Below are 56,241 nucleotides of genomic sequence, written 5' to 3' on the forward strand. Positions count from 1 at the left end.
CAGCGACAGCTCGGAGTACCCGCGGATCGACGCGAGCGGCGTGCGCAGCTCGTGGCTGGCATCCGCCACGAACCGCCGCATGCGCTCCTCGTTGCGCTGACGCGCCGAGAGCGATGAGTCGACGTGGTCGAGCAGGGTGTTCAGCGCCACTCCCACCCGGCCGACCTCGGTGCGCGGGTCGGCCTCGTAGTCCGGCACCCGCTCGGTGATGCTCACCTCGCCGCGATCGAGTGGCTGCCCGGCGACGCGTGACGCGGTCGCTGCCACCGCGCGCAGCGGTCGCAGCCCCATGCTGATGGTGAGCGCGGTGGTGAGGGCGAGCAGGATCAGCCCGCCGAGGGTCGCCAGGGCTATCACCGTGAACAGCGACGTCATGGTGTGCTGCACCTCGGCACGGGGGAGCCCCGTGATGACCACCACGCCGTTCTCGGTGCGGTCGACCATCACCCGGAACGAGCCGACGTCGTGCAGCGTGACCGTCGCGGAGTCGGACTCCTGCAGTGCCGCGGTGAGCGTCAGCAGATCGCGGGCGGGGAGGTCGCGACGGGATTCGGGGGTGACGATCACGCCCGAGGCGGGTGTGTCGGGAGGCAGGACGGCGAGCAGCAGATTGCCGGTCTGCACGATGCCGCCGCTGACCGCGTTCTCGGCGGTGAGGGGCTCACCGCGCAGCTCCGCCGCCGTGGCGCGGCTGGCGACCAGAGCCGTCGTGACTTTCGAGGTGGCGACGAGCTTCCTCTGCAGATCGTCCTCGAGGGTCTTGCCGAGCGTCGCGCTGGTGATGATCGCGACGATCACGAGGATGAGCGAGACGAACCCGATCACCGCGGCCATCAGCCGCGCCTGAAGGCTCAGCGGGTGCGGGAGCATGGGCTACTGCGGCGACTTGATCATGTAGCCGACACCGCGCACGGTGTGCAGCAGCGGAGTGCGGCCGGCGTCGATCTTCTTGCGCAGATACGAGATGTACAGCTCGACCACCGACGACTTGCCGCCGAAGTCGTAGCTCCACACCCGGTCGAGGATCTGCGCCTTCGACAGCACGCGCCGCTCGTTGCGCATCAGGAAGCGCAGCAGCTCGAACTCCGTGGCGGTGAGCTCGATCTCGTCGTCTCCGCGGATCACCTCGTGGCTGTCCTCGTTGAGCGAGAGGTCGGCGACTCGGAGGATCGACTGCTCGTCGTCGGTCTGCCCCTGGCCGGAGCGGCGGATGACGGCCCGCAGCCGTGCGATGACCTCTTCGAGGCTGAACGGCTTGGTGACGTAGTCGTCGCCACCCGCGGTGAGCCCGGCGATGCGGTCGGCGACGGCATCCTTCGCCGTGAGGAAGACGACGGGCACGAGATTGCCGGATTCTCTCAGCCGGCGCAGCACGCTCATGCCGTCGAGGTCGGGCATCATGACGTCGAGCACCAGGGCATCCGGTTCGAAGTCGCGGGCGACCTGCAGCGCCTCCAGGCCCGAGGCCGCGGTGCGCACCTCCCAGCCCTCCATGCGCAGGGCCATGGCGAGCAGGTCGGTGAGCATCGGCTCGTCGTCGACCGCGAGGATGCGCAGCGGGGTTCCGTCGGGACGGCGCAGATCAGGATGCTCACTGCTCATGGCACCATTCTGCGCTCGTCTTCGCCGAGATTCCCTTGCATCTCCTATGCGTCACCTGTGGGTGTTGCGGGAGCGGGACATGCATCGGGCTCGGGACGGCGTGCGAGCGCCGTCCCGAGCCCGGGTTGCGGTCAGTGGGTGTCGACGGCGGGGATCTCGGTGCGGTCGCCTGACCAGAGGGTGTGGAAGGTGCCTTCCTTGTCGATGCGGCGGTAGGTGTGTGCGCCGAAGAAGTCGCGCTGGCCCTGGATGAGGGCGGCGGGCAGGCGCTCGGCGCGGATGCCGTCGTAGTACGACAGGGAGGAGGAGAACGCGGGGGCGGGGATGCCGGCCTGGGCGGCGGCGATGACGACGCGGCGCCATGACGCCTGTCCGCGGGAGAGCGCCTCGGCGAAGTACGGGGCGGTGAGCAGGGCGGGCAGGTCGGGTTCGGCGGCGTACGCGTCGGCGATGCGGTTGAGGAACTGGGCGCGGATGATGCATCCGGCGCGCCAGATCTTCGCCACGGCGCCGAGGTCGATGCTCCAGCCGTATTCGGTGGCTCCGGCGCGGATCTCGTCGAAGCCCTGGGAGTACGCGACGATCTTCGATGCGTACAGGGCCAGGCGCACGTCTTCGATGAAGGCGTCCACGTCGTCCACGGTGAACTCGCCCTCGGGGCCGGGCAGGTGGGCGGCGACGGCGCGCTGCTCGGGGTGGGAGGAGAGGGAGCGGGCGAAGGTGGCCTCGGCTATGCCGGAGACGGGAACGCCGAGGGCGAGCGCGGTCTGCACGGTCCACGCCCCGGTGCCCTTGGCGCCGGCCTGGTCGACGATGACGTCGACCAGCGGCTGGCCGGTCTCATGGTCGATCTGGCGCAGCACCTCGGCGGTGATCTCGATCAGGTACGACTCGAGCTCGCCGGTGTTCCACTCGGCGAAGATGTCGGCGATCTCGGCGGGGGATCTGCCCGTGCCGCGACGGATCAGGTCGTAGGCCTCGGCGATCAGCTGCATGTCGGCGTACTCGATGCCGTTGTGCACCATCTTCACGAAGTGACCCGCGCCGCCGTGACCGACGTGCGTGACGCACGGCTCGCCCTCGGCGACCGCGGCGATCGACTCCAGGATCGGACCGAGCGTCACCCAGGACTCATCCGACCCGCCGGGCATGATGCTCGGCCCCAGCAGCGCACCCTCCTCACCGCCGGAGATGCCCGCGCCGACGAAGTTGATCCCCGTCTCACGCACTGCCTTCTCCCGGCGGATGGTGTCGGGGAAGTACGCGTTGCCGCCATCGACGATGATGTCGCCCGGCTCGAACACCCGCACGAGCTCATCGATCACCGCATCCGTGCCGAGCCCCGCCTTGACCATGATGATCGCCGTGCGCGGCTTCTGCAGCGACGCCGCGAACTCCTCGTACGAGAACGTCGGCACGAAACCCGCCTCCGGGTGCAACGCCACCAGATCATCCGTCTTCGCCCGCGAGCGGTTCAGCACCGCCACCGTGTTGCCCTCCCGGCTGGCGAGATTACGGGCCAGATTCGAACCCATGACGGCGAGTCCGACGACTCCGATATTGGCTGCAGCAGTGGGCACAGGGATCTCCTCGGTGATGAAGGTTGTGATCTCAGGGTATCGGTGGATGAAGGGTCAGAATTCGTTCGTGTCATCCGGCCTGGGACGCCGCTCGGCGACCAGGCGGCGGGTGACGGAGATGTCGCGATCTCCCAGGCCGCGGTCGACGATCTCGTCGAAGGCGGCGCGCAGGGCGGGCAGCAGAACCGCGTCGGTGCCGGTGCCGGCGGCGATGTCTGCCGCGAAGCGCAGGTCCTTGACCATGTACTTCGCCATGCCGCTGGCCGAGTCGTCGCCGGTCACGAGCTTGGAGTGCCTGGCCTCGAGCAGTCGCGACCCCGCGTATCCGCCGGCGAGCAGCGACCACATGCGGTCGAGATCGATGCTCGAGCGGTCCGCGAGCACGGTCGCCTCGCCGAGGGCCAGGATCGTGGCCGACACGACGAGCTGATTGCACGCCTTGGCCACCTGGCCGGCCCCGAGGGGGCCCAGGTGCACGGCGGTTCCGCACGGGGCGAGCACCTCGGCCGCGAGGGCGGTGTCGGCCTCGGCGCCGCCCAGCATGATCGAGAGGGTGCCGGCCCTGGCGCCGTCCTCACCGCCCGACACCGGGCAGTCGACCAGACGCACCCGGCCGGAGGTCTGCGCGTGCAGCCTGTCGCCGAGCGCGCGCACGGCCGGTGCCGACGACGTCGACGCGATGAGGATCAGCAGGTCTCGGTCGCCGGCGAGCAGTCCGTCGGGTCCGTCCAGCAGCTGCTCCAGCTCGGGCAGATCCGGCAGCACGCTCACCATCACGTCGACGCACATCGCGAGCTCCCGCGGCGACTCGGCCCAGGTCGCACCGGCGGCGACGAGCTCGGGCTGCGGGCGGCGGGCGTGGATGACGAGCTCGCCGCGCTCGGCGAGCAGGCGTTCGGCCATCGGACGCCCCATCGAACCCAGGCCGATGATGCCGACGGTCGCGGAGGATGCGTTCATCACCCCACGATAACAGAGTCCAACTCAATGGACGCTGTTCATATGGCTGTATTCCGGCTAGGCTGTGGATGCGTTCGTTCAAGGGAGAGAACATGACCGACACCCAGACCAGGCTTCGTGCGGTGGCAGCCGTGCCGTTGAGCGAGTCGCTGTGCCAGCTCATCGAGCACCTGGAGCCGCGAGTCGAGATGATCCGCGACCACTCCCTCACCCATCCGATGCGCGGCCCCGCCGACTGGTCGGGCGACCCCGAGCACGTCCGGACGGTGCAGCAGCAGGCCGCCTTCGAGGCGATGGTCGACTCGGCCGACGCTCTGTTCGGCATCCCCGATGTCGACCCGGCCGCGCTGGCGAGGACCGTCGACGCGAACCCGGGCCTGAGATGGGTCATGACCACGGCGGCGGGCGGCGGCAGCCAGATCCAGGCGGCGGGCCTCGACAGCGCCGCTCTCGATCGGATCGTGTTCACCACCAGCGCGGGGGTGCACGCGGGCCCGCTCGCCGAGTTCGCCGTGCTCGGTGTGCTCGCCGGGGCGAAGGATCTGCCGCGTCTGCAGGCCGACCAGGCGGGGAAGCGCTGGAGCGAGCGGTGGGAGATGCGGCAGGTCGACGAGATGACCGTGCTGGTCGTCGGCCTCGGCGGCATCGGGGCGGAGTGCGCGCGGCGCTTCAAAGCCCTCGGCGCGACGGTCTGGGGAACGACCCGCTCGGGAGAGCCCGTGGACGGCGTCGACAGGCTGGTGCCGCTGGACGATCTCGTGACGGCAGCGGGGCAGGTGGATGCCATCGTGGTGGCGCTTCCCGGCACCGCGCAGACGCATCATCTGATCGGACCCGAGGTGTTCGCCGCGCTGCGACCCGGCGTGATCTTCGCGAGCGTCGGACGCGGCACCGCGGTCGATGAGGGCGCGCTGCTCGAGGCGCTCGACGACGGCCGTGTGGCGTACGCGGCGATGGACGTCTTCGAGGTCGAGCCTCTCCCGAGCGGCTCCGCGCTGTGGAATCACCCGCGCGTGCTGGTCAGCCCGCACACCGCGGCCCTGAGTTCGAAGGAGGAGGAGCGCATCGCCCGCCGCTTCGCCGAGAACGCGGCGCGCCTGCTGGATGGTCTGCCGTTGCGTGCGGCGGTCGATACTGTCGAGTTCTACTGACCGCCGGCGACGCGCCGGCAGCACCGGGAGGGGCAGCGTGGCACGAGAAGAGGATTCCCGCGAGAGCAGGGACCCGGCGCCCGCGGTGACGCGGAGCATCCGCCTGCTCGGGCTGCTTGCAGCGGCCGAGCCGCGCACCCTCACCGAGCTCGCGGGCGAGCTCGGTCTGGCGAAGTCCTCGACCGCGAACCTCTGCCTCGCCCTCGAGGCCGGGGGGATGATCCAGCGCACGCCCGCCGGATATCGGCTGGGCCTGCGCACCGCCGAACTGGGCGGGGCATTCGCCGCCCAGTTCAACCAGGTGCGCGAGTTCTACTCCGTGTGCGAGGCGTCCGAGGTGCTCTCCGGCGAGCTCGTGCAGGTCGCGCTGCTCGACGGAGCGGAGTCGCTCTACCTCGCCAGACACGAGGGATCGCGCTCCCTGCGGCTGGGCACCCCGCTGGGCTCGCGTCTGCCGGCCGCGCTCTCCGCCACGGGGCGCGCGCTGCTCATGTCGATGTCGGACGACGAGGTCGTCGCGCTGCTCGGCCACGATGCCGTCTTCCCGCAGCTCACCGAGCGGGGAGCGCGCAACATGACCGAGCTCCTCGAGGTGCTCGCCGCGGCGCGGCGGCGGGGGTGGGCGCTGGACGCGGAGGAATCCTTCCGCGGGGTCGTCGGCGTCGCCGTGCCCCTGGAGCCGTGGGCGCCGTCCGACCCGGCCCTGGCCCTCGGAGTGGCGATCCGCGCACCCGAGGCGGACTTCGAGCGGATCGAGCGGGTGGGCGAGGCCCTGCGCGCGGCCGCCCGTCAGCTGACGAACCCGTTCAGCGCTGCCGCCCGTCGCTGACCCGCCGACCGGACTCGCCCGTCGGTCCGCACTGTCGCGCGTGCGCATTGTCGTGCGTCCACCCTGAGTCCAAAGGATTGAACATCGTTCACTGGGCTGGTATCGTCGTCGTGACGTTGATGCGCAGCCGATCGAAGGAGATGGCCATGACCGACCCCCGCACCACCAGACCCGCGCCCACGGACGATCCCGAATACGCCGCGAACCTCCGCCGCGCGACACTGGCGTCCAGCGTCGGCAGTGCGCTGGAGTACTTCGACTTCGCGCTGTACGGCCTGTCGACCGCGCTGATCTTCAATGTGCTGTTCTTCCCGCAGGACGACCCGGCAATGGCCACCGTCGCCGCATTCGCGACATTCGGGGTCGGCTTCCTGGCCCGCCCCTTCGGCGGTCTGTTCTTCGGCGTGCTGGGCGACAGGCTCGGCCGCAAGTGGGTGCTCGTGGCGACCATCGTGCTGATGGGCGGCGCGTCCACCGCGATCGGTCTGCTCCCCACCTACGAGGCGATCGGCGTGTGGGCTCCCGTGCTGCTGGTGATCATGCGTCTGCTGCAGGGCTTCGGGGCAGGAGCCGAGCAGGCCGGCGCGACGGTGCTGATGGCCGAGTACGCGCCGGTGCGCCGTCGCGGCTTCTTCGCTGCGCTGCCGTTCATCGGCATCCAGGCGGGCACTCTTCTCGCGGCGCTCGTCTTCAGCCTCATCAGCCTGCTGCCGACCCAGGCCCTGCTCAGCTGGGGCTGGCGCGTGCCGTTCCTGGCATCCTTCGCCCTGATCCTGCTCGCCCTCTTCATCCGGATGCGGCTGCGCGAGACCCCCACCTTCGTCGAGCTCGAGAAGCACGAGCAGATCGCCGACCGGCCGATCCGCGACATCTTCACGCACGGTCTGCCCGGCGTGATCGTCGGAATCGGTCTGCGCATGGCCGAGAACGGCGGCTCCTACATGTTCCAGACGCTGGGCCTGGCCTTCTTCGTCGCCGTCGCCGGCGACTCCGCCGACAAGAGCCTGCTCACCTGGGGCGTCACGATCGGCTCCCTCATCGGCGTCTTCTCGGTGCCGTTCGCCGGACACCTGTCCGATCGTCTCGGACGCCGGACGGTGTACCGCTTCGGCGCCGTCTTCATGCTGATCTACACGTTCCCGGCCTGGTGGATGCTGTCGCTGGGCGACCACGCGCTGGCCATCGGCGTCATCGCCGTCGGCATCGGCGTCGCGGTCTGCACGATGCTCGGACCGCAGTGCGCGATGCTCCCGGAGCTCTTCGGCAATCGCCACCGCTACCTCGGTGTGGCCATGGCCCGCGAGATCTCGGCGGTGCTGGCCGGCGGGCTGGCCGGTGTCCTCGGTGCGTACCTGATCGCCGTCAGCGACGCGAACTGGATCCTGCTCGCCAGCTACATGGCCGTGCTCGCCCTCATCACCACGGCCTCGACCTTCCTGGCGCCCGAGACGCTGCGGCGCGACCTCACCCGCATCGACGACGCCATCAAGGTGTCGCGCGCGGAGGCGGGAGACGACGTCTACGCCACCACGGTGTCGATCACGGCGGTCGGACGATGATCCCGCGCGGCATCGCGGCGTTCGACCTCACCGGGCGCACCGCCCTGGTCAGCGGGTCGGGCCAGGGGATCGGCCGCGCGCTGGCCGAGGGCCTGGCCGCCGCCGGCGCGCGGGTGATCGTGCACGGCCGAGATGGCGCGAAAGCCGCCACCGCCGCCGCGGAGATCACCGAGAGCACCGGCGTCGCGGCGCTCAGCGTCGCCTTCGACCTCACCGACTCCGCCGCGGTCGACGACGGCATCGCCGAGGTGGAGCGGATGGTCGGCACTCCCGACATCCTCGTCAACAACGCCGGCGTGCAGCGCCGGGCGCCGATCGCCGAGTTCAGCGATGAGGACTGGGATGCCCTGGTCGCGACCAATCTGTCCGGAGCCTTCCGCCTCTCCCGCGGGGTGGCGCGGGGCATGGTCGCGCGCGGCTCGGGCAAGATCATCTCGATCGGCAGCGTGCAGTCCCAGCTCGCCCGCCCTTCGATCGCGGCGTACTCGGCCACGAAGGGTGCGATCGTCATGCTGACCAAGGGCCTGTGCGCCGACCTCGCGCCCCACGGCATCCAGGCCAACGCGATCGCGCCGGGCTATTTCGAGACCGCGCTCACGCGCCCGCTCGTCGACGACGAGGAGTTCTCGGCATGGGTGCGCTCGCGCACGCCCGCGGGTCGATGGGGCGATGTGCAGGATCTCGTCGGCGCACTCGTCTTCCTCTCAGCGCCGGCGAGCGATTTCGTCAACGGACAGACGCTGTTCGTCGACGGCGGCATGACGGCGGTGGTCTGATGCTCATCGGCCGGGTCCGCACGGTCGACGGCATCCGGTGGGTGCGCGACGACGGCGGCCGCACGCGAGGCATCGAGGACCCGTTCGCGGCGTTCGCCGAGGGTCGCGAGCCCGCGGGCGGCGACGCGCTCGTGAGCGGCGAGACGGCGACCCCGTGCGATCCGGTGGTGCTCGTCGGCATCGCCCAGAACGGGGCGGGTCATCCCTCGCCCGTGCAGGCCTGGTTGAAGAGCCCGCGCACCGTGGTCGCCTCCGGCGTCGCGGTGCGGCTGCGCCGGGATGCCGGCGACGCGGTCGCCGAGGGCGAGATTGCCGTGGTCATCGGGCGGTCGACCGAGGGGCTGACGGCCGCGAACGCGCACGAGTACGTGCTCGGCATCACCGCCGTGAACGACCTGTCGAGCCCGGACCGGGCCGAATCGGACCCGCGCAACTTCGAGTCCAAATCGGGGGAGGGGTACACCCCGCTCGGCCCCTGGATCGACACCGGCGCAGACCTCGACGACATCGCGCTCGAGATGGCCACCGCCGGGACGACCGTCGTGTCCACGACAGCGAGCGAGCTGCCGGTGGCGATCCGCGACTGTCTCGCGTACGTCGCCGGCTGGACGCCCCTGGGACCCGGCGATGTCGTGATGACCGGAGCGCCCCATTCTCAGGTGCCGGTGGGTCCGGACGACGCGCTGAGCATCACCGTGGGACGGGTCACCCTGTCCACCGCGTTCATCTGAACGACGGGTATCTGAAGATCGGGCCGCAGGCCGAGAGGAGCAGGACATGACGAATCCGGGTGTGATCGCGTACAGCGCTGGCGACCTGCGCGTCGAAGACATCGGCACGCCGACGCCGAGGCGGGACGAGGCGATCGTCGACATCGCCTACGGCGGGGTGTGCGGATCGGATCTGCACTATTGGCGGCACGGTGCCGCGGGTGCATCCGTGCTGCGCGAGCCGATGGTCCTCGGGCACGAGGTGTCGGGGGTCGTGTCCGTCGCCGCGGCCGACGGAACGGGACCCGCCGAGGGAACCCGCGTCACCGTGCATCCCCTGACCCCGCACGGGGATGGGCGCACACCGTGGCCGTCGCACCGTCCCAACCTGGCCCCCGCATCGAGCTATCTCGGCTCCGCGCTGCACCTGCCGCACACGCAGGGCGCGTTCGCGGCCCGTGTGGCGCTGCCCGCGCGCATGCTCTTCGACCTGCCCGACACCCTCGATCTGCGCACGGCCGCGCTGGCTGAGCCCGCGGCGGTCGCGTGGCACGCCGTGCACCGCGTCGGCACCGTCGCCGGCCGCAGCGTCGCGGTGATCGGCGCCGGCCCCATCGGCCAGCTCGCCGCAGCCGCAGCACAGGGCCTGGGTGCCGCGCACGTGACGGTCACCGACCTGCACCCGGCGCCGCGGGAGATCGCCGTCCGGCGCGGGGCTCACGCCCTCGACGCCAGGGATGCCGACGCGATCTTGCAGCTGCACGCCGACGTCGTCATCGAATCCAGCGGCACCGTCCCCGGGCTCGAGGCCGCGGTCAGCGCGGCCGCTCGCGGCGGCGACGTCGTGCTCCTCGGGCTCCAGGCGGCAGGTCAGGTCCCCGCGCCGATGGCGACCGCGATCACGCGCGAGCTCAGCCTGCACGGCTCCTTCCGCTTCGGCGACGAGTTCGGCGAGGTGATCGACGCACTGGCATCCGGAGCGATCGACGTCACCGGCGTGATCAGCCATGTCCGTGCCGTGCAGCGCACCGATGACGCCGTCGACGCATTCGAGATCGCGGCCGATGCGTCGCGTTCGTGCAAGGTGCTCCTCGCCTTCGGGGCCGACCGCTGATGACGGCGGCGGAGCCCGTGATCCTCGCGCTCGAGGCCAGCACCACCTCCGCGAAGTGCCTGATCCTCGACACGCGCACCGGCGCCGTGGATGTGCGCTCCCGTCGCTTCAGCGATGAGGGCCCGGCGCGCGACGCGGATGCCGTCACCGCCGAGCTGTTGGCGCTCGGCCGCGAAGCCGCCGCCGGGCGCCGCGTCGACGTCATCGCCCTGTCGAGCACGTGGCACGGCATGACCCTGCGCCACCAGGACCTCAGCGCCGTCACCCCGGTCTACGAGTGGCCGTACACGGGGGCCCACGGCGAAGCCGCGCGTCATCGCGCCGACCCGGAGTTCACCTCGTGGTTCCGCCGGCGCACCGGATGCCTGGTGAACGCCAGCTATCCCGCCTTCAAACTCGCGAAGCTGGTTCGCGACGGACTCGACCCGCGCGGGCTGCTCATGCTCGACCAGGGTGGGCTGATCTTCGCCCGCCTGACCGGCCGCATCTGGACGAGTCTGTCGACGGCGTCAGGTACCGGGATGCTGTCGATCGACACGGGGGAGTGGGATGCCGACGTGCTGCAGCATCTCGGCATCGCCGCCGTCGGGCTGCCGGAGCTGCGGCCGCACAGTGCGTGGGCGCCGCTGCAGCCCGAGGGGGCCGCGCTGCTCGGTCAGCCCGTCGGCACGCCCGTGCTGGTGCCGGGCCCGGACGGAGGGCTCAACCAGATCGGGGACCGGGCCTCCTCGATCGGCGACATGACCTTCTCGATGGGCACGAGCGGCGCGCTGCGCATGACGACCGACCGGCCCGTGATCCGTCCCGACACCGGGGTCTGGACCTACCGCTCACCGGCGGGATGGCTCAGCGGCGCCGCCACCAGCGGATGCGGCAACTGCGTGGACTGGGCCAGGCGGCGCCTCTTCCCCGACCTCGACTATGCGAGGCTGGAGTCGCTGCTGGATCCCGCCCGGACGGATCTGCCGGTGTTCCTCCCGTTCCTGTTCGGCGAGCGCAGTCCGGGCTGGGATGACCGCCGACGCGGCGGATTCATCGACGTCGAGCCGCAGCACTCCGCCGCCGACCTGTACCAGTCCGTGCTGCACGGCATCCTCTACTCGCTGCAGCACTGCCTCACCGAGCTGGTCGCCCTGAACGGTGCACCGCGGCGCGTGGTGCTCTCGGGCGGGGTGCTCTCGTCGCCGTACTGGTCGCAGCTCGCCGCGGACGTGTTCGGGATGCCCCTGGAGGTGTCCGATCTGCAGCACACCAGCCTCGTCGGCGCGACGCGGCTGGCCCTCGAGCACGCGGGTGCGGATCCCGACCACCCCGCGCTGCGGGCGTCGGAGCCTCGGGTCATCCTGCCGGACCTGTCTCGCACCGCCCTGCTCGACGTGCAGCGCGAGCGCTATCTCCGCGCCTACGACCGCACGAGGCCCGCCGAAGACCTCGCCCTCGTGCCGGGCGGAATCTGACCGCGCCGAGGAGCGCCCGAACCTGAACGCCGTCTGTTAGCGTGTGCCCACGGATCGGTCGCACACCGTGGCCGACGAGCACCAGGGAAGATCTCACATGGACGACTGGACCCAGACCCTCACCGCAGGACCGCTGCTGCTCATCGCCGGCGGCGCGATCGCCCTGATCCTCGTGCTGATCATCGGCTTCAAGCTGCACGCGTTCCTCACTCTCGTGATCGTCTCGCTGCTCACCGCCATCGTGGCGGGCATCCCGATCGATCAGGTGGTGCCGGTCGCGCTCGGCGGCTTCGGCAGCACCCTCGCGAGTGTGGCGCTGCTCGTCGGACTCGGAGCCATGCTCGGCAGGCTGATCGAGCACTCCGGGGGCGCGCATGCGCTCGCCGACAGGTTCGTGCAGGTCTTCGGCGAGAGGCGCGCGCCGTTCGCCCTCGGTGTGGCGTCGCTGATCCTCGGGTTCCCGATGTTCTTCGATGCCGGTCTGATCATGATGCTGCCGATCATCTTCGCCGTGGCGCGACGCGTATCGGGAAACAACGTGCTGCTCTACGGCTTCCCCGCCGCCGCCGCCTTCTCGGTGATGCACGTCTTCCTGCCTCCGCACCCGGGCCCGGTCACCGCATCGGCGGCCTACGAGGCGAACATCGGACTGGTGCTGCTGGTCGGCCTCGTCGTGGCGCTTCCGGTCTGGTACCTCTCGGGCTACCTGTGGGGGAAGTTCGTCGGCAGTCGCTGGATCCTGCCGGTGCCGTCGCTGTTCGGCAGTGAGGACAGGGATCAGCCGTCGAACCCGCCGAAGGTGTCGACGATCATCATGCTGCTGCTGCTGCCGATGCTTCTCATCTTCCTCAACACGGGGCTCACCACGCTGGGCAGCGCGGGCGTGATCGACTCCTCCGAGCTCTGGGCGCAGTCGCTGATCTTCATCGGTCAGTCGCCGGTCGCGCTGACCATCACCGTGCTCGTCGCGCTCGTGGCGCTCGGCTGGCGACGCGGCGAACACGGCACCGCCCTGGAGAAGATCGTCGATTCGTCGCTCGGGCCCATCTGCTCCGTGGTGCTGATCACCGGAGCCGGCGGGATGTTCGGCGGGGTGCTGCGCTCGTCCGGCATCGGCGAGGCGCTCTCCGACACGCTGAGCGGCGTGGGTCTGCCCGTGATCGTCGCGGCGTACATCATCGCCGTCGTGCTGCGCGTCGCGCAGGGCTCGGCAACCGTCGCCCTGGTCACCGCGGCGGGCCTCATCGCTCCCGCCGTGCTCGGTGGCGACTTCAACCCCCTCGAGGTGGTCGCCATCACCCTCGCCACGGCGGCCGGCTCGGTGTTCGCCAGCCACGTGAACGACTCCGGGTTCTGGCTGGTGGGACGCCTGATGGGGATGGACGTCAAGACCACGCTGAAGACGTGGACGGTGCAGCAGACCATCCAGTCGGTTCTCGCCTTCGCGATCGTGCTGGTGGTGTACCTGCTCGCGTCGCTGTTCTGAGCGGCGCCCGGGTCAGTCCTCGCGGTAGCCCGTGCGTCCCATCGAGAACATCGCGGCGAACGACGACACGACACCGCAGACGGCGATCGCGCCGATGACCCAGAGGATGACGTGCGAGAGGAAGGCGGCATCGAGCATGCCCACAGCCTATCGAGCTTTCGGGTACGATGGAGGAGTTCCTCGGCGAGGGAGCGCGCATGCGCGCATCCGTTATCGACGCGGTGACGTGAGCCCGGTGGCCGGCTGAATCCTTCAGCCGCTCAGCGTCTCGTCTCCTCGTGTCCGCACCGAGGCTTCCGAGACCATGACCACCGCGAGGCACCGTCCCGCGCCCGAAGGAGAACAACATGTCTGACGAGAACAAGGTCGTCGCCGAGACCCGCACGAGCTTCGGCAAGGGCTTCGCCCGCCGTCTGCGCGCTGCCGGGAAGATCCCCGCCGTGATCTACGGCCACGGCACCGACCCCGTGCACGTCGCGCTGCCCGGCCACCAGGTGTCGCTCATCATCCGCCGCGCCAACGCGCTTCTCGACCTCGAGGTCGACGGCACCTCGCAGCTCGCCCTCGTCAAGGACGTGCAGCGTGACCCGGTGCAGCAGATCATCGAGCACATCGACCTGCTCGTGGTGAAGAAGGGCGAGAAGGTCGCCATCGACCTCCCCGTCGTCGTCACGGGCGAGTCGTTCGCGGGCACCATCGTGGCGCTCGACGCCGCGACCCTCGCCGTCGAGGCCGAGGCCACGCACATCCCCGAGAACGTCGAGGTCTCGGTCGAGGGCCTCGAGGAGGGCGCGCACATCACCGCCGCCGACGTGAAGCTCCCCAAGGGTGTCACGCTCGTGGCCGACCCCGAGACCCTCGTGGTCGCGATCTCCGTCCCGGCCGCTCCGGCCGAGGACGACACCGCCGCCGAGGCTCCGGCCGAGGAGGCCGCCGCGGAGTGATCCGCTGACGATCCAGTCGGAGGGGGCGCGAGTTGATCGCGTCCCCTCCGTCATATCCGCACGAGAGGATGCGAATGACCACCACCTGGCTGATCGTCGGTCTCGGCAACCCTGGTCCGCGCTACGCGGCGACACGGCACAACATCGGGCAGATGGTCGTCGACGAGCTCGCCGAGCGTCGCGGCGAGCGGTTCCGAGAGCACAAGGCCGGTGCGCGTGTGGCCGAGACCCGGGTGCGTCCTGGCGGTGATCGCATCGTGCTGGCCAAGCCCAACTCGTTCATGAACACGTCCGGCACTCCGGTGGCGGCGCTGGCGAGGTTCTACTCGGTGGCGCCCGAGAACGTCGTCGTCGTGCACGACGAGCTCGACATCCCGTTCGACAGCATCCGCATGAAGATCGGCGGAGGGCACGGCGGGCACAACGGCGTCCGCGACATCGCGCGAACGCTCACCACTCCCGACTTCCTGCGGGTGCGGGCCGGCATCGGGCGGCCGCCAGGGCGGCAGGATCCGGCCGACTGGGTGCTCGCGCCGTTCGGGTCGGTCGAGCAGAAGACACTGCCGATCTTCATCTCGGACGCCGCGGATGCCGTGGAGCAGCTCGTCGACGAAGGGCTGCTGGCGGCGCAGCAGCGCCACCACTCGCGCTGAACGCCTGGTCCTCAGTCAGACCAGCGGGCGCCGATCAGACCAGTGGGTCGAAGGCGATGCCGTTGCCGATGCCGTACATGAGCGCCACGGCGAGGAAGAAGATCCCCGGGCCCAGTGCGGCGACGACGATCGCGGCGATGCCCATCCCTCGGCCGCGGCGACCAGCGACGGCGACGATCCCGCCGATCACGCCGAACAGCCCGAGCGCGGTGCCCAGCCAGAACATGATCTCCGCCCACAGCGTCTCGATGCGCGCGGGGGAGAGGGCGGCGATCCGGAAGTCACCGTTGCGGTCGATGAGATCGTCCACCGACACGGCGAGCCCGATCTGCAGAGCGAGCACTCCGGCCACGACGGGCGTGACGAGCGCGGCGACCAGAGCGGCCGCGAGCGACACGGCGCCCGTCGCGCGAGAGGGCGCGGGGGCGGGAGGTGCCGAATAGGCACCGATGGGCGCCTGATATCCGCCCACCGGCACGCGGTACGCTCCGGGCGGCGGCGGCTGGGCAGCAGGAGAGCTCGGCGCAGGCAGCCCGGGCGGCACGAAGGGATCGGTCATCTCGCTCCTCAGACGCGACGCAGCAGCCCGACGCGCTGGTAGACGTCCGCGAGGGTGGCGTCGGCGACCTCGTCGGCTCTGGCCGCGTTCGCGGCCAGGAGTCTGTCCAGCTCGGCCGGGTCGTCGAGCAGGGCGTTCGCGCGCTCGCGCACAGGACCGAATTCGTCCACGACGACCTCGGCCAGCCCCTTCTTGAAGTCGCCGTACCCACGACCGGCGTACTCGTCCTCGATCGAGCCCACCTGGCGGCCGGTGAGCGCGGCGTAGATCGTCAGCAGGTTCGACACCCCTGGCTTGTTCTCGCGGTCGAAGCGCACCGAGCCTTCGTTGTCGGTCACGGCGCGCATGATCTTCTTGGCGGACTTCGCCGGATCGTCGAGCAGCCACAGGACACCCGCGTCGCTCTCGGCCGACTTCGACATCTTCGAGGTCGGGTTCTGCAGGTCGTAGATGCGCGCGGTGTCCTTCTGGATCACCGGGGTGGGCACCGTGAAGGTCGTGCCGAATCGGCTGTTGAAGCGCTCAGCGAGGTCACGCGTCAGCTCGACGTGCTGCTTCTGGTCGTCGCCCACCGGCACCAGCTCACTCTGGTAGAGCAGGATGTCGGCGGCCATCAGCACGGGGTAGGTGAACAGGCCCACCGAGGTGGAGTCCTGGCCGTAGCGCTGCGACTTGTCCTTGAACTGGGTCATCCGCCCGGCCTCGCCGAAGCCGGTGATGGTGCTGAGAATCCAGGCGAGCTCCGCGTGCGCGCGCACGTGCGACTGCACGTACAGCGTCGACTTCGAGGGCTCGATGCCGGCGGCGATGTACTGGGCAGCCGTGCGACGGGTCTTCTCGCGCAGCTCTTCCGGGTTCTGCGGCACGGTGATCGCATGCAGGTCGACCACGGAGAAGAACGCGTCGTACGAGGACTGCATCTCACGCCACTGCAGAAGCGCCCCGATGTAGTTGCCGGCCTGGAGGGAGTCGGCGGAGGGCTGCATTCCGGAGTAGAGGCGTGGTCTGGTCACGAAGCAATCCTATGCGTCTCGGGTCGGTCCCCTGTCGCCCGGCGTCCCCGAGCCCGTGGCAGGGTCAGCAGGTGTAGTCCACGATCACCGGCGCGTGATCGCTCCAGCGCTCCGCGTAGGTCTCGGCGCGCGCGACGGTGTACCCGGTGGCGCGAGCAGCAAGCGGCGGGGTCGCCAGGTGGTAGTCGATCCGCCAGCCGCTGTTGTTGTCGAACGCCTTCCCGCGCATCGACCACCAGGTGTACGGACCGGGAACCTCGCCGTGATGCGCGCGACCCACGTCTATCCAGCCGAGCCCCAGCCCACCGCCCTCCGCCGCGAACGGGCGGGTGTCGCTGAGCTGCCCCACTATTCCCCGGCCGACGCCCTCCTGACCGACCACTCGCTCGCCGGCGGCGCCGAGGAGGCGATCGAAGTAGGCCCGCTCGCGTGCGAGGAAGCCGGACTTCTTCACGTTGCCCTTCCAGTTCAGGATGTCGAACGGGCGGTGGCCGACGTTGAGATCTCCGGTGACGAGCGCGTGCGCGTCGTCAGCGCCCAGCGACGCCATGCGCACGCTCATCGCGTCGAGGAACTTCCACTTCTCGTCCTGTTTCGGGGTGTCGGCCTCGCCGGAGTGCACGTAGGCGCTGACCACCGTGAGCGGCGCACCGCCGATCTGGAAGTCGGCCTCGATCCAGCGGCCCGCGGAATCGAAGTCGTCGGCGCCGAGCGCGGTGCGCGACGCGAGTGCCGGGGTGCGGCTGAGCACGGCGACGCCGGCCCTGCCCTTCGACGTGGCCTTGTCGTGCACGATCTGCCAGTCGGGGAACGCGGCCGCGAGATGCTCGTCGTCGGCGCGCACCTCCTGCAGCGTGAGGATGTCGACATCGGCCTGCTCGAGCCACCCGTGCATCCCGTTGCGGACGGCGGCGCGGACGCCGTTGACGTTGACGGAGGCGATACGCAGATGGGGCATGGCATCCAGCCTAACGACGGGATCGGGCATCCCGTCGCGGGCCCCGCGCGGCCGTCGCACGCAGCGGACGCAGCCCGCCGCTGTCGCGCACCGGCTCGTTGCGGTCGCCGGCGCTCAACGCGATCCAGGACGCCGCGAGCAGGATCACCGCCGCGATCACCCGGCACCACAGCAGAAGCCCGACGGTCACCGCGAAGGTCGCCAGCAGCGGGTTCCCCGGCGTGTGCGCGGCCAGCAGGCCGGCGCCGAGCTGCAGCACGGCGACCGCGATGCCGCCGAGCACGGCACCGGGCAGGATCCGCCGCCACCGCACGACCGCGCCGGTGAGGAAGCGCACCAGGGCGGCGATGGCCGCGACGTCGATCACGATGACGACGAGCACGGAGGAGATCGAGACCAGGGAGCGCACCAGCGCGCTCGGCACCTCCAGCCCGAGCATCTCGACCAGCGTGCGCAGAGCCCAGACGCCGCCGAAGCTGATCGCCGCGCCCAGCAGCAGGCTCATCCCGAACGCGAGCGCCGCCACGGCGTCGCGCAGTTTCAGCAGCACGTAGCTCCTGGTGTCGAACGGCAGACCGAAGATGCCGCGCACCGCGCGCCGGGTGAAGGTGACCGCGCCGATCCCGGTCCAGATGACGACGACAGCCGCGATGGCGCCGGTGAGGGTGAACGCACCGGTGGCCGAGGTGGCCACCTCGCGCACTGCGTCGGGGGCGACGATGGCATCCACCCCGATGAAGCCGGGGATGTAGCTGTTCACGATCCGGATCATGGCGTCGACCGCGACGTCGCTGCCGCCGACCCAGACACCGGCACCGGCGAAGGCGACGTAGAGCAGCGCGAACAGCGCGAACAGCGTCTGGTACGCCATGCCCGCCGAGAGCAGGAAGCCGTTGCGGCGCAGGAAGTGCCGCCACACACGCACCGGGAACAGAGCGGCGACCCGTCGCCCCCACACAGCAGCGCGCCCGGCTGAACGAGTCAGTCGGGCGCGCATCGCTCTGGCAGCGCTCAGCGCGGGCCGCCGCGCAGGACGGCCTTCTTGACCTCGGCGATAGCCTTGGTGACCTCGATCCCGCGGGGGCAGGCCTCGGTGCAGTTGAAGGTCGTGCGGCAGCGCCACACGCCCTCCTTGTCGTTGAGGATGTCCAGGCGCACGTCGCCCGCGTCGTCGCGCGAGTCGAAGATGAAGCGGTGCGCGTTCACGATCGCCGCCGGACCGAAGTACTGCCCGTCGGTCCAGAAGATCGGGCACGACGAGGTGCACGCGGCGCACAGGATGCACTTGGTGGTGTCGTCGAAGATCGCCCGGTCGGCGATGGACTGCACGCGCTCCTTGCCCTTCTCGGGGGAGGAGTTGGCGATGAGGAAGGGCTGCACCTCGCGGTAGGAGGCGAAGAACGGCTCCATGTCGACGATGAGATCCTTCTCCAGCGGCAGACCCTTGATGGCCTCGACGTAGATCGGCTTCGAGATGTCGAGGTCCTTGATCAGCGTCTTGCAGGCGAGGCGGTTGCGGCCGTTGATGCGCATCGCATCCGAGCCGCAGATGCCGTGGGCGCACGAGCGGCGGAACGACAGCGAGCCGTCGACCTCCCACTTGATCTTGTGCAGCGCGTCGAGCACGCGGTCGGTCGCGTACAGCTCGACGTCGTAATCGACCCAGCGCGGCTCCTCGTCGACCTCCGGATCGAAGCGGCGGATGTTGAAGGTGACCAGGAAGGACTGCACTCCAGAGTCGTTCGCGGCGTCGGCGGGTGCCTCTACGACATCGGTCATGATCAGTACTTCCTCTCCATGGGCTGGTAGTTCGTGATGACCACGGGCTTCCAGTCCAGCTTGATGTGGTCGGAGGCGACCGACGAGTGCGCGTCGCCGACCAGGTAGGCCATCGTGTGCTTCATGTAGTTCTCGTCGTCGCGCTTCGGGAAGTCGTCGCGCATGTGGCCGCCACGGCTCTCCTTGCGGTTGCGCGCGGCGTAGACGACGACCTCGGCGATGTCGAGCAGGAAGCCCAGCTCGACGGCCTCGAGCAGGTCGGTGTTGAAGCGCTTGCCCTTGTCGTCGACGTGGATGTTCTTGTAGCGCTCGCGCAGCTCGGCGATGACGCCCAGCACGTGCGTCAGCGACTCCTCGGTGCGGAACACCTGGGCGCCCTTGTCCATCTCGTCCTGCAGCGTCTTGCGCAGCACGGCGATGCGCTCGGTGCCCTGGTTGTTGCGCAGGTCCTCGACCATGTCCTTGACGAACCCGGCCGGGTTCTCGGGCAGCGGCACGAAGTCGGCGGTCTTGACGTACTCGACGGCGTTGCGTCCGGCGCGCTTGCCGAACACGTTGATGTCGAGCAGCGAGTTGGTGCCCAGGCGGTTCGAGCCGTGCACGGAGACGCAGGCGCACTCACCGGCGGCGTACAGTCCGGGGACCACGGTCGAGTTGTCGGCGAGCACCTCCGCGTCGTTGTTGGTCGGGATGCCGCCCATCGCGTAGTGCGCGGTCGGCATCACCGGCACCGGCTCGACCACCGGGTCGACGCCCAGGTAGGTGCGGGCGAACTCGGTGATGTCGGGCAGCTTGGTCTCGAGCACCTCCGCACCCAGGTGCGTGCAGTCCAGCAGGACGTAGTCCTTGTGCGGGCCGGCGCCGCGACCCTCGAGCACCTCCTGCACCATGCTGCGGGCCACGATGTCGCGCGGTGCGAGGTCCTTGATCGTGGGGGCGTAGCGCTCCATGAAGCGCTCGCCAGAGGCGTTGCGCAGGATGGCTCCCTCACCGCGGGCGCCCTCGGTGAGGAGGATGCCGAGGCCGGCCAGACCCGTCGGATGGAACTGGAAGAACTCCAGGTCCTCCAGGGGCAGACCCTTGCGCCAGACGATGCCGACGCCGTCGCCGGTCAGGGTGTGCGCGTTGGAGGTGGTCTTGAAGATCTTGCCGAAGCCGCCGGTGGCGAAGATGACGGCCTTCGACTGGAAGACGTGCAGGTCGCCGGTGGCCAGGTCGTACGCGACCACGCCCGCGACCTGCGTCGCGCCCGCGGCGTCCTTCACCGTGATCAGGTCGAGCACGTAGAACTCGTTGAAGAAGTTGATGCCGAGCTTGACGCAGTTCTGGAACAGGGTCTGCAGGATCATGTGACCGGTGCGGTCAGCCGCGTAGCAGGCCCGGCGCACGGGCGTCTTGCCGTGCTCGGCCGTGTGGCCGCCGAAGCGGCGCTGGTCGATCTTGCCGTCGGGCGTGCGGTTGAAGGGCAGGCCCATGTTCTCGAGGTCGATGACCGCGTCGATGGCCTCCCTCGCGAGGATCTCCGCGGCATCCTGGTCGACGAGGTAGTCGCCGCCCTTGACCGTGTCGTAGGTGTGCCACTCCCAGTTGTCGTCCTCGACGTTCGCGAGGGCTGCGGCCATGCCGCCCTGCGCCGCACCGGTGTGCGAGCGCGTGGGGTACAGCTTCGTGATCACGGCGGTCTTCGCGCCGGGGCCGGCCTCGATGGCCGCGCGCATGCCGGCGCCGCCGGCGCCCACGATCACGATGTCGAACTGGTGGTAGTGCACGCCGTCGCGCACGACGGAGTCAGAGGTCTGCGTAGTCAATGATCTGCCTTCTTCGCTTACTTGCCCAGTGCCTGGCAGGTCTCCCACATGGCGCCGTCTTCGAAGACGCCCGCGCAGGGATCGAACGTGAACACCACGAGGGTGCCGAGGATGATGAGGAGCGCCGCCGCCAGGCCCAGCGCCCAGACGAGAGCCTTGCGGGCCTTCTCGTGCGTGACGTAGTCGTTGACGATCGTGCGCATGCCGTTGGAGCCGTGGATCAGCGCGAGCCACAGCATCAGCACGTCCCACCACTGCCAGAACGGAGTGGCGTACTTGCCGGCGACGAAGCCGAAGTCGATCGCGTGGATGCCGTCGCCGACCATCAGGTTCACGAACAGGTGGCCGAAGATCAGCACGATCAGCAGCACGCCCGAGCCGCGCATGAACAGCCAGCCCCACTTCTCGAGGTTGACGCCGCGCTGGCGGCGGGCGGGTGCGATGGTCTGCGCGGACATCAGTTGCCCCCTCCGAATCCGGCGAACGCGAGGGCGAGGTGGCGCGGCACGAAGCCGGCCATCACCACGGCCCACAGCCCGAGGACGATCCAGAACAGCTGGCGCTGATACTTCGCGCCCTTCGACCAGAAGTCGACGACGATGATGCGCAGGCCGTTGAAGGCGTGGAACGCGATGCCTGCGACCAGCACCACCTCGCCGAACGCCATGATCGGGTTCTTGTACGTGCCGATCACCGCGTCGTACGCCTCGGGGGAGACGCGGATGAGCGACGTGTCGAGGACGTGCACCAGAAGGAAGAAGAAGATCGCGACGCCGGTGATGCGGTGCAGCACCCACGACCACATGCCTTCGCGGCCCCGATACAGTGTGCCGCGTGGAGACCTCGACGTGGTCTCCGAAACCGACGGTGTCAAGCGTGTGCTCGTGGACACGTCGTCCTCCCTGATCGATGAGACGTCGTGCATGCATCCGGGCACGCCCGACCGTGTCCATCCTATTCCCGTCCGGACGGGCGGGGCGACGAAGGCGACCCTTATCCGATCGGCGCGTCCGCACGCACGGCTAGGTTGGAGCCATGGCGCGAATCGACGACTTCTACGCGGTGATCCCGGCGGGCGGCATCGGCAGTCGGCTCTGGCCGCTGTCGCGGGCGGATGCCCCGAAGTTCCTCCACGACCTGACCGGATCGGGGCACTCGCTGCTGCGCGACACGTGGGACCGTCTGGAGCCCCTCGCCGGAGCGGACCGCATCGCGGTGGTGACGGGGCGAGCGCATCGCGCCGCCGTCGAGGCGCAGCTGCCTGGCATCCCCGACGCGAACGTGTTCCTCGAGTCCGAGCCGCGCGAGTCCGCCGCGGCGATCGGACTCGCCGCGGCGATCCTGCACCGCCGCGACCCCGACGTCATCATCGGGTCGTTCAGCGCCGATCACGTGATCCGCGGCACACGCGTGTTCGAGTTCGCCGTGGGCGATGCCGTCGAGGTCGCGCGGGAGGGATACATCTGCACGATCGGGATCACCCCCACCGAGCCCGCCATCGGCTTCGGGTACATCAAGAAGGGCGAGGAGCTCGTCGTCGACGGCGCGCGCGAGGCGGCCCTCGTCGAGCGCTTCGTCGAGAAGCCCGACCTCGAGACGGCGAAGGCCTATGTCGCCGACCGCGAGCACCTCTGGAACGCGGGCATGTTCATCGCGAAGGCGAGCGTGCTGCTCGACGAGCTGCGGATCAACGAGCCCGAGCTGCATGCCGGGCTGATGGAGCTCGCCGAGGCATGGGACGACCGCGACCTGCGAGGGCCGGCGGTCGATCGCATCTGGCCCCGGCTGAAGAAGATCGCCATCGACTACGCGGTGGCCGAGCCGGCCGCCGAACGCGGCAGGCTCGCCGTCGTTCCCGGTCACTTCGACTGGGACGACGTGGGCGACTTCGCCTCGCTGACGAAGCTCATCACCAACGGTCGCAAGAACGACCTCGCCGTGCTGGGTCCGCGGGCTCGCGTGCTCTCGGATGCCGCCAGCGGCATCCTCGTGTCCCAGACCTCGCGCGTGATCAGCCTGGTCGGGGTGCAGGACATCGTCGTCGTCGACACCGAGGACGCGCTGCTGGTGACCACGGTCGAGCACGCGCAGCGGGTCAAGGGCGTCGTCGAGTCCCTCAAGCTCACTGGCCGCGGCGACGTGCTCTGAGCTTCGCCGCCGGTAGAGTCGACGACCGCCGGACGGTCATCATTGCGGATTTGTAACCTTTCGCCAGCACATCCGGGGCGCGCGTGCGGGAAGCGCGTAACACTGGGTAACCTCGAGCGATCCGCGATGTCCGCGGAGATCACCCGGGAGGCATGAGTGTCCATCTCCATCACCAAGAAGCTGCTCGGCGCCACCGTCGCCGCCGGCGTCGTCCTGAGCCTCGCCGCGTGCGGCCAGGCTCCCGCAGACAACCCTGGCGCGGACGGCGGCAACGGCGACAAGTCCGACTTCTCCGCGTGCATCGTCTCGGATGCCGGCGGTTTCGACGACAAGTCCTTCAACCAGCTGTCCTACGAGGGCACCAAGAAGGCCGCCGATGAGCTCGGCGCCACGTTCCGCGAGGCGGAGTCGAACGCCGAGACCGAGTACGGCCCGAACATCGACAACATGGTCTCCGAAGGCTGCAACGCCATCGTCGCCGTGGGCTTCGCGCTGTCGCAGGCCACGGTCGACGCCGCCGAGGCGAACGCCGAGACGGACTTCATCCTCGTCGACGACGCCGGCGGCGACAGCAAGCCGGACAACGTCAAGCCGCTGCTGTACAACACGGCTGAGGCCGCGTTCCTCGCCGGATACATGTCGGCCGGCTACTCCAAGACCGGCAAGGTGGGCACGTTCGGCGGCATGGAGTTCCCGACCGTGACGATCTTCATGGACGGCTTCAAGCAGGGCGTCGACCACTACAACGAGAAGAACGGCACCTCGGTCGCCGTGGTCGGCTGGGACGGCACGACCGGATCGTTCACCGGCGGCTTCGAGGCCAACCAGAGCGCCAAGACGGTCGCGAAGAACATCATCGACCAGGGCGTCGACGTGCTCTTCCCGGTCGGCGGTCCGATCTACCAGTCCGGCCTGCAGGCCATCAAGGACTCGGGCAAGGACATCGCGCTGATCGGCGCGGACGCGGACCTGTTCGAGACCGACCCGACCACCGCCGACTTCGTGCTCACCTCTGTGCTCAAGGCGATGGACCTGTCGACCTACGAGGCCGTGATGGCCAGCGCCGAAGGCGAGTTCGACGGTGAGGCCTACATCGGCACCCTGGAGAACGAGGGCGTCGGCATCGCGCCGCTGCACGAGTTCGAGAGCAAGGTCGACGCCGAGCTGGTGAAGAAGGTCGCCGAGATCAAGCAGGAGATCATCGACGGTTCGATCACCGTCACCTCCTACCTCGACAACTAAGAGGAACCGCATCGGGGAGGCCGGTCGTGCCGGCCTCCCCGATGTCGTCTGCCCGGGCGATCCCCGGCGCGAGGACACATCACGAATAGGATCGACACATGAAGCTCGAGCTGCGCGGCATAACGAAGAGGTTCGGCGCACTGACAGCCAACGACCACATCGACCTCGAGGTGCAGGCGGGTGAGATCCACTGCCTCCTCGGCGAGAACGGCGCCGGCAAGTCCACGCTGATGAACGTGCTGTACGGGCTGTACCAGGCCGACGAGGGTCAGATCCTCCTCGACGGGCGCGTGCAGCGCTTCTCCGGGCCCGGCGACGCGATGGCCGCGGGCATCGGCATGGTGCACCAGCACTTCATGCTCATCCCGGTGTTCACCGTGGCGGAGAACGTGATGCTCGGTCACGAGGAGACGACGTTCGGCGGCCGGCTGGATCTCGCGGCGGCCCGCTCGAAGGTGCGTGAGATATCCGACCGCTTCGGCTTCGACGTCGACCCCGACGCTCTCGTCGCCGACCTGCCCGTGGGCGTGCAGCAGCGCGTGGAGATCATCAAAGCGCTCTCGCGCGAGGCCCGCGTGCTCGTCTTCGACGAGCCGACCGCCGTGCTCACTCCGCAGGAGACCGACGAGCTCATGGCCACGATGCGCCAGCTCAAGGAGCGCGGCACATCGATCGTGTTCATCACGCACAAGCTGCGCGAGGTGCGAGAGGTGGCCGACCGCATCACCGTGATCAGGCTGGGCAAGGTGGTCGGCGAGGCCTCGCCGACCGCGTCGAACGCGGAGCTCGCCTCGCTGATGGTCGGCCGTGCGGTGGAGCTCACCGTGCACAAGAACCCGCCTCAGCTGACCGACCATGCACTGGTCGTCGAGAACCTCACCGTCAGCGATGTCCTGGGCACCGTGCTCGTCGACGACGTGTCCTTCACCGTCCGCGGCGGAGAGGTGCTCGCGATCGCCGGTGTGCAGGGCAACGGACAGACCGAGCTCACCGAGGCGCTGCTCGGTCTGCAGGCGCGCGTGCAGGGCAGCATCCGCCTGAACGGCGAAGAGCTGCGCGGGCGCAGCGTGCGGCACATCCTCGATGCCGGCGTCGGTTTCGTCCCCGAGGACCGTGGCGTCGACGGACTCGTCAAGGAGTTCTCCATCGCGGAGAACCTCATGCTCGACCGCTCCCACGGCGCGCCGTTCGTCACGAGCGGCGCGCTGCAGCTGCGCCGTCTGATGGAGTTCGCCAAGCAGAAGATCGCGGAGTTCGACATCCGCACGCAGGGTCCGTCGCAGGCGGCCGGTCGGCTGTCGGGCGGCAACCAGCAGAAGGTCGTGCTGGCGCGCGAGCTCAGCCGCGACCTGTCCCTGTTCGTCGCCGCCCAGCCAACCCGAGGCGTCGACGTGGGATCGATCGAGTTCATCCACAAGCGCATCATCGAGACGCGCGACACCGGTGTTCCGGTGGTCGTCATCTCCACAGAGCTCGACGAGGTCGCGGCCCTCGCCGATCGCATCCTCGTGATGTACCGGGGTCGTGTGGTCGGCATCGTCCCCGGCGACACCCCCCGCGATCAGCTGGGCCTGATGATGGCCGGCGCCAGCGCCGAGGACGCGGCTCGCGAGGTCTCCGTCGGCGCAGCCCCGAGCGAAGGAGCGCAGGCATGACCGTCGCGCAGACGCAGATCCCCGACTCCGACAAGGCGCTTCAGCCGCAGAAGCCGCAGCGGCCGCAGCGCTGGCGGGCGGCCCTCATGCAGATCGCGACCGGAAGCGCTCTGACGACCGTGTTCGCCGTCGTGGCGGCCGTCATCGTGGGCTCGCTGATGATCGCGCTGACCGACCCCGACGTGCAGGCCGCGGCAGGCTACTTCTTCGCCGCCCCCGGCGACACGCTGAGCGCGATCGGCCAGGCCGTCGGCGGCGCGTACGCTGCGCTGTTCCGCGGATCGATCTACAACTTCAACGCCGACTCGTTCGCGATCGCCATCCGCCCGCTCACCGAGACGCTGAAGTTCGCCACGCCGCTGATCGCCGCGGGCCTGGGCGTCGGCCTGGCATTCCGCGCCGGGCTGTTCAACATCGGCGGTCAGGGTCAGATGCTCATGGCCGCCGCCGCCGCCGGGTACGTCGCCACCGCGTGGGACCTGCCCTTCCCGCTGCACCTGCTCGTCGCTCTCGTCGCCGGCATCATCGCCGGCGCGCTGTGGGCGGGGATCGCCGGCATCCTCAAGGCGCGCACGGGCGCGCACGAGGTGATCACGACGATCATGCTGAACAACATCGCCGTGTACCTGCTGGCGTGGATGCTCGCCACCCAGGGCGTGCTGCAGGCGCCGGGCTCGAGCAACCCGAAGACCGCACCGATGGCCGAGTCGGCCGTCATGCCGCTGCTGCTCGGACCCAGCTACAAGCTGCACATCGGATTCCTGCTCGCGCTGGTGGCGGTCGCCATCACCTGGTGGCTGCTGGAGCGCTCCGGGCTGGGCTTCCGGTTCCGCGCGGTGGGGGAGAACCCGGATGCCGCGCGCACGGCCGGCATCTCCGTCGGCCGGACCTACCTCAGCGTCATGCTCATCGCGGGCGCGCTGGTCGGTCTCGCCGGAGTCAGCCAGGTGCTCGGCACCGAGCCGAAGGGCTTCAGCGGCGGCATCGACGCCGGCATCGGGTTCGACGCGATCACCGTCGCCCTGCTGGGGCGCTCCCGTCCGCTCGGCATCCTGTTCGCCGGACTGCTGTTCGGCGCTTTCAAGACCGGTGGCTTCACCATGCAGGCGTCGCAGGGCGTCCCGATCGAGATCGTGCTCGTCGTGCAGTCCCTGATCGTGCTGTTCATCGCGGCGCCGCCGCTCGTGCGCGCCATGTTCGGTCTGCCGCAGCCGGGCCGCCCGAGCCGGCGTGAGCGGCGCGCGGCCGAGCGACGAACGAAGCGCGCCGAGGCCGAGGAGGTGGCGGGATGAGCACTCAGACCGCACAGACAGGACAGAGCCCGCAGAGCGTGCAGGCCGAACTGCGTCAGGTGAGCGTGGTGTCGTGGAAGACGCCCATCATCCTCAGCGTGCTGACGGTGCTGGTGGCGCTGCTGCCGCTGCTGATCCCACGCGCCGGCGACGCGACGTTCCGCTTCACCGCCGGCAGCGAGATCATCGCGCTGCCCTCTGTCGTCGTGCCGGGCACGGCGACCGCGTGGGTCTGCGTCGTCATCGGCGCCGCGATCAGCGTCGCGGCGGTGATGCTCACCCGCGCGCATCGTCGCGTGCCGATGTGGCTCATCGCGGTGTACGTCGTCGTGCTGATCTTCGGATTCCTCGCCTGGGCGGCCGCGGGCAGCTCGGGGACGCTGCCCATGATCGGACTGCTCAGCGGCGGTCTCGCGCTGGCCACCCCGCTGATCTTCGGCGCGCTGGGCGGCGTGATCGGCGAGCGCGCCGGCGTCGTGAACATCGCGATCGAGGCGCAGCTGCTGGCAGGCGCGTTCACCGCGGCCATCGTCGCCTCGGCCGTGGGCACGCCCTGGGCGGGCCTCATCGCCGCGATGCTGGCGGGCGTGCTGGTCGCGGTGATCCTCGGGGTGTTCGCCATCACGTACTACGTGGACCAGGTGATCGTCGGTGTGGTGCTCAACGTCCTCGTGATCGGCGTGACCACGTTCCTGTTCCGACAGGTGCTCGCCCCCAACCAGGCGGCGCTGAACACCGTCGAGCCGTTCCGCGACCTGCCGATCCCGCTGCTCAGCGACATCCCCGTGCTCGGGCCGATCCTGTTCCGCCAGACGATCGTGGTGTACCTGATGTACGTCATCGTGTTCGTCGTCTGGTACGGCATGTACCGCACCCGCTGGGGTCTGCGACTGCGCGCGGTCGGCGAGCACCCGCAGGCGGCCGACACGGTGGGCATCAACGTCGCGCGCACGCGCTACATGAACGTGCTCATCGCCGGTGCCGTCGCGGGCATGGGAGGCGCGTTCTTCACACTGGTCTCGGTGCCGCGCTTCAACCCCGAGATGACCGCCGGAGCCGGCTTCATCGCCCTCGCCGCGGTGATCTTCGGCAAGTGGGACCCGATTCGCGCGACGCTGGCGGCACTGCTGTTCGGCTTCGCGAGCAACCTGCAGAGCGTGCTCAGCGTCATCGGCTCGCCGGTGCCCAGCCAGTTCATGCTCATGCTGCCGTACATCGTGACGATCTTCGCCGTGGCAGGCCTGGTCGGGCGCTCCCGCCCGCCGGCAGCCGACGGCGAGCCGTACATCAAGTCCTAGGAGAGAACACGTGACCGACATCGATTGGGACGAGCTGAGACAGGTCGCCTCCGAGGCGATGCAGAAGGCGTACGCGCCGTATTCGCGATACCGGGTGGGCGCGGCCGCGCTCGTGGACGACGGACGCATCGTCGCCGGATGCAACGTCGAGAACGCCTCGTACGGCGTCGGCCTGTGCGCCGAATGCGCTCTGGTCGGCGACCTGCACATGTCCGGTGGCGGTCGGCTCATCGCGTTCGTCTGCGTGAACAACGACGGACAGACGATCATGCCGTGCGGTCGCTGCCGTCAGCTGCTGTTCGAGCACTCCAGCCCCGAGATGCTGCTCGAGACCGTCTCGGGCATCCGCACCATCGACGAGGTGCTGCCCGACGCGTTCGGGCCGCGCGATCTGGAGGACGCCCGATGAGCTCTCAGACCGGCGTCGAGGCGTTCGACGCGATCGACGTGATCCGTGCCAAGCGCGACGGCGGAGTGGTGCCCGAGGCGGCGCTGCGGTGGATGGTCGACGCGTACACCCGCGGCTACGTGTCGGACGCCCAGATGGCGTCGTTCGCGATGGCGATCTTCCAGCGCGGCATGCAGCGCGAGGAGATCCGCGTGCTCACCGACGCGATGATCGCGTCGGGGGAGCGGATGAGCTTCGCCAGTCTCGGCAAGCGCACCGTCGACAAGCACTCCACCGGCGGCGTGGGCGACAAGATCACCCTGCCGCTGGCACCGCTGGTCGCCGTGTTCGGCGTGGCGGTCCCGCAGCTCAGCGGCCGCGGCCTCGGCCACACCGGCGGCACGCTCGACAAGCTCGAATCGATCCCGGGCTGGCGGGCGGCGCTCAGCAACGACGAGATGTTCGCGCAGATGCAGTCCGACGTCGGCGCGGTGATCTGCGCCGCCGGCTCGGGTCTCGCGCCCGCCGACAAGAAGCTCTACGCGCTTCGCGATGTGACCGGCACGGTCGAGGCGATCCCCCTGATCGCGTCGAGCATCATGTCGAAGAAGATCGCCGAGGGCACCGACGCGCTCGTGCTCGACGTGAAGTTCGGCAACGGCGCCTTCATGCAGGACATCGATCGGGCCCGCGAGCTGGCGCGCACGATGGTCGAGCTCGGCACCGACTCGGGTGTCGCGACGACCGCCCTGCTGACCGACATGAACGTTCCGCTCGGTCTCGCGATCGGCAACGCCAACGAGGTGCGTGAGTCGGTGGAGATCCTCGCCGGCGGCGGACCCGCCGACGTGCGTGAGCTGACCCTCGCCCTCGCCCGCGAGATGCTCTCGCTGGCAGGACAGCCGGATGCGGATGTCGAGGCGGCCCTCGACGACGGCCGCGCCATGGACAGCTGGAAGGCGATGATCCGCGCCCAGGACGGCGACCCGGATGCCCCGCTGCCGACCGCACGGGAGACGCACGTCGTCACCGCCGACCGCGACGGCGTGGTGACCCGCATGGACGCGCTGCCGTTCGGCATCGCCGCGTGGCGCCTCGGCGCNNGCGCCGAGGATCCGGTGATCTTCGCCGCCGGCATCGACCTCGCCGTCAAGCCCGGCCAGACGGTCACCGCCGGAGAGCCGCTGTTCACCCTGTCGGCCGATGACGAGGGGCGCTTCGCCCGCGCTCTCGAGGCGCTGGACGGCGCCTACGAGATCGGCGACGCTGCAGCGGCACCCGCCGCACAGCCCATCGTGCGCGAGCGCATCACCGCCTGAGTACCGGAGGATCACCATGAAGATCGACGAGCTGCGCGCCCTGCCCAAGATCTCGCTGCACGACCACCTCGACGGCGGCGTGCGTCCCGCGACGATCCTCGAGCTGGCCGATGCCGGCGGTATCCAGACCCCGGCGCAGGATCCCAAGGGGATGAGTCGCTGGATCGCGCAGCAGAGCGATGCCGGCTCTCTCGTGGAGTACCTGAAGTCGTTCGACCTCGTGACCTCCGTCATGCAGTCCGAGCGAGCCCTCACGCGGGTCGCCCGCGAGTTCGTCGCCGACCTCGCCGCCGACGGCGTGATCTACGGCGAGGTGCGCTGGGCACCCGAGCAGCACGTCGCCGGCGGCCTCAGCCTGGACGACGCCGTGCGCGCCGTGCAGCGCGGCATCGAGGAGGGCGAGGATGAGGCGGATGCCGCCGGGCGCAGCATCCGGGTCGGTCAGATCATCTCGGCCATGCGCCAGGGCTCCCGCGTGCGGGAGATCGCCGAGCTCGCCGTGCGTCATCGCGAGAGCGGCGTCGTCGGCTTCGACATCGCCGGGCCGGAGGACGGCTTCCCGGCGTCGGAGCACCGCGCGGCCTTCGACTACCTTGCCGGCGAGTTCCTGCCGGTCACGGTGCACGCGGGAGAGGCCGCGGGGCCGGCATCCATCCGCTCCGCCCTGATCGACGGACGCGCGCTGCGCCTCGGCCACGGCGTGCGCATCGCCGAGGACCTGCAGATCATCGAGCGCGAGGGCGACGAGGTGCAGGTGCAGTTCGGCGATCTGGCCCGCTGGGTGCGCGACCGGGAGATCCCGCTGGAGCTCTCGCCGTCGTCCAACCTGCAGACCGGCGCGATCGCCCAGTGGGGCGATGAGGTCGCGGACCACCCCTTCGACCTGCTCTACCAGCTCGGCTTCTCGGTCACCGTGAACGTCGACAACCGCACGATGAGCGGCACGTCGCTCACGCGCGAGCTCTCGCTGCTGGTCGACGCGTTCGGCTACGACCTCGACGATCTCGAGGCCTTTCAGTTCAACGCCGCGTCCGCCGCATTCCTGCCGGTGGAAGAGCGCGAAGAGCTCGTCGAGATGATCGCCGAGGGGTTCGAGCGCTGAACCCCTCGGCGGACGGCCGACACGCCGCTCAGGCGGCTTCCGGGTTCTGAGCCCACAGATCGGGGCCGAACACCTCGTAGTGGATGCGATCGGCGGGCACGCCGCGGCCGATGAGTGTGCGGCGCATGGACTGCATGAACGGCAGCGGACCGCACATGAACACCGAGGCGTGCTCGGGCAGATCGACCTCGCTGAGGTCCATGAAGCCCTCGCGCGCCGGGTGCAGGGTGGGCGCGCCGAGGGCGTCCCGCTCGTACCAGTTCTGCGCCCTGGCATCGGGCATGGCCAGCACCTGGCGGCGCAGCGACGCGTACAGCGCGTGCGTGTCATGAGCGCGGTCGGCGTGGAACAGCCGCACGGTGCGGGCGGGCTGGCGGCGGGAGAGGTCTTCCATGATGGCGGCGACCGGCGTGATCCCGATCCCCGCCGAGACGAGCACGAGCGGGTGATCCTCGTCGTCGAGCACGACGTCACCCGCCGGCTGCGAGACGTCGAGCACGGTGCCGGGCTGCGCGTGCTGCCACAGCCACGTCGAGACCTGTCCGTCGGGTGCGCCGCCCGCCCCGTGCACTCGCTTGATCGTCACCCGGATCGAGTCGCCGCGCGGACCGGATGAGATCGTGTACTGACGTGGCTGTCTGCTGCCGTCCGGCAGGTCGACGGCGATGGCGACGTACTGTCCGGTGCGGTGGGAGGGGATCAGGCCGTCGACCGGTGCCAGCAGCAGCGAGAAGATGTCCTCCGACTCCTCGAACCGCTCCACCACCCGGTAGTCGCGCCACGGGTTCTGCGGGTCTGTGCCCGACAGGGCGTACAGCCGCGCCTCCTCGGCGATCAGCGCGGTGGCGAACAGCCAGTACACCTCGTCCCAGGCGGCCCGCACCTCGGCGGTGACGGCGTCGCCGAGCACCGTGCCCACCGCGTCGAGCAGATGGCGGCCGACGATCGTGTAGTCGCCGGCCGAGATGCCGAGGGAGACGTGCTTGTGGGCGATCCGGCGCATCACGGGAGTGAAGTCGGGAGCGGAGGGGTCGATGAGCTGCACCGCGAACGCGACCACCGAGGCGGCGAGCGCCTTCGGCTGCTCGCCGATCGCCTGGTTGGCTCGGTTGAACACCCGCAGCAGTTCGGGGTGAGCCGCGAACATGGCGGGGTAGAACACCTTCGTGATCCGCTCGGCGTGCGCGGCGACGACGCCGGCCGTGGCGGCGACGACTGCTTCGGACTCGGGCGAGAGCTTCATGACGTTCCTTTCGTGGGGTCTGCGTCCCCTCCACTCTGCGCTCGGGCTCTGGCGGCGAGGAGGGGTTTTCACCGGTTCTATTCCGAGCACGGCAGACGCCGGCGCCGTAGCCTGAAGGAATGCCACGCCGAGTCGACGATTACCGCGGTCTCACTCAGCCGAGCCGCCTTCGTCTGCTGCGCGCCGTGCAGAGCGAGCCAGGTCTGCGCATCGCCGAACTCGCCGAACGTTGCGGGATGCCGCTCAACACCGCCCGAGATCACCTGCGCGTGCTCGTGCAGGAGGGCCTCGTGCGCGAGGAGAGGCTGCAGGTGGGCAGCAGGGGCCGTCCGCCGCTCGCCTACCACCCGGTGCGGGAGGCGGGGTCGAACCCCGCGGCGCAGCGTCGCGTCGACGGCGCGCGTCGACGCGGTGCCCTGTTGCGCGCGGTGACCCCGCCGACGTCAGGCGACGCGGCGCGGGAGGACGACGTGGATGCCGAGGCGCAGCTCGATGTGCTGTACGAGCATCTCGATGACGCCGGGCTCAGCCCCGTCCTCGACGAATCGGCGCTGCGCTTCGAGATGCTGCCGTGCAACTACCGCGGGATGCTCGCGCAGGATCAGTCGACGGTGTGCGGCACGCATGCCCGGCTGGTGCGCGACACGCTCGCCCAGGTCGATGGTCCGCTCGAGGTCGAGCAACTCGACCCGTTCATCACCGCGGACTCCTGTGCCCTGCTGCTGCGCCACGCCCGTGACCGGGCCGTGCCCGACCCGGTCAGCGCACCGCCGCCGCGAGATCCCCCACGAGCTCCGTGATCTGCGCCCGCACGGCGGCGTCCGTGATGGTGGGAGTGCCGTCGCCCGCCTGCGGGCCGTAGGAGCCGAACGACGCGTGCGAGGCGCCGTCGATCTCGACGAGCTCGGCATCCGCCGGAAGCAGATCCCTCGCATCCGCGATCTTCTCGGGTGTCGACTGGCCATCCTCGCTTCCGGACAGGCTCAGCACCGGCACCCCGGAGTCCGACAGGTCGTTCGCACAGTACGAGGCGAACAGCACCATGGCATCCGCGTCCGGTGCCAGCCGGCAGGCGCGCACCCCGCCCAGGGAGTGCCCGCCCACCATCCACGAGTCCACGTCGGGTGCGGCGGAGGTGAAGGCGTCCAGCCCGCGCGGATCGAAGAACGCGAGATTCAACCACGGTCGGGTGATGACGACGGTGATCCCGTCCTCGGCGGCGAGCTCCTGCAGCGTCGCGACATAGCCCTCGGGCTGCACCTTGGCGCCGGGGATGAACACCAGGCCGACGTCCGAGTCGCCGTCCGCGGGGGAGAGCACGATGCCCTCAGGGGCGTCCTCGATCTCGAGCGCGGGGTTCGCCCTCGCCTGCGCCAGCGGATCGGGTTCGGCGGACATCACGCCCACCTGCGTCCACACCAGGGTCCCGACGACGATCAGCACGATCAGTGCCCCCAGCGACCACAGTGCGCGGACGACGATCCGCCTACCCCTGCTGCGTGGCGCTCTCATCCGCGGCATCGGCGCGACTCACCGCCGCGCGGCGAGGAGCTCCCGCACGGCGGCTTCGAGCTCGGCGACGGCGCGGGCGGCGTCGGCCGTGCTCTCGCCGCGCGCGTCGATGTACACCTTCAGCTTCGGCTCGGTGCCGCTGGGGCGCACGATGACACGCGACCCGTCGTCGAGGCGGTAGCGCAGCACGTCTCCCGCGGGCACCCCCGCGTCACCGGTGGCCAGATCCTCTGCCGACGCGACCGCCCGCGCGCCGAACGCCGCGGGCGGCTGGGCGCGCAGAGACGCCATCGTCGAGCCGATCAGGCTCAGATCGTCGACGCGCACCGATACCTGGCCGCTCGCGAAGTGGCCGATCTCGGCACCGAGCTCGTCGAGCAGGCCGGCGAGCGTGGTCTCGCGCACCCGCGCCTCGGCGGCGAGGCCGAGCAGGGCGACCGCGGCGGAGATGCCGTCCTTGTCGCGCACGGTGTCGGGGTTCACCAGGTAGCCGAGAGCCTCTTCGAAGCCGAACACCATGCCGGGAGCACGCGAGATCCATTTGAAGCCGGTGAGCGTCTCGTGGAAGTCGAGTCCGTAGCGCTCGGCGACCGCACCGAGCCCGGGGGAGGAGACCAGCGAGCAGGCGAGGGATGCCCCTGCCGTGCCCTGCGCGGCGCGTGCCGCCCGCCAGCCGAGCAGCAGCCCGACCTCGTTGCCGGTCAGGCGGCGCCAGCCGCCCTCGGCTGCCGGATCCGGGATGGCGACGGCCAGACGATCGGCGTCGGGGTCGTTCGCGATGATGAACTCGGCATCCGCCTCACGCGCTCGAGCGAACGCGAGGTCCATCGCACCCGGCTCCTCGGGATTGGGGAACGAGACGGTGCGGAACGTCGGATCGGGGTCGCGCTGCGCGTCGACGATGCGCGGGGCCGGGTAGCCCGCGGCCTTCACGACGCGCGAGAAGGTCTCCCAGCCCACGCCGTGCAGGGCCGTGTACACCCAGCGCATCTCCTGCACGCCGAACGGTGCGGGAGCCACGGCTGCGGTCGCCGCGATGTAGGCGTCGACGACGTCGTCACCGGCGATCTCGTACGCGGCCGAGCGGGGCAGCAGGCTCACGTCGCCCGCATCGGCGACGCGCTGGATGTGCGCGGCGATCTGCGCGTCCGCCGGAGCGACGATCTGCGATCCGCCGTCCTCGCCGCCGAGGTAGACCTTGTAGCCGTTGTCGTTCGGCGGGTTGTGGCTGGCGGTGACCATGATCCCGGCATCCGCCTGCAGATGGCGCACGGCGAACGCGAGCACCGGCGTCGGCAGCAGTCGTGGCAGCAGGATGGCACGCAGGCCCGCACCGGCGAGGATCTCGGCGGAATCGAGCGCGAACCGGCGGGAGTTGCGTCGGCCGTCGTAGCCGACGACCACGGTCGGGCGCGTCGTGCTGCGCTGCAGCAGGTAGCCCGCGAAGCCGGCGGCCGCCTGGGTCACCAGCACGCGGTTCATGCGGTTGCTGCCGGCGCCCAGCTCACCGCGCAGGCCGGCCGTGCCGAAGGCGAGCCGCCGGCCGAAGCGATCCTCGAGGTCGGCGAGAGCCGCGGCGTCACCGCCGGCGGCGCGGGTGATGATCCCCGCGAGCTCGTCGCGAGTCTCGGCATCCGGGTCCTGTCGCAGCCAGGCGCGCGCCTGGGACAGCCGCTCGCTCACAGCGCCTCGATCACTCGGGCGAGCAGGGCCGAGATCACCGGTTCGGCCTCACGGCCCGCCTCGATGACCTCCTCGTGGCTGAGCGGGGTCTTCTGGATGCCCGCAGCGAGGTTCGTGATCAGCGAGAAGCCGAGGATCTCCATGCCCGCCTGCCGGGCGGCGATCGCCTCGAGAGCGGTCGACATGCCGACGATGTCACCGCCGATGGCCTTGGCCATCTGCACCTCCGCCGGGGTCTCGTAGTGCGGGCCGCGGAACTGGGTGTACACGCCCTCGTCGAGAGTGGGGTCGACGGTGCGGGCGATGTCGCGCAGCCGCGTCGAGTACAGGTCGGTGAGGTCGACGAAGGTGGCGCCCTCGAGCGGCGAGTCGGCGGTGAGGTTGATGTGGTCGCTGATCAGCACCGGCTGGCCGGGCTGCCACGTCTCGCGGATCCCCCCGGCGCCGTTGGTGAGCACCATGGTCTTCGCGCCCGTCGCGGCTGCGGTGCGCACCGAGTGCACGACCCGGCGCACGCCGTGGGCCTCGTAGTAGTGCGTGCGCGCACCGATCACCAGCACGTTCCGGCCGCCGGGGGTGCGGATGCTGCGCAGCGTGCCGACATGCCCGTCGAGCGCGGGCTTCGAGAAGCCGGTCACCTCGGTGGCGGGAACGGTGGCGACGGTCTCGCCGATCAGCTCGGCGGCCTTGCCCCAGCCGGAGCCGAGGGTCAGGGCGATGTCGTGGTGGTCGACCCCGGTCAGGCGAGCGATGTCGGCGGCCGCATCGGCGGCGACGGCGAACGGATCGGCCGTCGGGTCGTCCAGGGGGTTCAGGGAGTTCTCACGCATGCCTCCACTCTAGGAAGGTGGCGGGGCCGCTGCCAGGATTGCGGAAGAATGGAGTTCATGTCTCAGACTTCCTTCGCGAACAGGCAGAGCGTCGCCGTCCTCGGCGGCGGTCCCGGTGGGTACGAGGCGGCGCTCGCCGCAGCGCAGCTGGGAGCGGATGTGACGCTCGTCGAGCGCGTGGGCGTGGGCGGGTCGGCCGTGCTCACCGATGTGGTGCCGTCCAAGAGCCTCATCGCCACCGCCGATGCCGCCGTCGCCATCGCCGGGGCCACCGACCTCGGCGTGCAGTTCTACGCGCGCGGCGCGGACGACAGGCCGCTCAAGCCCGAGATCGCCATCAACCTCGCCGCCGTCAACAAGCGCCTGCTCGCCCTCGCCGGCCAGCAGTCGGAGGACATGCGCTCCACCCTGCTCGAGGCCGGCGTGCGCATCATCTCCGGACACGGCCGCCTGGAAGGTCCCAACGCCATCGTGGTCTCCACGGGACCGCACGGCACGGACTTCGACCGTGTCGAGGCGGACACCGTCGTCGTGTCGGTCGGCGCCTCGCCCCGCGAGCTGCCCTCGGCGAAGCCCGACGGCGAGCGCATCCTCACCTGGACCCAGCTGTACGACATGAAGGTGCTGCCCGAGCACCTGATCGTCGTGGGCTCGGGTGTGACCGGCGCGGAGTTCGCGTCGGCGTACATGAACCTCGGCGCGAAGGTCACGCTCATCTCGAGCCGCGACCAGGTGCTGCCCGGTGAGGACGAGGACGCCGCGAAGGTGCTCGAGAAGGTGTTCACCCGCGGCGGCATGAAGGTGCTCTCGAAGTCCCGCGCAGAGAGCGTGCAGCGCACCGATGACGGGGTGCGGGTCACCCTGTCCGACGGTCGCACCGTCGAGGGCAGCCACTGTCTGATGGCGGTCGGATCGATCCCGAACACGGCCGGCATCGGCCTCGAGGAGGCGGGCATCGAGCTCACCGAATCCGGTCACGTGCGGGTCAACCGGGTGGCGCGCACCTCGGTTCCCAACGTCTACGCCGTGGGCGACTGCACGAACTTCTTCCCGCTGGCATCCGTCGCATCCATGCAGGGGCGCACCGCCGTCTTCCACGCGCTGGGTGACATCGTGATCCCGCTCGAGGTGCGCAAGATCACCGCCAACATCTTCACCGCACCCGAGATCGCGACGGTCGGCTACTCCGAGCAGGACGTCGCGAACGGGCAGGCCGACGGCATCGCGCACAAGCTGCCGCTCGCCGCCAACCCGCGCGCGAAGATGCTGGGCATCAAGGACGGCTTCGTTAAGATCATCGCGCTGCGCGGCTCGGGGACGGTGGTCGGCGGTGTGATCGTCGCGCCACGGGCATCCGAGCTGATCTACCCGATCGCGATGGCGATCGAGCGTCGCCTCACCGTCGACCAGGTCGCGCGCGTGTTCGCCGCCTATCCGTCGCTGACCACCAGCATCACCGATGCGACCCGTGCCATGCATGCGGTCGGTGTCGTCTGACCCCGACCACCGCAGACGCAGAAGGCGCGCCCCGGGATCGGGACGCGCCTTCTGTGCATCGGGTGCGGGTCAGCTGATCGTCAGCAGCTGATGCCCGGCCGAGACGGTCGTACCGGGGGTGGCGTCGATGGCGCCGACGACGCCGTCCTTGTGCGCCTGCAGCGGCTGCTCCATCTTCATCGCCTCGAGCACGAGCACGAGGTCGCCCTTGACGACGTGCTGGCCCTCTTCGACGGCGAGCTTGACGACGGTCGCCTGCATGGGCGACTTGACGGCATCGCCCGACGCCCCGGCGTTCGCGGTGGCGGTGTGGCTGCGTCGCGACGGCGGAACCGCCGCCGGACGGCCGGCGGTTCCCGCGACGGGGGCGACGACGCGGTCGGGAAGGCTCACCTCGAGGCGCTTGCCGGCGACCTCGACGACGACGGTGTGACGGCCGGGCGCGGGGGCGGGCTCGTCGAGCTCGCCGTCCCACGCGGGGATGTCGTTGACGAACTCGGTCTCGATCCAGCGCGTGTACACGCCGAACCCGCCGTCGGCGGCGACGAAGGCCGGGTCCCGGACGACCTTGCGGTGGAACGGGAGCACGGTCGGCATGCCGGCCACCTCGAACTCGTCGAGCGCCCGACGGGAGCGCTCGAGGGCCTCGGCGCGGTCGCGGCCGGTGACGATGATCTTCGCCAGCAGCGAGTCGAAGGCGCCCGAGACGGCGTCGCCTGCCGTGACGCCGGAGTCGAGACGGATGCCGGGACCGCCGAACGTCTTGAAGACGTTGATCGGGCCGGGTTGGGGGAGGAAGCCGCGACCCGGGTCCTCGCCGTTGATGCGGAACTCGATCGAGTGGCCCTGCGGCGCCGGGTCGTCGTAGTCGATGGTGCCGCCGGCGGCGATGCGGAACTGCTCGCGCACGAGATCGATTCCGGTGACCTCCTCGGACACCGGGTGCTCGACCTGCAGGCGGGTGTTCACCTCGAGGAACGAGACCGTGCCGTCAGCGCCGATGAGGAACTCGCAGGTGCCCGCGCCGACGTAGCCGACCTCCTTGAGGATGGCCTTCGACGCGGAGTACAGCAGCTCGTTCTGCTCGTCGGTGAGGAAGGGCGCCGGCGCCTCCTCGACGAGCTTCTGGTGACGTCGCTGCAGCGAGCAGTCGCGGGTCGAGATGACGACGACGTTGCCCTCGGCATCCGCAAGGCACTGCGTCTCGACGTGGCGCGGCTTGTCGAGGTACTTCTCGACGAAGCACTCGCCACGGCCGAACGCGGCGACCGCCTCGCGCGTCGCCGACTCGAAGAGCTCGGCGACCTCGTCGAGCTCGCGCGCGACCTTGAGACCGCGCCCGCCGCCGCCGTATGCCGCCTTGATGGCGATCGGCAGGCCGTGCTCCTTCGCGAAGGCGATGACGTCGTCTGCGCCGTCGACCGGTCCGGGGGTGCCGGGGGCCAGCGGTGCGCCGACCTTCTCTGCGACGTGACGGGCGGTCACCTTGTCGCCGAGCGCCTCGATGGCCTCGGGCGATGGGCCGATCCACGTCATCCCCGCGCCGATGACGGCGCGCGCGAACTCGGCGTTCTCGGCCAGGAACCCGTATCCCGGGTGCACGGCGTCGGCGCCGGCGCGACGAGCCACGGAGAGGATCTTGTCGATCTGCAGGTAGGTCGCTGCGCTCGTGACCCCGTCGAGGCTGTAGGCCTCGTCGGCGAGACGCGCGTGCAGGGCGTCGCGATCCTGGTCGGCGTACACGGCGACGGAGGAGATTCCGGAGTCCCGGGCGGCGCGGATGATGCGTACGGCGATCTCGCCGCGGTTCGCGATGAGCACCTTGGCGATATCAGGCATGGGCTTCAGCCTAGCGAGGTCGACGCCGATCCTTTTGACGACTCTCCACAAGAAATACGGCAATCCGTTAGGACTGCGACCACAAATCGGTCCAGACGACGTCGAGCTCGCGCGCCAGGCGGCGCAGTGTCGACAGCGACATGCCCACCACCGTCGACGGGTCGCCCTCGACCCGCGTGATGAACGGCCCGCCGAGACTGTCGACCGTGAACGCGCCCGCCACGTGCAGCGGCTCGCCGCTGTCGATGTACGCCGCCAGCTCGGCATCCGTCACATCGTCGGCGAAGGTGACCGCAGCCTCGGCGGCGGCCGTCGCCTCCACCGGCTCGCGGTCGGGTCCGACGCGGAAGACCGAGTGACCGGAGTGCAGGATGCCGGTGGCGCCGCGCATCTGCTGCCAGCGCTCGTATGCCGCCTCCGGCGTGTACGGCTTGCCGTGCACCTGCCCTCCGATGGCGAACATCGAGTCGCCGCCGATCACGATGCCGTCGAAGCGCGGATGCTCGGCGTGGATGCGCCCCGCGACATCGGAGGCCTTCGCCCTGGCGAGCAGAAGCACCAGCTCGTCCGGTGCGAGCGGGGCTCCGCGTTCCGCGCTCGCGGCGGCGGCGACGGCGTCCTCGTCGACCGTGGGCGCCACGATGAGCGGTTCGATGCCCGCCTGCCGCAGCAGCATCAGGCGGGCGGGGGAGGTGGATGCCAGGCACACGCGCATCCCTCCACGCTAGCCCGTGAGATCTCAGCGGTGTGTGGGATCCTGGAGGGATGACCTCTTCGGCCCGCACGCTCGACCTCGACATCACCGGTATCGCGCACGGCGGCACCTTCATCGCCCGGCACGAGGGGCGGGTCGTGTTCGTGCCCGACGCCATCCCCGGGGAGCGGGTGCGCGCCGAGGTGACCGAGGGGGAGGACGGCAAGCGGTTCTGGCGCGCCGAAACGCTCGAGGTGCTCGACGCATCGCCGCACCGCCGCGACCATGTCTGGGCCGAGGCCGACATCTCCCGCGCCCCCGCGGACCGAGTGGGCGGGGCCGATCTCGGACACATCGACCTCGCGCATCAGCGCGCGCTGAAGTGGCAGGTGCTGCAGGAGGCCCTCGACAAGTTCGCCGGCGCGGGGCTGGCCGCTCCCGTCGTGGAGCCGGTCGATCAGGGCGACGGCACCGGATGGCGCACCCGCGTCTCGCTGCACGTCGACGCCGACGGACGCGTCGGTCCGTACGCGGCCCGCAGCCATCGCGTGATCGACGTCGCCACACTGCCCCTCGCGCGCCCCGCCGTCGAGACCGCGGCCTTCGGCCTGCGCTCGCAGAAGCCGGGCCGGGTCGATCTGGTGGAAGCGGGCGACGGGCGCGTGCGGGTGCTGCCGCGGCCCGAGGGCGCTCGTCGCGGCCGCGCCGAGGTGGTGTTCGAGCAGGTGCGCGGGCGCCGCTTCCAGCTCGATGCGTCCGGATTCTGGCAGGTGCACCCGCGCGCCGCTGAGACGCTGCACGACGCCGTCGCCCAGGCGCTCGCCGGTCGGGTGGATCCGGATGCCACGCACTTCGACCTCTACGGAGGCGTCGGACTGTTCGCGGCGACACTCGCCGAGCAGGGCGCGCAGGACATCGTCACCGTCGAGTCGGACCGCCGCGCGACCGAGCACGCGGCCGCCAACCTGGCCGACGTCGACGTGCATGCGGTCACCGCGCGGGTCGACCGCTTCCTCACCGGCATCCCCGACGACACGCGTGCCGGCGCCGTCGTGCTCGATCCGCCGCGCGCCGGGGCGGGGCGCGGGGTCGTCGAGGCGATCAGCGCCCTCGCCCCCGAGGCCGTCGTCTACGTCGCCTGCGATCCGGTCGCGCTCGCGCGCGATCTCGGCACGTTCCGCGAGCTGGGCTGGGATGTCGCGTCGCTGCGCGCCTTCGACCTCTTCCCGCACTCGCACCACTTCGAGGCCGTCGCGCTGCTCGAGCGCTGACGTGCTCGAGCACGGCGCGCCGCCGTGCAATCGGTAGGCTGACGACATGAGTACCGTCGCCCTCATCGACGATCACGAGTCCGTGCGCCTCGGCCTGGAGGCCGCATGCCTGCGCGAGGGCGGCGAGCGCGTCGTCTTCTCCGGCGGAACCGTCAAGGAGTACCTGACCTGGCGGGCGACGTCCGCCGAGCCGCCCGTCGACGTGGTGGTGCTCGACCTCACTCTCGGTGACGGCACGACCGTGACCGAGAACGTCGCGACGCTGGTCGCCGACGGCGCGAGCGTCGTGATCCACAGTGTCGCCGACCGGCCGGCCTCGGTGCGCGAAGCGCTCGCCGCGGGAGCCGCCGGGGTGGTCAGCAAGTCGTCGGCGCTGGGCGACGTGCTCGATGCCATCCGCACGGTCGCGCGCGGCGAGGCGCTGAACAACGTCGAATGGGCCAGCGCCGTCGACGGCGACCGCGAGTTCGCCGACGCGCAGCTGTCGACCAGGGAGCGCGAGGTGCTGCGGCTGTACGCCGCCGGGCTGCCGCTGAAGGCCGTCGCCGAGCGTCTCGGGGTCGCGTACTCGACCGCGAAGGAGAACATCACGCGCATCCGCGTGAAGTACGTCGAAGTGGGGCGCCCCGCGCCCACGAAGGTCGACCTGCTGCGTCGTGCCATGGAAGACGGCATCGTCGAATCGGACGGTGCGCCGAGTGGCGAGTGAGGTCAGGGCTGACATCGACGCGATCAGCGAGGCGTGGACCAGTCTCCCCTCGCCAGGCGAGGTGGGTGTCGGTCTCGAGCGCTTCACCGGGCAGCGGATGGAGCGGATACTCGCCACGGTGGGCGGTATCGGCTCGACGGCGCTGGGAGCGCAGGCTCTTCTGGGTGCCCTGAGCCGGATCGACCTGCTGGACGGACCGCACGTGGCCGTCATGGTCATGGTGTTCGGGCCGCTGATGTGGATGATCGTCGCGTGCTTCTCCGGCCGGTGGATCAGCCAGGCGTGCGGCTCGTTCGCGGTGCTGTACGCCGTGGCTCTGGCGATCTGGCCGGTCGTGGTCGATCGAGGGCTCAACGAAGCCGAGAACCAGCCGTGGATCTTCTTCCTCGTGAACATCGGCGTGGTGGCGGCCCTGCTGGCCTTCTCGCCCCGCCTGCAGTTCGTCTGGGCGATCGGACTGCCCTTCGTCTACGGATACGTTCGCCTCGTGCAGGGCGGCTTCGAGCAGAGCTACTGGATCACGACCGCCTTCGACGTGTCGTTCACGCTCATCCTGGGATCGGTGATCGTCTCGCTGGGGTGGATGTTCCGACAGGTCGCCGCCGGTGTCGACGACGCCCGAGCGCGGGCTGTCGAGACGTACGCGGAGGCGGCGGCGGCGTCGGCCGCCGAGGAGGAGCGCATGGCGATGTCGGCCCTGATGCACGACAGCGTGCTGGCGGCTCTGATCAGCGCGGAGCGCGCCGAGAGCGCACGTGAGCGCTCGCTGGCGGTCGCGATGGCGCGAGAGGCTCTCACCCGCCTGGCCAACACCGAGGCCGCCATCGCGCAGGAGGGCAGCGACGAGCCTGCGGCGCGATCGAGGATCGTCGCCGAGCTGAGACGTGCTCTGTCGGAGCAGGGCGCCGATGCAGTCGTCGAAGAGCGCGGTGTTCCCGTGGCGGTTCCGGGGCGGGCTGCCCGTGCCATGGTGCTCGCCGCGCGGCAGGCGATCAACAATGCGGTCCTGCACGCGAAGGGCCGCGGCCTGCACGTGATCGTGGAATCACCCGAAGAAGGGCAGCTGACCATCGCCGTCTCCGACACCGGACCCGGGTTCGACCTTGCCGCCATCGGTGAGGATCGCCTCGGGATCCGCGCATCCATCGTCGCCCGGATGGCAGCGGTGGCCGGAACCTCCAACATCGTGACGGATTCGACCGGCACCACCGTCGAGCTGGGGTGGCGCGAATCATGACGCGGACAGTCCGGAGCATGACGACCGCTCTCGCGCTCGGCTTCGCCGTCTACTTCGCGGCGCGCGGCATCGGGTGGGTCGACCAGCCGTCGAACCCGCTGCTGATGATCGCCGGGATCCTGCTGTTCCTCGCTGCGATGCTCGTCGCGGTGCTCGCCGGCGCGTCGCACAGTGTGCGCATGCCGCTCGGGGCGACTCTCCTCGCAACCGTCGCCGCCGCCGGTGTGCCATCCCTGGTGAGCCTGTCGCTGGAGGCATCGATGCGCGGTGCCCCGTTCGCGACCTGGTACATCGGCGCGACCGGCCTGCTCGGCGTGGTCTGCGTGGTGCGGCGGCGCTTCTTCTTCGGATGGCTGATCCTCGGGATCCTCGCGCTGTCCACCTGGGCGTACATGGGACTCGACCGGGCTCTGACCCTCGGCCTGGTCGGATCCATCACCTGGGTGGTGGTGGCCCAGGTGCTCGTGCTGTTCTGGAACAGGGCGATCCGCGACACCGAGCGCCTCACGGACGTTCAGCGCGGCGTCTCCGCCTGGCACGCCTCGCAGCTCGTGCGCCAGCGGGAGCGCAGGGTGCGCACGCAGCGGGCGCTGGTCATCGCCGGGCCTGTGCTCTCGCGCACGGTCGCGACGAGGGGCGAGATCACCGAGCAGGAGCGCCTGGAAGCGCGTCTGGCCGAGGGAACGCTGCGCGACGAGCTGCGCGGCGCGAGCCTCATCAACGACGCCGTCCGGTCGATGATCAAGGATGCGCGGCGGCGCGGATCGGTCGTCTCCGTGTTCGACGAAGGCGGGCTGGAGGGCATCGACGAGGAGCGGGCCGGGCAGATCAGGGATGAGCTCGCGGCCGTACTGGCCAGCGCGCACTCCGATCGAGTCATCATCCGAGCCGGCCGGGACGACACGAACGCGGTGACCGTGGTCGGGCGCAGCGCCGACGGCGAGAGCGAGGACGCCGTCGACCTCTGGCACGAGATCCGCCGAGTCGCGGAATGAGAGAGGCGAGGGGCGGCAGGTCTGCCGGCCCCTCGCCAGATGCGGAACAGCTACCCGAAAACTGTCCGCGGGGTGGGCGGTACTGCGTCTGCCTACCCTGGGGACAGAGCAGCCGCCTAACGCGAAGCGTCCCTATCAGTTTCTCGGCCCGCAGATGGTCTGTCTGTAGGTATTTCGGGGGACAAACCGCCCGGCATCCGTCACAGCCGCAGCCCGGGAGACCACGGCCGGCCCGAGAGCGGGGTCAGCCCGAGAACCGCCCCCACGGGATGTCACGCCGCAGCGGGCTGCGGATGCCGCGCTGCGTGCGCTGCCACGCCGACACGCTCGGCACATCGGCGACCGCCTCGGCGGACTCGTGGGAGTACGCCTCGGCGACGACGGCGATGAGGGCGGCGAGCTCCTCCTCGGTCGGGTTGCCGCGGACGATCTCCATCCGGGGGGTCTGGTCGTCGTCGGTCACAGCGGGATGTTCCCGTGCTTCTTGGGCGGCAGGTCGGCCCGCTTGCCGCGCAGGGCGCGCAGCGACTTCGCGATCGCGACGCGTGTGCTGGACGGTTCGATGATGCCGTCGATCTCGCCGCGCTCGGCGGCCAGGAACGGGCTGGTCACGCTGTAGGTGTACTCGTTGGCGAGGCGCGTGCGCACGGCCGCGACGTCCTCGCCGGCCTCCTCGGCCTTGCGGATCTCGCCGCGGTAGAGGATGTTCACGGCGCCCTGGCCGCCCATCACCGCGATCTCTGCCGTCGGCCACGCGAGATTCACGTCGGCACCGAGCTGCTTGGATCCCATCACGATGTACGCGCCGCCGTACGCCTTGCGCAGGATCACGGTGACCATCGGCACGGTCGCCTCCGCGTACGCGTAGATGAGCTTCGCACCGCGGCGGATCACACCGGTCCACTCCTGGTCGGTGCCGGGCAGGTAGCCCGGCACGTCGACGAGGGTGACGATCGGGATCGAGAACGCGTCGCAGAAGCGCACGAAGCGGCTGGCCTTCTCGCCGGCCTCGATGTTCAGGGTGCCGGCCATCTGCGAGGGCTGATTGGCGATGATGCCCACCGAGCGACCCTCCACGCGGCCGAAGCCGATGACGATGTTCGGCGCGAACAGCGGCTGCACCTCGAGGAACTCGCCGGCGTCGACCACGTGCTGGATGACGGTGTGGATGTCGTAGGGCTGGTTGGGGGAGTCGGGGATGATCCTGTTCAGCACCTGATCGGCATCCGTCGTCTCCCACTCGAAGAGCGAGTCGTAGGCGGGGATCTCGGCCATGTTGTTGTCGGGCAGGTAGCTGAGCAGCGTGCGCGCGTAGTCGAGGGCGTCGTCCTCGTCCTCGGCGAGGTAGTGCGCGACGCCCGAGCGGGTGTTGTGCGTGAGCGCGCCGCCGAGCTCCTCCATGCCCACGTCCTCGCCGGTGACGGTCTTGATGACGTCGGGGCCGGTGACGAACATCTGGCTGGTCTTGTCGACCATGATGACGAAGTCGGTGAGAGCCGGGCCGTACACGGCGCCGCCGGCGGCCGGACCCATGATGATCGAGATCTGCGGGATGACGCCGGACGAGCGCGTGTTGTGCCGGAAGATCTCGCCGTACTTGCTGAGCGCGAGCACGCCCTCCTGGATGCGGGCTCCGCCCGAGTCGAGGATGCCGATGATCGGCATCCCGCCCTTCAGGGCGAACTCCATGATCTTGATGATCTTGTCGCCGGCGACCTCGCCGAGCGAACCGCCGAAGGTGGTGAAGTCCTGCGAGTACACCGCGACGGTGCGGCCGTGGATCGTCGCGACGCCGGTGACGACCGAGTCGCCGTACGGGCGGTTGCGGTCCATCCCGAACGACGTCGTGCGGTGGCGCACGTACTCGTCGAACTCGACGAAGCTGCCGGTGTCGACCAGGAGCTCGATGCGCTCGCGGGCGGTCATCTTGCCCTTGGCGTGCTGCTTCTGCTGGGCGATCTTCTCGGGCTCGAGGACCGCGTCGGTGAAGCGCGAGCGGAGGTCCGCGATCTTGGCGGCCGTGGTCGAGAGGTCTGGCGTGTCCGTCACGGATTCCACACTAGCGCCGGGGCCGGTTCGGCTGTTGGATGCTCGACACAACGGGAGCGGAGTTCCTTTGTCCTTCCCTGCGTATGCTCGTCAGCATGCCCATCCCCGTGATCATGGATGTCGACACCGGCATCGACGACGCCCTCGCCCTGCTCTTCGCCGCAGCCCATCCCGGCATCGAGGTGCTCGGCGTCACCTGTGTCGCCGGCAACGCCGGGCTCGAGCAGGTGGTCGAGAACACGCTGCGGGTGCTGCATCTCGCCGACGCCTCCGATGTGCCGGTGGCAGGCGGCGCCCCGCGACCGCTGCTCGCGCCGGCGCGGGCGGCCTCGCACGTGCACGGGGCGGACGGACTGGGTGGCGTTGCCCTGCCCGCGAGTGGGCGGGATGCCGTCGGCGAGTCGGCCGTCGCGCTGATGCGTCGGCTGATCATGCAGCATCCCACGCCCGTCACACTCGTCGCGCTGGCACCGCAGACGAATCTCGCGCTGCTGCTTCGCACCCACCCGGAGGTGGCGGGGCGGATCGAGCGGATCGTGTTCATGGGCGGGTCGGCGAGCGTCGGCAACGCGACGGCACTGGCGGAGTTCAACGTCTGGCACGACCCCGAGGCTGCCGCGATCGTGCTGGATGCCGGGGTGCCGACCGTCATGTACGGTCTGGACGTGTTCAATCGGGTGGCGGTGCCGCAGGCGCTCGCCGACGAGCTCGCGTCGGGCTCGCATCGCGTCGGTCGCGTCGTCGGGCAGCTGCTCGGGCATCGGGTGGCGCTGAGCGAGGACGAGTCGTTGATGTACACCGGGCTGATCGGCGACGCGGGCGCGGTGTGCGCGCTGGTGGCGCCCGAGCTGGTGCGGTTCGAGCCGCTGCCGGTGCGCGTCGAGCTGAGCGGTTACAGTCGCGGGCAGACGATCGTGGATCGCCGCGCCTTCGCGGGCGAAGACCGGCTGCACGGTCTCGATGACGAGTGGTCGCGCTCGCAGGTGGCTCTGGGCATCGACGCGGATGCCGTGGCCGAGCTCCTCGTGCGGACCGTGCTGGCGCTGCCGGGAGAGTGAGCCTGCCGCGCCAGGTCAGGGCGGCTCAGGCGATGGTCCTCTCGTCGTCCTGAACGCTCTCGTGCACGAGTGCCCCGAGCAGGCATAAAAGCCCACGTGCACATGCATGCGGTCGCCATGCGCCGCGCCAGGATGCTGGAGGGATGAGAGCCGCCCGATCGCAGACATCCGAGAAGGTGGGGATGCGGGTACGGGAGCTGCGTGCGAAGCATACGATCAGCAGAGCGAAGCTGGCCGAGCGCGCAGACATGGATGTCTCTCACCTCGCTCGGATCGAGAGCGGAATCGGAAACCCGACGCTGTTCGTGCTGATCCAGCTGGCGACTGCGCTCGAGGTCGAGCCGGCGACCTTCGTCGACGGGCTCACCGCCGCCGACCTGCCCGAGAACGTCAAGCCGTACTCCGAGTCGGACTTCCGCAGGGAGCTGCCCCGCCGCGACGAGCGGTGACCGACGGCGTCACACGACGAATCGCCACAGGTACTCCAGCCCGTCCAGCTGCCGGAACCAGGCGATCGACACCACCGCTTCGTCGGGGTCGGAGGAGCACAGGCACAGTTCGACGGTCTCGCCAGGCAGCACCTGACCCCACAGGTCGACGACCTGCTGGTGGTCGACGTCGTCGCGGAAGACGCGTACGAAGTCGACCGGCTCGCGGCCGGCGTTGAGCACGACCGGGTGCGCACGGTCGCGACGGGTGATCACCCACGGCACGCCGTACGCGATGGGTGGTGTGGGCTCAGCGGGATCGATGGGGTGCAGCATCCCGCCACGGTAGGAATGAGCTCAGACGCCCCGACGTCGCGGCAGACGACGATTCCCGATCTGTGGAGAGTCTCGTCTCACTCGCCGTCTGTGGCGGAGATGTCGGAGGGCGGCTCGACCCCTCGCGGAGTGCGACGGAGCTTCGATCCGATGAACCGTGCGCCGTTCAGCATCCGGATCTCGATCTTCTCGCCCGCCGGCGACGGCTCGAGTTCCGCCGGGAGCGTCGCGGGAGCGGCGCCGAAAGCGCGTCGCGAGGTCGTCAGCACCCGCCGCCCGAGAAGGTGATTCCCGGCGCCGCCCACCACCGCACCGACGCCGAACGGCAGCGCCTTGCCGATGATGGACGCCCCGCCGCGCTTGGCGAACTGGCGGATGAACGCGGACTTCAATCGGTCGACGATCGGTCCCATCGCCGCGCGCGGCAGCGACTTCGTCACCATCTCACCCCAGTACGACGAACGGGTTCCGCCGGTGCCGGTCGCCTGCCGCGCGAGCTGGGAGACCAGGTCGACGCCCTCCTTGCCGAGCATCAGCATCATGACCAGCGCGCGCGCACGTTCGGGATTGTCGACCGCGATGCCATGCACCTCGGCGATCGATTGCGCGAACAGCGCTGTCGACTCCATGAAGCCGATGGTCTCGACGCCGGACAGCGCCAGCGTGACGCCCGTGCCGATGCCCGGCACGACCGCGGTCGCGCCGACCGCCGCCCCGCCGGCCGTGACAGCGGCGAGGTAGCGAGCCTCGAGCGCGCGCACGATCTGCTCTGGGGTCGCGTCGGGATGGCGCCGGCGGATGCTGCGGATGTGCGCCACGACCAGCGGACGCTGCACGGCCATCACCCGATCCAGGCTGCGCACGCTGAGCGGGTGCTCGTGCGACCCGACGGGTGGCACGGGCTTGTCCCAGGGGGAGTCCTCGGGGAGCGAGTGGATCTTATGGACCTTCTCACGCATGCGGCGATCCTATGCGCCACGCCCGTAAGAATGCCTGAAGCCCCGCTCCCCTTGACAGGGGCGGGGCTTCACGCATGCGTGTGGGTCACACGAAGAGGTTCGCGCGCTCCAGGTCCTCAGCGAAGTCGACCTCGACCGCGTACAGATCCGAGACGTCCATCGGCTCGAGAAGCAGGCCGTCCTCGGCGATGGCGAGCTCGAGACCGCGCTCGAAGTAGTCCTGGTCCTCGACGCGCTGCAGCTGACGCATGAACGCCTTCTTGTCGCGCGACGAGATGTAGTTGATGCCGACCGCCTCGCCGAGGCCGCCCTTGACCGTCTTCGAGAGCTCGTTGATGTAGCCCTCAGCGGTGACGGTGTACTTCACCTCTTCGTCGCTCACCTTCGAGGTGTTGACGGTGACGAACGACTGGTCGCGCTCGATGAACTCGATGGCACGGCCGAGGATGCGCGGATCGAACACGACGTCGCCGTTCATCCAGAGCACGCCGCTCTTGCCGGTGGCGTTCAGCGCGCGCAGCAGGCTCTTGGACGTGTTGGTCACGTCGTAGCGCTCGTTGTGCACGTAGTTCGCGGTGGGGAAGGCCTCGATGATCGTCTCGGCGCGGTAGCCGACAACGGTCGTGATGCGGGCGCTCTTGCCGAAGGCCGCGCGGATGTTGTCGTGCTGCTGGCCCATGATCGTGCGGCCGTCGCTCAGCTCGGTGAGCGGCTTCGGCAGGGCGCGGCCGAGGCGCGAGCCCATTCCGGCTGCGAGGATGACGGTCTGAAGAGTCACGGAATCTCCTAAGAAAGAACGGTGTTCACTGTCGGTTCACCGACGGGACACCTCTTCGTGCCTCCGCAATGCTACCGATAGCCGCTGAGAGACGCCGGGGGAAGGCTGTCCCGTTGTCCTTTCGTGATCGATTGCACACGTTTCTCCCAGAGTCCCACAAGGGGGTTGCGTTCGCGATGTCTCCCGGTTTCGGCCGCCGGGGTCCTGTCAGGGGCGGTTGGTACCGTAGACGCGTGACTGCTCCGCTTGATCCCGAAGATGCCCGCATCGACGACACGACGAGGTCGAGCGACGCTGCGGCCGAGCCGAAGAAGCCCGCGCGCGCGCCCCGCAAGGCCGCCAGCAGCCCGGGTGCCGCCGCCGCCAAGACGGCCGCCGTCAAGAAGGCGGCAGCGACGTCGGCGGCCTCGAAGTCCGCCGCGGCGAAGAAGGCGGCAGAGGCGGATGCCGGCCGTGCGGCGGCTGTGAAGAAGGCGTCCACCACGGGAGCGGCCGCGAAGACGGCGAGTCGTACGACCGCCGCTCGGACGACGGCGACCAAGACCGCGGCGGCGAAGCGGGCCGAGACAGCGAAGAAGGCCCAGACCGCTGCCGCTGCCGCCGCGAAGAAGTCGGCGCCCGCCGATCCCGTGGGCGCGGAACAGGAGGGGGCGCTCGAGGAGAGCGCTGCCGCTCCGGCGAAGACCACCGCGGCGAAGGCGACGGCGGCGAAGACCACCGCGGCGAAGACGACGGCGGCGAAGTCCACCGCGGCGAAGACGACGGCTGCGAAGACGACGGCTGCGAAGGCGACGGCTGCGAAGGCGACGGCGGCCAAGACTGCGGCGACGAAGACGGCGGCGGCGAAGTCGACCGCGGCGAAGACGACGGCTGCGAAGACCCCGGCGACGAAGACCACGGCTGCGAAGGCGAAGTCGGCCGCTGCGAAGTCGACCGCTGCCAAGGCGGCCGCTGCGGAGTCGGCCGCTGCGAAGTCGACCGCTGCGAAGACCACGAGCGCGGCGAAGACGTCTGCCACGACGCCGTCCACCGCGGCATCCCCGACGAAGGCGTCCACATCGACGTCGTCCTCCGGCGCGGCGCCTGCATCGACAGCGAAGCCCCCGGTGACGAAGGCACGCGCGAAGACGGCATCCGCTTCGACACCGGGGACCGACGGCGCGGTCGCCGATTCCGCCCCGCCGGTGCCCGAGATCACGTCCGATGCGGTCATCGCTCTCGACGCCGAGCCCGTGCGTCGGCTGGTCGCCGCATCGAACAGCGCAGAGCTGGCGGAGGCCCGCCCACCGCGCCGTGGAGAGGCAGGTTCTGCCGTCGTCGTCGAGCCGGGAGACCAGGCACCGACCACCCCGGCACCCGATGCTTCGGCAGCAGATTCCGCCGCGACCGAATCTGCAACACCAGACGAGGTGATCTCGAGCGCCGTCGCGGACCCGGCCGTCGCCGATTCGGCCGTGGCTGACCCGGCCGTGGCTGATCTGGTCGTCGCCGACCCGGCCGTGGCTGATCTGGTCGTCGCCGACCCGGACGGAGACGCGCCGGCAGGCGAGGCCATCCGCATCCGCGGTCTGGTGAAGCGCTTCGGCGACTCCGTCGCGGTCGACGATGTCGACCTGACCGTTCCGGCCGGATCGTTCTACGGCCTCGTCGGCCCGAACGGCGCAGGCAAGACCACCACGCTGTCGATCATCGCGGGCCTGCTGCGACCGGACGCGGGCACCGTGCACATCAGCGGAATCGATCAGCGTGAGAAGCCCCTCGACGCCAAGCGGGTCATGGGCGTGCTGCCCGACCGGCTGCGCACCTTCGACCGGCTCACCGGACGCCAGCTGCTGTACTACTACGGACAGCTGCGCGGGCTCGACCGCGCCGTCATCGAGAAGCGCACCGCCGACCTCGCCCGCGCGTTCGATCTCAGCGAGGCGCTGAGCCGCGTCGTCTCGGACTACTCGGCCGGAATGACCAAGAAGGTGATGCTGGCCGGAGCACTGATCCACTCGCCGCGCGTCCTCGTGCTCGACGAGCCGTTCGAGGCCGTCGATCCGGTCTCGTCGGGTGTGATCCTCGACATCCTGCGGTCGTACGTCGCACACGGCGGAACGGTCATCCTCTCCAGCCACGGAATGGATCTCGTCGAGCGGGTGTGCTCGCGCGTGGCCGTGATCGTGGGCGGAGAGGTGCTCGCCGAGGGGACGATCGACGAGGTCCGCGCGGGTCAGACGCTGACCCAGCGATTCATCGAGCTCTCGGGCACCGGCGGCGAAGTGGAGGGACTCGAGTGGTTGCACACGTTCTCCGCCTGAGGGTCGCGCTGCTCGTCGGTGCGCTGCGCGGGGAGCGTGCGGTTCGCGCCGCGGTCGCGCTCGCGGCATCCATCGCCGCGACCGTCGTCGTCTGCCTAGCCGTCCTCGGTCTCGGCGACGCACCACTGGCGACCGCTCGCACCGTCATCGCGCTCGGCGCGGCGGCGCTGATGCTGGCGTTCTTCGTCGGCCCCATGCTCACCGGCACGCCGGATCAGCTCGATCCACGACGTTTCTGGCCGTTCGGCCTGGATGAGCGGCGACTGGGCTGGATGCTCGCGCTGGCCTCGCTGATCAGCGTACCCAGCCTCGCCCTGATCGCCGTGACCGCGTGCGTCGTGATCGTCGTCGTCAACGCCGGAGTCGCCTGGGCGGCGGCTGTGCTGTTCGGCGCCATCGGCGTGCTGTCGATCGCGCTCGCCGCCCGCGTAGGGATGGCTATCAGCGCGATCCTGCTGCCCGAGCGCCGCTCGCGCGAGCTGACCATCCTGTTCGCGTTGCCGGTGATCGTCATCGCGTTCCCCGTCGCGGCGTACTTCGCGTCGCTGCGCTGGGACGGCCAGGTGCCCCCGGCCGTGCAGACGGCGACGGCCATCGTCGGCTTCTCGCCGCTCGCAGCCCCGCAGGCGTTCCTCTTCCATCTCGCCGCGGGCGAGACGGGCGCGGCGTGGGCGAGCGGTCTGATCGCGGTCGCGACGATCGGCGGGATGCTGCTGCTGTGGCATCTGCTGGTCAGGCGGCTTCTCACCGCATCCGAGCGCCCCTATGCGACGCGCGAGCGGTCGGGACTGGGATGGTTCGGATTGCTGCCGGCCAACGCGTTCGGCGCCATCGCCGCGCGCAGCCTCGTGTACTGGCTGCGGGACCGGCGATACATCGTGAACCTGCTCGTCGTGCCGATCGCCGGCGTGCTGACGGTGTTCCCTCTGCTCGTGGCCGGAGTGCCGCTGTGGCTCGCCGCCCTCGTTCCGGTTCCGCTCATGGCGCTGTTCTTCGGGTGGCTGCCGCACAACGACGCCGCCTACGATTCCACGGCACTGTGGATGCACATCGCCAGCGGCGTGCGCGGACTGCCCGATCGGCTCGGCCGACTCGTGCCCGTGCTGCTCGTCGCTCTCCCCGTGCTCGCGATCGCCATCTCCGTCACCCTCGCGGTCATCTCGGACTGGCATCTCCTGCTGCCTCTGATCGGCGTGACGGCGGCGCTTCTGCTCACCGCGCTGGGCATGTCGAGCATCGCATCGGTCGTCGCGCCGTACGCCGTCTCGCGGCCGGGGGACAGTCCGTTCCAGCAGCCGCAGCGCTCGTCTGCACACGGCTCGTACGGCGCCGCGCTGACCTTCGTGGGCGCCCTGCTCGCGAGCACGCCCACGATCTGGCTGTTCGGCCTGACGCTCGTGGAGGGCGACCAGCACGCGCCGACGACGTTCTGGGTCGGGGTGATCAGCGGAGTCGTCGTGCTCTTCGGCGGTGCCGCGGTGGGCGCCGTGATCTTCGAGCGCAGCGGGGAGAGGCTGATGGAGTTCGTCGAGAGGACCTGACCTCGGCGTCCCAGACGCGGATAGAATCTCGGCATGAGTACTCCGCTGGACAGCCCCGATCAGGGTGGCGTGGCAACGCTCGATCGCGAACTCGAAGAGCTGCTGCAGGAAGAGCATCTCGAGCCGGGGGACCACGAGCGCTTCTCGCACTACGTCAAGAAGGACAAGATCCTCGAGTCGGCGATCACCGGCAAGCCGGTGCGCGCGCTCTGCGGCAAGAAGTGGACTCCGGGCCGCGACCCGGAGAAGTTCCCGATCTGCCCGACCTGCAAAGAGATCTACGAGAGCATGGTGTCCTGACGCGTCGTCGCGTCAGTCCGCATCCACGAACAGAGTCGGGATCGCCGGGTCCGATTTGCTGAGGGCCAGCGCCCGCACGGGCAGCTCCTCCCGCACCCGCAGGTGATGCTCTCGCGCCGACGCGGTCCCGGTGGCGCCCTCGTGCGCCGCATCGATCTCGCCGCCGTCGACGAGAACGACCTGCAGTGCGCGGGCGTCAGGGTGCTCGGCAGCCGTGTCGACCTGCTCGAAGCCGTCGGCGACCGACACGGTCTCGGCGACAGCGACGCCCGCGTCGAGGGTGCGGAACGCCGCCTTGCGTCCGCCCTTCGACCCCTTGTCGGTGGATGCCTTGGCCACGGCGACCCAGCCACCGGAGGAGTCCTGTCGGGCGACGAGCTTGTAGACCATGCTCGCGGTCGGGTAGCCGGAACCGGTGACCACGGAGGTGCCGACCCCGTAGAAGTCGACGGGGGAGGCCGCCAGGGCGGCGATCGCGTACTCGTCGAGGTCGCTCGTCACCGTGATCTTCGTCTCGGTCGCCCCGAGCTCATCGAGCTGCTGGCGGACGGCCGCCGCGACCAGCGGCAGATCGCCCGAGTCGAGCCGCACCCCGCCGAGCCCCGTGCCGGCGACACGAATGGCCGTCTCCACGCCCTTGCGGATGTCGTAGGTGTCGACGAGCAGCGTGGTGCCGGTGCCGAGGCTCTCGATCTGAGAGCGGAACGCATCCTCCTCGGAGTCGTGCAGCAGAGTCCACGAGTGCGCCGCGGTGCCCATCGTAGGGATACCCCACTGCCGCCCGGCCTCGAGGTTGCTCGTCGACGCGAATCCCGCGATGTACGCGGCGCGGGCGGCTGCGACCGCGGACTGCTCTGCTGCGCGACGCGAGCCCATCTCCGCGAGCGGGCGCTCGCCGGCGGCGATGCTCATCCGCGACGCCGCCGTCGCGACCGCGGAGTCGTGGTTCAGCACGCTCAACGCGAGTGTCTCGAGCACGACGGCGTCGGCGAACGTGCCCTCGACGGTGAGGATCGGGGAACCGGGGAAGTACAGCTCGCCCTCGCGGTAGCCGCGGATGGTTCCCGTGAATCGGTAGTTCTCGAGGTAGGTGACGGCCTCGGCATCCACCACGTCGTTGTCGCGCAGATACCGCAGCTCGTCCTCGCCGAAGCGGAAATCGCGCAGCAGCGTCAGCAGGCGCCCGGTGCCGGCGACGACCCCGAAGCGACGGCCGCCGGAGAGGCGCCGCGAGAACAGCTCGAACACGCTCGGTCGCGACGCGGTGCCGTCCCGCAGCGACGCGGCCAGCATGGTCAGTTCATAGCGGTCGGTGAGGAACGCGGAGCTCATCGGGCCAGTGTATCCAGCCGCCGGGTCGGGGATACTGGTCAGCGGACGCCCGCCCCCACGACCCGCGACGGAGCCTGCGCATGTCAGACGAGCTGACCCGACTCGTGAACGGAGTCCTGTGGCCCGGATTCCTCGGTTCCGAGGTGCCGACGTGGCTCGGCATCGCGCTCGATGAGGGGCTCGCGGGCGTGGTCTACTTCGCGCAGAATCTCGTCGGTGACACGGCCGCGCTGAGCGCGAGCATCCACGATCGATCGCCGCGTGC

At 70.0% G+C, this 56,241-nt stretch carries 55 protein-coding genes and 1 pseudogene (1 of these 56 only partly in view); 31 read left to right on the forward strand and 25 right to left on the reverse strand.

What is annotated here, in order from left to right; genetic code table 11:
- The 4 genes from BFN01_RS01060 to BFN01_RS01075 form a co-directional block, all read right to left on the reverse strand.
- Window positions 1–870, reverse strand: an 870-nt coding sequence (locus tag BFN01_RS01060; protein ID WP_256220988.1) for a histidine kinase dimerization/phospho-acceptor domain-containing protein, incomplete at its 3' end; no start/stop codon positions are given.
- 3 nt (window positions 871–873) lie between these two features.
- On the reverse strand, window positions 874–1,602 hold the full coding sequence (locus BFN01_RS01065) for a response regulator transcription factor (RefSeq protein ID WP_071640630.1): 729 nt from the start codon (window positions 1,600–1,602) through the stop codon (window positions 874–876).
- 131 nt (window positions 1,603–1,733) lie between these two features.
- Complete coding sequence (gndA, locus tag BFN01_RS01070) at window positions 1,734–3,182, reverse strand: NADP-dependent phosphogluconate dehydrogenase (protein WP_071640632.1); 1,449 nt, start codon at window positions 3,180–3,182, stop codon at window positions 1,734–1,736.
- Window positions 3,183–3,236: 54 nt separating this feature from the next.
- Window positions 3,237–4,142, reverse strand: coding sequence for an NAD(P)-dependent oxidoreductase (locus BFN01_RS01075; protein ID WP_071640634.1), 906 nt, complete (start codon window positions 4,140–4,142; stop codon window positions 3,237–3,239).
- A 92-nt stretch (window positions 4,143–4,234) separates the two neighbouring features.
- On the opposite strand from BFN01_RS01075, the gene BFN01_RS01080 reads away from it, so the two are divergent.
- From BFN01_RS01080 to BFN01_RS01115, 8 genes are all read left to right on the forward strand, one after another.
- Window positions 4,235–5,293, forward strand: coding sequence for a D-2-hydroxyacid dehydrogenase (locus tag BFN01_RS01080; protein ID WP_071640744.1), 1,059 nt, complete (start codon window positions 4,235–4,237; stop codon window positions 5,291–5,293).
- A gap of 37 nt (window positions 5,294–5,330) precedes the next feature.
- Window positions 5,331–6,122 (forward strand): IclR family transcriptional regulator, encoded by a 792-nt coding sequence (locus BFN01_RS01085; RefSeq protein ID WP_071640636.1) that lies wholly within the window; start codon window positions 5,331–5,333, stop codon window positions 6,120–6,122.
- Window positions 6,123–6,262: 140 nt separating this feature from the next.
- Window positions 6,263–7,681, forward strand: coding sequence for an MFS transporter (locus BFN01_RS01090; protein ID WP_071640746.1), 1,419 nt, complete (start codon window positions 6,263–6,265; stop codon window positions 7,679–7,681).
- Window positions 7,678–8,457, forward strand: coding sequence for an SDR family oxidoreductase (locus BFN01_RS01095; RefSeq protein ID WP_071640638.1), 780 nt, complete (start codon window positions 7,678–7,680; stop codon window positions 8,455–8,457). The genes BFN01_RS01090 and BFN01_RS01095 overlap by 4 nt, the downstream gene beginning before the upstream one ends.
- Complete coding sequence (locus tag BFN01_RS01100) at window positions 8,457–9,188, forward strand: fumarylacetoacetate hydrolase family protein (RefSeq protein WP_071640640.1); 732 nt, start codon at window positions 8,457–8,459, stop codon at window positions 9,186–9,188. Before BFN01_RS01095 ends, BFN01_RS01100 begins: the two co-directional genes overlap by 1 nt.
- A 46-nt stretch (window positions 9,189–9,234) precedes the next feature.
- Window positions 9,235–10,281, forward strand: coding sequence for a zinc-binding dehydrogenase (locus tag BFN01_RS01105; RefSeq protein WP_071640642.1), 1,047 nt, complete (start codon window positions 9,235–9,237; stop codon window positions 10,279–10,281).
- A 17-nt stretch (window positions 10,282–10,298) separates the two neighbouring features.
- A complete protein-coding gene (locus BFN01_RS01110) occupies window positions 10,299–11,738 on the forward strand; it encodes a gluconokinase (protein WP_177243772.1) in 1,440 nt (479 codons plus the stop codon).
- 97 nt (window positions 11,739–11,835) lie between these two features.
- Window positions 11,836–13,224 carry a GntP family permease gene (locus tag BFN01_RS01115; protein ID WP_071640748.1) on the forward strand — a complete coding sequence of 463 codons (1,389 nt, stop codon included), beginning with the start codon at window positions 11,836–11,838 and terminating at the stop codon, window positions 13,222–13,224.
- Window positions 13,225–13,236: 12 nt separating this feature from the next.
- Here BFN01_RS01115 and BFN01_RS15695 read toward each other — a convergent pair whose 3' ends face one another.
- Complete coding sequence (locus BFN01_RS15695) at window positions 13,237–13,362, reverse strand: hypothetical protein (RefSeq protein ID WP_256220989.1); 126 nt, start codon at window positions 13,360–13,362, stop codon at window positions 13,237–13,239.
- A 209-nt stretch (window positions 13,363–13,571) separates the two neighbouring features.
- Here BFN01_RS15695 and BFN01_RS01120 point away from each other — a divergent pair, with 209 nt between their 5' ends.
- Window positions 13,572–14,168 (forward strand): 50S ribosomal protein L25/general stress protein Ctc, encoded by a 597-nt coding sequence (locus BFN01_RS01120; protein ID WP_071640646.1) that lies wholly within the window; start codon window positions 13,572–13,574, stop codon window positions 14,166–14,168.
- 74 nt (window positions 14,169–14,242) lie between these two features.
- Complete coding sequence (gene pth / locus BFN01_RS01125; RefSeq protein ID WP_071640648.1) at window positions 14,243–14,821, forward strand: aminoacyl-tRNA hydrolase; 579 nt, start codon at window positions 14,243–14,245, stop codon at window positions 14,819–14,821.
- Window positions 14,822–14,855: 34 nt separating this feature from the next.
- Here pth and BFN01_RS01130 read toward each other — a convergent pair whose 3' ends face one another.
- The 8 genes from BFN01_RS01130 to sdhC all read right to left on the reverse strand — a co-directional run bounded on the left by BFN01_RS01130 (window position 14,856) and on the right by sdhC (window position 21,863).
- Window positions 14,856–15,380: a hypothetical protein gene (locus tag BFN01_RS01130; protein ID WP_071640650.1), complete on the reverse strand. Its 525-nt coding sequence runs from the start codon at window positions 15,378–15,380 to the stop codon at window positions 14,856–14,858.
- Between the two features lie 8 nt (window positions 15,381–15,388).
- Window positions 15,389–16,393 (reverse strand): tryptophan--tRNA ligase, encoded by a 1,005-nt coding sequence (gene trpS / locus BFN01_RS01135; RefSeq protein ID WP_071640652.1) that lies wholly within the window; start codon window positions 16,391–16,393, stop codon window positions 15,389–15,391.
- Between the two features lie 64 nt (window positions 16,394–16,457).
- Complete coding sequence (locus BFN01_RS01140; RefSeq protein WP_071640654.1) at window positions 16,458–17,351, reverse strand: exodeoxyribonuclease III; 894 nt, start codon at window positions 17,349–17,351, stop codon at window positions 16,458–16,460.
- Between the two features lie 10 nt (window positions 17,352–17,361).
- Window positions 17,362–18,309, reverse strand: coding sequence for a YihY/virulence factor BrkB family protein (locus BFN01_RS01145; RefSeq protein WP_071640656.1), 948 nt, complete (start codon window positions 18,307–18,309; stop codon window positions 17,362–17,364).
- Between the two features lie 53 nt (window positions 18,310–18,362).
- Window positions 18,363–19,130 carry a succinate dehydrogenase iron-sulfur subunit gene (locus BFN01_RS01150; RefSeq protein WP_071640658.1) on the reverse strand — a complete coding sequence of 256 codons (768 nt, stop codon included), beginning with the start codon at window positions 19,128–19,130 and terminating at the stop codon, window positions 18,363–18,365.
- A 2-nt stretch (window positions 19,131–19,132) separates the two neighbouring features.
- Window positions 19,133–20,938, reverse strand: a complete 1,806-nt coding sequence (gene sdhA, locus BFN01_RS01155) for a succinate dehydrogenase flavoprotein subunit (RefSeq protein ID WP_071640660.1) — start codon at window positions 20,936–20,938, stop codon at window positions 19,133–19,135.
- A 17-nt stretch (window positions 20,939–20,955) separates the two neighbouring features.
- On the reverse strand, window positions 20,956–21,396 hold the full coding sequence (locus tag BFN01_RS01160) for a succinate dehydrogenase hydrophobic membrane anchor subunit (RefSeq protein WP_071640662.1): 441 nt from the start codon (window positions 21,394–21,396) through the stop codon (window positions 20,956–20,958).
- Window positions 21,396–21,863 (reverse strand): succinate dehydrogenase, cytochrome b556 subunit, encoded by a 468-nt coding sequence (gene sdhC, locus BFN01_RS01165; RefSeq protein WP_083428569.1) that lies wholly within the window; start codon window positions 21,861–21,863, stop codon window positions 21,396–21,398. The genes BFN01_RS01160 and sdhC overlap by 1 nt, the downstream gene beginning before the upstream one ends.
- Before the next feature lie 110 nt (window positions 21,864–21,973).
- Between sdhC and BFN01_RS01170 the strand changes: the two genes are divergently transcribed.
- From BFN01_RS01170 to BFN01_RS01205, 9 genes and pseudogenes are all read left to right on the forward strand, one after another.
- Window positions 21,974–23,086 carry a mannose-1-phosphate guanylyltransferase gene (locus BFN01_RS01170; protein WP_071640664.1) on the forward strand — a complete coding sequence of 371 codons (1,113 nt, stop codon included), beginning with the start codon at window positions 21,974–21,976 and terminating at the stop codon, window positions 23,084–23,086.
- Window positions 23,087–23,242: 156 nt separating this feature from the next.
- Window positions 23,243–24,328, forward strand: a complete 1,086-nt coding sequence (locus BFN01_RS01175) for a BMP family protein (protein WP_071640666.1) — start codon at window positions 23,243–23,245, stop codon at window positions 24,326–24,328.
- 98 nt (window positions 24,329–24,426) lie between these two features.
- Window positions 24,427–25,983: an ABC transporter ATP-binding protein gene (locus tag BFN01_RS01180; protein ID WP_071640668.1), complete on the forward strand. Its 1,557-nt coding sequence runs from the start codon at window positions 24,427–24,429 to the stop codon at window positions 25,981–25,983.
- Window positions 25,980–27,275: an ABC transporter permease gene (locus tag BFN01_RS01185; protein ID WP_071640669.1), complete on the forward strand. Its 1,296-nt coding sequence runs from the start codon at window positions 25,980–25,982 to the stop codon at window positions 27,273–27,275. Before BFN01_RS01180 ends, BFN01_RS01185 begins: the two co-directional genes overlap by 4 nt.
- Window positions 27,272–28,573 carry an ABC transporter permease gene (locus BFN01_RS01190; protein ID WP_071640671.1) on the forward strand — a complete coding sequence of 434 codons (1,302 nt, stop codon included), beginning with the start codon at window positions 27,272–27,274 and terminating at the stop codon, window positions 28,571–28,573. The genes BFN01_RS01185 and BFN01_RS01190 overlap by 4 nt, the downstream gene beginning before the upstream one ends.
- Window positions 28,574–28,583: 10 nt before the next feature.
- A complete protein-coding gene (locus BFN01_RS01195) occupies window positions 28,584–28,982 on the forward strand; it encodes a cytidine deaminase (RefSeq protein ID WP_071640673.1) in 399 nt (132 codons plus the stop codon).
- A partial coding sequence (locus BFN01_RS01200) for a thymidine phosphorylase (RefSeq protein WP_256220991.1) occupies window positions 28,979–30,063 on the forward strand: 1,085 nt, incomplete at its 3' end. The genes BFN01_RS01195 and BFN01_RS01200, both read left to right, overlap by 4 nt.
- 2 nt (window positions 30,064–30,065) lie before the next feature.
- A pseudogene (locus tag BFN01_RS15700) lies at window positions 30,066–30,280 on the forward strand (thymidine phosphorylase); the annotation flags it as partial.
- Between the two features lie 16 nt (window positions 30,281–30,296).
- Window positions 30,297–31,382 (forward strand): adenosine deaminase, encoded by a 1,086-nt coding sequence (locus BFN01_RS01205; protein ID WP_071640677.1) that lies wholly within the window; start codon window positions 30,297–30,299, stop codon window positions 31,380–31,382.
- A 28-nt stretch (window positions 31,383–31,410) separates the two neighbouring features.
- On the opposite strand, the gene BFN01_RS01210 is transcribed toward BFN01_RS01205, so the two are convergent.
- A complete protein-coding gene (locus BFN01_RS01210) occupies window positions 31,411–32,625 on the reverse strand; it encodes a globin domain-containing protein (RefSeq protein ID WP_071640679.1) in 1,215 nt (404 codons plus the stop codon).
- 119 nt (window positions 32,626–32,744) lie between these two features.
- Here BFN01_RS01210 and BFN01_RS01215 point away from each other — a divergent pair, with 119 nt between their 5' ends.
- Window positions 32,745–33,425, forward strand: coding sequence for a helix-turn-helix domain-containing protein (locus BFN01_RS01215; RefSeq protein ID WP_071640681.1), 681 nt, complete (start codon window positions 32,745–32,747; stop codon window positions 33,423–33,425).
- On the opposite strand, the gene BFN01_RS01220 is transcribed toward BFN01_RS01215, so the two are convergent.
- From BFN01_RS01220 to BFN01_RS01230, 3 genes are read right to left on the reverse strand one after another with little or no spacing between them, the layout of a single operon-like run.
- Window positions 33,385–34,146, reverse strand: a complete 762-nt coding sequence (locus BFN01_RS01220) for an alpha/beta hydrolase (RefSeq protein ID WP_071640683.1) — start codon at window positions 34,144–34,146, stop codon at window positions 33,385–33,387. The two genes, BFN01_RS01215 and BFN01_RS01220, sit on opposite strands and share 41 nt — an antisense overlap.
- A gap of 9 nt (window positions 34,147–34,155) precedes the next feature.
- Entirely contained in the window at window positions 34,156–35,820 is a 1,665-nt protein-coding gene (locus BFN01_RS01225) for a phospho-sugar mutase (protein ID WP_071640685.1), read from the reverse strand.
- A complete protein-coding gene (locus BFN01_RS01230; protein WP_071640686.1) occupies window positions 35,817–36,650 on the reverse strand; it encodes a purine-nucleoside phosphorylase in 834 nt (277 codons plus the stop codon). Before BFN01_RS01230 ends, BFN01_RS01225 begins: the two co-directional genes overlap by 4 nt.
- A 48-nt stretch (window positions 36,651–36,698) precedes the next feature.
- On the opposite strand from BFN01_RS01230, the gene BFN01_RS01235 reads away from it, so the two are divergent.
- On the forward strand, window positions 36,699–38,147 hold the full coding sequence (locus BFN01_RS01235) for an NAD(P)H-quinone dehydrogenase (protein ID WP_071640688.1): 1,449 nt from the start codon (window positions 36,699–36,701) through the stop codon (window positions 38,145–38,147).
- Window positions 38,148–38,216: 69 nt separating this feature from the next.
- Here the strand turns inward: BFN01_RS01235 and BFN01_RS01240 are convergent, their stop codons facing one another.
- Together BFN01_RS01240 and BFN01_RS01245 are read right to left on the reverse strand one after the other, a co-directional pair.
- Entirely contained in the window at window positions 38,217–39,986 is a 1,770-nt protein-coding gene (locus BFN01_RS01240; protein WP_071640690.1) for a biotin carboxylase N-terminal domain-containing protein, read from the reverse strand.
- Between the two features lie 67 nt (window positions 39,987–40,053).
- A complete protein-coding gene (locus BFN01_RS01245; protein ID WP_071640692.1) occupies window positions 40,054–40,701 on the reverse strand; it encodes a nucleoside triphosphate pyrophosphatase in 648 nt (215 codons plus the stop codon).
- Window positions 40,702–40,751: 50 nt separating this feature from the next.
- Between BFN01_RS01245 and BFN01_RS01250 the strand changes: the two genes are divergently transcribed.
- From BFN01_RS01250 to BFN01_RS01265, 4 genes are read left to right on the forward strand one after another with little or no spacing between them, the layout of a single operon-like run.
- Window positions 40,752–41,951: a class I SAM-dependent RNA methyltransferase gene (locus BFN01_RS01250; protein WP_071640694.1), complete on the forward strand. Its 1,200-nt coding sequence runs from the start codon at window positions 40,752–40,754 to the stop codon at window positions 41,949–41,951.
- A gap of 46 nt (window positions 41,952–41,997) precedes the next feature.
- The gene (locus BFN01_RS01255; protein ID WP_071640696.1) at window positions 41,998–42,660 is read left to right on the forward strand and encodes a response regulator transcription factor; all 663 of its coding nucleotides are present in this window, start codon (window positions 41,998–42,000) and stop codon (window positions 42,658–42,660) included.
- Window positions 42,650–43,897 (forward strand): sensor histidine kinase, encoded by a 1,248-nt coding sequence (locus tag BFN01_RS01260; RefSeq protein ID WP_083428570.1) that lies wholly within the window; start codon window positions 42,650–42,652, stop codon window positions 43,895–43,897. Before BFN01_RS01255 ends, BFN01_RS01260 begins: the two co-directional genes overlap by 11 nt.
- 17 nt (window positions 43,898–43,914) lie before the next feature.
- A complete protein-coding gene (locus BFN01_RS01265; protein ID WP_225211410.1) occupies window positions 43,915–44,892 on the forward strand; it encodes a hypothetical protein in 978 nt (325 codons plus the stop codon).
- A 244-nt stretch (window positions 44,893–45,136) separates the two neighbouring features.
- Here the strand turns inward: BFN01_RS01265 and BFN01_RS01270 are convergent, their stop codons facing one another.
- Window positions 45,137–45,355, reverse strand: a complete 219-nt coding sequence (locus tag BFN01_RS01270; RefSeq protein ID WP_371260969.1) for an acyl-CoA carboxylase subunit epsilon — start codon at window positions 45,353–45,355, stop codon at window positions 45,137–45,139.
- Window positions 45,352–46,950, reverse strand: a complete 1,599-nt coding sequence (locus BFN01_RS01275) for an acyl-CoA carboxylase subunit beta (protein ID WP_071640700.1) — start codon at window positions 46,948–46,950, stop codon at window positions 45,352–45,354. The genes BFN01_RS01270 and BFN01_RS01275 overlap by 4 nt, the downstream gene beginning before the upstream one ends.
- Before the next feature lie 86 nt (window positions 46,951–47,036).
- On the opposite strand from BFN01_RS01275, the gene BFN01_RS01280 reads away from it, so the two are divergent.
- Window positions 47,037–47,999, forward strand: a complete 963-nt coding sequence (locus BFN01_RS01280) for a nucleoside hydrolase (protein WP_071640755.1) — start codon at window positions 47,037–47,039, stop codon at window positions 47,997–47,999.
- 143 nt (window positions 48,000–48,142) lie between these two features.
- Window positions 48,143–48,448: a helix-turn-helix domain-containing protein gene (locus BFN01_RS01285; protein WP_071640702.1), complete on the forward strand. Its 306-nt coding sequence runs from the start codon at window positions 48,143–48,145 to the stop codon at window positions 48,446–48,448.
- A 9-nt stretch (window positions 48,449–48,457) separates the two neighbouring features.
- On the opposite strand, the gene BFN01_RS01290 is transcribed toward BFN01_RS01285, so the two are convergent.
- The 3 genes from BFN01_RS01290 to BFN01_RS01300 form a co-directional block, all read right to left on the reverse strand.
- Window positions 48,458–48,763: a hypothetical protein gene (locus BFN01_RS01290; protein ID WP_071640704.1), complete on the reverse strand. Its 306-nt coding sequence runs from the start codon at window positions 48,761–48,763 to the stop codon at window positions 48,458–48,460.
- Window positions 48,764–48,840: 77 nt separating this feature from the next.
- On the reverse strand, window positions 48,841–49,722 hold the full coding sequence (locus BFN01_RS01295; protein WP_071640706.1) for a hypothetical protein: 882 nt from the start codon (window positions 49,720–49,722) through the stop codon (window positions 48,841–48,843).
- Between the two features lie 85 nt (window positions 49,723–49,807).
- Window positions 49,808–50,500 (reverse strand): NTP transferase domain-containing protein, encoded by a 693-nt coding sequence (locus BFN01_RS01300; RefSeq protein ID WP_071640708.1) that lies wholly within the window; start codon window positions 50,498–50,500, stop codon window positions 49,808–49,810.
- 233 nt (window positions 50,501–50,733) lie between these two features.
- Between BFN01_RS01300 and BFN01_RS15310 the strand changes: the two genes are divergently transcribed.
- The 3 genes from BFN01_RS15310 to BFN01_RS01320 are packed head-to-tail and all read left to right on the forward strand — an operon-like array spanning window position 50,734 to window position 54,644.
- The gene (locus BFN01_RS15310; RefSeq protein ID WP_256220992.1) at window positions 50,734–52,803 is read left to right on the forward strand and encodes an ABC transporter ATP-binding protein; all 2,070 of its coding nucleotides are present in this window, start codon (window positions 50,734–50,736) and stop codon (window positions 52,801–52,803) included.
- A complete protein-coding gene (locus BFN01_RS01315; protein ID WP_071640712.1) occupies window positions 52,779–54,344 on the forward strand; it encodes a hypothetical protein in 1,566 nt (521 codons plus the stop codon). The genes BFN01_RS15310 and BFN01_RS01315 overlap by 25 nt, the downstream gene beginning before the upstream one ends.
- Before the next feature lie 33 nt (window positions 54,345–54,377).
- Complete coding sequence (locus BFN01_RS01320) at window positions 54,378–54,644, forward strand: DUF3039 domain-containing protein (RefSeq protein ID WP_071640714.1); 267 nt, start codon at window positions 54,378–54,380, stop codon at window positions 54,642–54,644.
- Between the two features lie 12 nt (window positions 54,645–54,656).
- Here BFN01_RS01320 and BFN01_RS01325 read toward each other — a convergent pair whose 3' ends face one another.
- Window positions 54,657–55,976, reverse strand: coding sequence for a nicotinate phosphoribosyltransferase (locus BFN01_RS01325; RefSeq protein WP_071640716.1), 1,320 nt, complete (start codon window positions 55,974–55,976; stop codon window positions 54,657–54,659).
- A gap of 80 nt (window positions 55,977–56,056) precedes the next feature.
- Between BFN01_RS01325 and BFN01_RS01330 the strand changes: the two genes are divergently transcribed.
- Window positions 56,057–56,241, forward strand: the 5' end (the start) of a protein-coding gene (locus BFN01_RS01330; protein ID WP_071640718.1) for a glycoside hydrolase family 3 protein. 1,276 nt of this gene lie beyond the right edge of the window; the window shows 185 of its 1,461 coding nt (coding positions 1–185); the start codon lies at window positions 56,057–56,059; the stop codon falls past the right edge of the window.

Origin of the sequence: Microbacterium sp. AR7-10 (assembly GCF_001878835.1) — a bacterium.
GTDB lineage: Bacteria > Actinomycetota > Actinomycetes > Actinomycetales > Microbacteriaceae > Microbacterium > Microbacterium commune.

What these genes read in the sequence shown, in the direction of transcription:
- BFN01_RS01185 (WP_071640669.1), top strand. Translation starts at nt 25,980, where the DNA reads ATGACCGTCGCGCAGACGCAGATCCCCGACTCCGACAAGGCGCTTCAG.
- BFN01_RS01140 (WP_071640654.1), bottom strand. Translation starts at nt 17,351, where the DNA reads ATGCCCCATCTGCGTATCGCCTCCGTCAACGTCAACGGCGTCCGCGCC.
- BFN01_RS01250 (WP_071640694.1), top strand. Translation starts at nt 40,752, where the DNA reads ATGACCTCTTCGGCCCGCACGCTCGACCTCGACATCACCGGTATCGCG.
- BFN01_RS01325 (WP_071640716.1), bottom strand. Translation starts at nt 55,976, where the DNA reads ATGAGCTCCGCGTTCCTCACCGACCGCTATGAACTGACCATGCTGGCC.
- BFN01_RS15695 (WP_256220989.1), bottom strand. Translation starts at nt 13,362, where the DNA reads ATGCTCGATGCCGCCTTCCTCTCGCACGTCATCCTCTGGGTCATCGGC.
- BFN01_RS01210 (WP_071640679.1), bottom strand. Translation starts at nt 32,625, where the DNA reads ATGAAGCTCTCGCCCGAGTCCGAAGCAGTCGTCGCCGCCACGGCCGGC.
- BFN01_RS01080 (WP_071640744.1), top strand. Translation starts at nt 4,235, where the DNA reads ATGACCGACACCCAGACCAGGCTTCGTGCGGTGGCAGCCGTGCCGTTG.
- BFN01_RS01290 (WP_071640704.1), bottom strand. Translation starts at nt 48,763, where the DNA reads ATGCTGCACCCCATCGATCCCGCTGAGCCCACACCACCCATCGCGTAC.
- BFN01_RS01220 (WP_071640683.1), bottom strand. Translation starts at nt 34,146, where the DNA reads ATGCCGCGGATGAGAGCGCCACGCAGCAGGGGTAGGCGGATCGTCGTC.
- BFN01_RS01235 (WP_071640688.1), top strand. Translation starts at nt 36,699, where the DNA reads ATGGAGTTCATGTCTCAGACTTCCTTCGCGAACAGGCAGAGCGTCGCC.
- BFN01_RS01095 (WP_071640638.1), top strand. Translation starts at nt 7,678, where the DNA reads ATGATCCCGCGCGGCATCGCGGCGTTCGACCTCACCGGGCGCACCGCC.
- BFN01_RS01130 (WP_071640650.1), bottom strand. Translation starts at nt 15,380, where the DNA reads ATGACCGATCCCTTCGTGCCGCCCGGGCTGCCTGCGCCGAGCTCTCCT.
- BFN01_RS01295 (WP_071640706.1), bottom strand. Translation starts at nt 49,722, where the DNA reads ATGCGTGAGAAGGTCCATAAGATCCACTCGCTCCCCGAGGACTCCCCC.
- BFN01_RS01120 (WP_071640646.1), top strand. Translation starts at nt 13,572, where the DNA reads ATGTCTGACGAGAACAAGGTCGTCGCCGAGACCCGCACGAGCTTCGGC.
- BFN01_RS01100 (WP_071640640.1), top strand. Translation starts at nt 8,457, where the DNA reads ATGCTCATCGGCCGGGTCCGCACGGTCGACGGCATCCGGTGGGTGCGC.
- BFN01_RS01180 (WP_071640668.1), top strand. Translation starts at nt 24,427, where the DNA reads ATGAAGCTCGAGCTGCGCGGCATAACGAAGAGGTTCGGCGCACTGACA.
- BFN01_RS01105 (WP_071640642.1), top strand. Translation starts at nt 9,235, where the DNA reads ATGACGAATCCGGGTGTGATCGCGTACAGCGCTGGCGACCTGCGCGTC.
- sdhC (WP_083428569.1), bottom strand. Translation starts at nt 21,863, where the DNA reads ATGCACGACGTCTCATCGATCAGGGAGGACGACGTGTCCACGAGCACA.
- BFN01_RS01280 (WP_071640755.1), top strand. Translation starts at nt 47,037, where the DNA reads ATGCCCATCCCCGTGATCATGGATGTCGACACCGGCATCGACGACGCC.
- BFN01_RS01205 (WP_071640677.1), top strand. Translation starts at nt 30,297, where the DNA reads ATGAAGATCGACGAGCTGCGCGCCCTGCCCAAGATCTCGCTGCACGAC.
- BFN01_RS01215 (WP_071640681.1), top strand. Translation starts at nt 32,745, where the DNA reads ATGCCACGCCGAGTCGACGATTACCGCGGTCTCACTCAGCCGAGCCGC.
- BFN01_RS01320 (WP_071640714.1), top strand. Translation starts at nt 54,378, where the DNA reads ATGAGTACTCCGCTGGACAGCCCCGATCAGGGTGGCGTGGCAACGCTC.
- BFN01_RS01160 (WP_071640662.1), bottom strand. Translation starts at nt 21,396, where the DNA reads ATGTCCGCGCAGACCATCGCACCCGCCCGCCGCCAGCGCGGCGTCAAC.
- BFN01_RS01265 (WP_225211410.1), top strand. Translation starts at nt 43,915, where the DNA reads ATGACGACCGCTCTCGCGCTCGGCTTCGCCGTCTACTTCGCGGCGCGC.
- BFN01_RS01285 (WP_071640702.1), top strand. Translation starts at nt 48,143, where the DNA reads ATGAGAGCCGCCCGATCGCAGACATCCGAGAAGGTGGGGATGCGGGTA.
- BFN01_RS01240 (WP_071640690.1), bottom strand. Translation starts at nt 39,986, where the DNA reads ATGCCTGATATCGCCAAGGTGCTCATCGCGAACCGCGGCGAGATCGCC.
- pth (WP_071640648.1), top strand. Translation starts at nt 14,243, where the DNA reads ATGACCACCACCTGGCTGATCGTCGGTCTCGGCAACCCTGGTCCGCGC.
- BFN01_RS01115 (WP_071640748.1), top strand. Translation starts at nt 11,836, where the DNA reads ATGGACGACTGGACCCAGACCCTCACCGCAGGACCGCTGCTGCTCATC.
- BFN01_RS01170 (WP_071640664.1), top strand. Translation starts at nt 21,974, where the DNA reads ATGGCGCGAATCGACGACTTCTACGCGGTGATCCCGGCGGGCGGCATC.
- BFN01_RS01065 (WP_071640630.1), bottom strand. Translation starts at nt 1,602, where the DNA reads ATGAGCAGTGAGCATCCTGATCTGCGCCGTCCCGACGGAACCCCGCTG.
- BFN01_RS01190 (WP_071640671.1), top strand. Translation starts at nt 27,272, where the DNA reads ATGAGCACTCAGACCGCACAGACAGGACAGAGCCCGCAGAGCGTGCAG.
- BFN01_RS01255 (WP_071640696.1), top strand. Translation starts at nt 41,998, where the DNA reads ATGAGTACCGTCGCCCTCATCGACGATCACGAGTCCGTGCGCCTCGGC.
- BFN01_RS01230 (WP_071640686.1), bottom strand. Translation starts at nt 36,650, where the DNA reads ATGCGTGAGAACTCCCTGAACCCCCTGGACGACCCGACGGCCGATCCG.
- BFN01_RS01090 (WP_071640746.1), top strand. Translation starts at nt 6,263, where the DNA reads ATGGCCATGACCGACCCCCGCACCACCAGACCCGCGCCCACGGACGAT.
- BFN01_RS01150 (WP_071640658.1), bottom strand. Translation starts at nt 19,130, where the DNA reads ATGACCGATGTCGTAGAGGCACCCGCCGACGCCGCGAACGACTCTGGA.
- BFN01_RS01245 (WP_071640692.1), bottom strand. Translation starts at nt 40,701, where the DNA reads ATGCGCGTGTGCCTGGCATCCACCTCCCCCGCCCGCCTGATGCTGCTG.
- BFN01_RS01075 (WP_071640634.1), bottom strand. Translation starts at nt 4,142, where the DNA reads ATGAACGCATCCTCCGCGACCGTCGGCATCATCGGCCTGGGTTCGATG.